The 57,671-nt window shown below is 70.3% G+C and carries 49 protein-coding genes and 2 pseudogenes (2 of these 51 running past the window's edge); 36 read left to right on the top strand and 15 right to left on the bottom strand.

The window, feature by feature from the left end:
* Positions 1-901 carry the 3' portion of an MFS transporter gene (locus tag ACIQF0_RS08775; protein WP_401026284.1) on the top strand. The gene continues 317 nt to the left of window position 1, outside the view, so only the last 901 of its 1,218 coding nucleotides appear in the window; its start codon lies off the left edge, out of view; it ends in the stop codon at positions 899-901.
* On the opposite strand, the gene ACIQF0_RS08770 is transcribed toward ACIQF0_RS08775, so the two are convergent.
* Positions 888-1,475 carry a helix-turn-helix domain-containing protein gene (locus ACIQF0_RS08770; protein WP_401026281.1) on the bottom strand — a complete coding sequence of 196 codons (588 nt, stop codon included), beginning with the start codon at positions 1,473-1,475 and terminating at the stop codon, positions 888-890. The genes ACIQF0_RS08775 and ACIQF0_RS08770 overlap by 14 nt on opposite strands.
* A gap of 67 nt (positions 1,476-1,542) precedes the next feature.
* Between ACIQF0_RS08770 and ACIQF0_RS08765 the strand changes: the two genes are divergently transcribed.
* Positions 1,543-2,496 carry an alpha/beta fold hydrolase gene (locus ACIQF0_RS08765; protein ID WP_401026279.1) on the top strand — a complete coding sequence of 318 codons (954 nt, stop codon included), beginning with the start codon at positions 1,543-1,545 and terminating at the stop codon, positions 2,494-2,496.
* On the opposite strand, the gene ACIQF0_RS08760 is transcribed toward ACIQF0_RS08765, so the two are convergent.
* The 6 genes from ACIQF0_RS08760 to ACIQF0_RS08735 all read right to left on the bottom strand — a co-directional run bounded on the left by ACIQF0_RS08760 (position 2,486) and on the right by ACIQF0_RS08735 (position 8,339).
* A complete protein-coding gene (locus ACIQF0_RS08760) occupies positions 2,486-3,958 on the bottom strand; it encodes an amidase (protein WP_401026277.1) in 1,473 nt (490 codons plus the stop codon). The two genes, ACIQF0_RS08765 and ACIQF0_RS08760, sit on opposite strands and share 11 nt — an antisense overlap.
* Before the next feature lie 4 nt (positions 3,959-3,962).
* Entirely contained in the window at positions 3,963-4,829 is an 867-nt protein-coding gene (locus ACIQF0_RS08755; protein ID WP_401026274.1) for an alpha/beta fold hydrolase, read from the bottom strand.
* Positions 4,826-6,223, bottom strand: coding sequence for an amidase (locus ACIQF0_RS08750; RefSeq protein WP_401026272.1), 1,398 nt, complete (start codon positions 6,221-6,223; stop codon positions 4,826-4,828). The genes ACIQF0_RS08755 and ACIQF0_RS08750 overlap by 4 nt, the downstream gene beginning before the upstream one ends.
* Positions 6,220-6,795, bottom strand: a complete 576-nt coding sequence (locus ACIQF0_RS08745) for a TetR/AcrR family transcriptional regulator (protein WP_401026269.1) — start codon at positions 6,793-6,795, stop codon at positions 6,220-6,222. Before ACIQF0_RS08745 ends, ACIQF0_RS08750 begins: the two co-directional genes overlap by 4 nt.
* A gap of 67 nt (positions 6,796-6,862) precedes the next feature.
* Positions 6,863-7,789: a patatin family protein gene (locus tag ACIQF0_RS08740; RefSeq protein WP_401026266.1), complete on the bottom strand. Its 927-nt coding sequence runs from the start codon at positions 7,787-7,789 to the stop codon at positions 6,863-6,865.
* A gap of 13 nt (positions 7,790-7,802) precedes the next feature.
* Positions 7,803-8,339, bottom strand: a complete 537-nt coding sequence (locus tag ACIQF0_RS08735) for a DUF4265 domain-containing protein (RefSeq protein WP_401026264.1) — start codon at positions 8,337-8,339, stop codon at positions 7,803-7,805.
* A 239-nt stretch (positions 8,340-8,578) separates the two neighbouring features.
* On the opposite strand from ACIQF0_RS08735, the gene ACIQF0_RS08730 reads away from it, so the two are divergent.
* The 4 genes from ACIQF0_RS08730 (at position 8,579) to ACIQF0_RS08715 (ending at position 13,455) form a co-directional block, all read left to right on the top strand.
* Positions 8,579-10,189: an ABC-F family ATP-binding cassette domain-containing protein gene (locus tag ACIQF0_RS08730; RefSeq protein WP_401026261.1), complete on the top strand. Its 1,611-nt coding sequence runs from the start codon at positions 8,579-8,581 to the stop codon at positions 10,187-10,189.
* Positions 10,182-11,753 (top strand): ABC-F family ATP-binding cassette domain-containing protein, encoded by a 1,572-nt coding sequence (locus tag ACIQF0_RS08725; RefSeq protein WP_401026258.1) that lies wholly within the window; start codon positions 10,182-10,184, stop codon positions 11,751-11,753. The genes ACIQF0_RS08730 and ACIQF0_RS08725 overlap by 8 nt, the downstream gene beginning before the upstream one ends.
* A gap of 32 nt (positions 11,754-11,785) precedes the next feature.
* A complete protein-coding gene (locus ACIQF0_RS08720) occupies positions 11,786-12,631 on the top strand; it encodes a hypothetical protein (protein ID WP_401026256.1) in 846 nt (281 codons plus the stop codon).
* A gap of 74 nt (positions 12,632-12,705) precedes the next feature.
* Positions 12,706-13,455, top strand: a complete 750-nt coding sequence (locus ACIQF0_RS08715) for a DUF899 family protein (RefSeq protein WP_401026254.1) — start codon at positions 12,706-12,708, stop codon at positions 13,453-13,455.
* Here the strand turns inward: ACIQF0_RS08715 and ACIQF0_RS08710 are convergent, their stop codons facing one another.
* Positions 13,456-14,190 (bottom strand): class I SAM-dependent methyltransferase, encoded by a 735-nt coding sequence (locus tag ACIQF0_RS08710; protein ID WP_401026251.1) that lies wholly within the window; start codon positions 14,188-14,190, stop codon positions 13,456-13,458.
* A gap of 61 nt (positions 14,191-14,251) precedes the next feature.
* On the opposite strand from ACIQF0_RS08710, the gene ACIQF0_RS08705 reads away from it, so the two are divergent.
* The gene (locus tag ACIQF0_RS08705) at positions 14,252-15,436 is read left to right on the top strand and encodes a GNAT family N-acetyltransferase (protein WP_401026248.1); all 1,185 of its coding nucleotides are present in this window, start codon (positions 14,252-14,254) and stop codon (positions 15,434-15,436) included.
* Positions 15,437-15,567: 131 nt separating this feature from the next.
* Positions 15,568-16,884 carry a cytochrome P450 gene (locus ACIQF0_RS08700; RefSeq protein WP_401026246.1) on the top strand — a complete coding sequence of 439 codons (1,317 nt, stop codon included), beginning with the start codon at positions 15,568-15,570 and terminating at the stop codon, positions 16,882-16,884.
* A 39-nt stretch (positions 16,885-16,923) separates the two neighbouring features.
* Here the strand turns inward: ACIQF0_RS08700 and ACIQF0_RS08695 are convergent, their stop codons facing one another.
* Positions 16,924-19,407, bottom strand: coding sequence for an FtsX-like permease family protein (locus ACIQF0_RS08695; protein ID WP_401026243.1), 2,484 nt, complete (start codon positions 19,405-19,407; stop codon positions 16,924-16,926).
* The gene (locus ACIQF0_RS08690; protein ID WP_401026241.1) at positions 19,404-20,135 is read right to left on the bottom strand and encodes an ABC transporter ATP-binding protein; all 732 of its coding nucleotides are present in this window, start codon (positions 20,133-20,135) and stop codon (positions 19,404-19,406) included. The genes ACIQF0_RS08695 and ACIQF0_RS08690 overlap by 4 nt, the downstream gene beginning before the upstream one ends.
* Before the next feature lie 236 nt (positions 20,136-20,371).
* On the opposite strand from ACIQF0_RS08690, the gene ACIQF0_RS08685 reads away from it, so the two are divergent.
* The 16 genes and pseudogenes from ACIQF0_RS08685 to ACIQF0_RS08610 all read left to right on the top strand — a co-directional run bounded on the left by ACIQF0_RS08685 (position 20,372) and on the right by ACIQF0_RS08610 (position 37,844).
* On the top strand, positions 20,372-21,748 hold the full coding sequence (locus ACIQF0_RS08685) for a serine hydrolase domain-containing protein (protein ID WP_360029756.1): 1,377 nt from the start codon (positions 20,372-20,374) through the stop codon (positions 21,746-21,748).
* Positions 21,745-22,611, top strand: coding sequence for a serine hydrolase (locus ACIQF0_RS08680; RefSeq protein ID WP_401026237.1), 867 nt, complete (start codon positions 21,745-21,747; stop codon positions 22,609-22,611). Before ACIQF0_RS08685 ends, ACIQF0_RS08680 begins: the two co-directional genes overlap by 4 nt.
* Positions 22,608-24,176 (top strand): ABC transporter substrate-binding protein, encoded by a 1,569-nt coding sequence (locus ACIQF0_RS08675; RefSeq protein WP_401026234.1) that lies wholly within the window; start codon positions 22,608-22,610, stop codon positions 24,174-24,176. The genes ACIQF0_RS08680 and ACIQF0_RS08675 overlap by 4 nt, the downstream gene beginning before the upstream one ends.
* On the top strand, positions 24,173-25,126 hold the full coding sequence (locus tag ACIQF0_RS08670; RefSeq protein WP_401026231.1) for an ABC transporter permease: 954 nt from the start codon (positions 24,173-24,175) through the stop codon (positions 25,124-25,126). The genes ACIQF0_RS08675 and ACIQF0_RS08670 overlap by 4 nt, the downstream gene beginning before the upstream one ends.
* A 106-nt stretch (positions 25,127-25,232) precedes the next feature.
* Positions 25,233-27,062, top strand: a complete 1,830-nt coding sequence (locus ACIQF0_RS08665; protein ID WP_401026228.1) for a dipeptide/oligopeptide/nickel ABC transporter permease/ATP-binding protein — start codon at positions 25,233-25,235, stop codon at positions 27,060-27,062.
* Positions 27,059-27,736 (top strand): annotated as a pseudogene (locus ACIQF0_RS08660) (ABC transporter ATP-binding protein); the annotation flags it as partial. The gene ACIQF0_RS08665 and the pseudogene ACIQF0_RS08660, both read left to right, overlap by 4 nt.
* Before the next feature lie 26 nt (positions 27,737-27,762).
* On the top strand, positions 27,763-28,794 hold the full coding sequence (locus tag ACIQF0_RS08655; RefSeq protein WP_401026226.1) for a dipeptidase: 1,032 nt from the start codon (positions 27,763-27,765) through the stop codon (positions 28,792-28,794).
* The gene (locus ACIQF0_RS08650) at positions 28,791-32,012 is read left to right on the top strand and encodes a serine hydrolase (RefSeq protein ID WP_401026223.1); all 3,222 of its coding nucleotides are present in this window, start codon (positions 28,791-28,793) and stop codon (positions 32,010-32,012) included. Before ACIQF0_RS08655 ends, ACIQF0_RS08650 begins: the two co-directional genes overlap by 4 nt.
* On the top strand, positions 32,012-33,076 hold the full coding sequence (locus ACIQF0_RS08645) for a M20 family metallopeptidase (protein ID WP_401026220.1): 1,065 nt from the start codon (positions 32,012-32,014) through the stop codon (positions 33,074-33,076). The genes ACIQF0_RS08650 and ACIQF0_RS08645 overlap by 1 nt, the downstream gene beginning before the upstream one ends.
* Positions 33,073-33,882 (top strand): GNAT family N-acetyltransferase, encoded by an 810-nt coding sequence (locus ACIQF0_RS08640; protein WP_401026217.1) that lies wholly within the window; start codon positions 33,073-33,075, stop codon positions 33,880-33,882. Before ACIQF0_RS08645 ends, ACIQF0_RS08640 begins: the two co-directional genes overlap by 4 nt.
* The gene (menC, locus tag ACIQF0_RS08635; RefSeq protein WP_360029747.1) at positions 33,879-34,979 is read left to right on the top strand and encodes an o-succinylbenzoate synthase; all 1,101 of its coding nucleotides are present in this window, start codon (positions 33,879-33,881) and stop codon (positions 34,977-34,979) included. The genes ACIQF0_RS08640 and menC overlap by 4 nt, the downstream gene beginning before the upstream one ends.
* 262 nt (positions 34,980-35,241) lie before the next feature.
* A complete protein-coding gene (locus ACIQF0_RS08630; RefSeq protein ID WP_401026214.1) occupies positions 35,242-36,075 on the top strand; it encodes a hypothetical protein in 834 nt (277 codons plus the stop codon).
* Between the two features lie 12 nt (positions 36,076-36,087).
* On the top strand, positions 36,088-36,411 hold the full coding sequence (locus ACIQF0_RS08625; RefSeq protein WP_401026211.1) for a WXG100 family type VII secretion target: 324 nt from the start codon (positions 36,088-36,090) through the stop codon (positions 36,409-36,411).
* A complete protein-coding gene (locus ACIQF0_RS08620; RefSeq protein WP_360029744.1) occupies positions 36,408-36,908 on the top strand; it encodes a hypothetical protein in 501 nt (166 codons plus the stop codon). The genes ACIQF0_RS08625 and ACIQF0_RS08620 overlap by 4 nt, the downstream gene beginning before the upstream one ends.
* Entirely contained in the window at positions 36,901-37,401 is a 501-nt protein-coding gene (locus tag ACIQF0_RS08615) for a hypothetical protein (RefSeq protein ID WP_360029743.1), read from the top strand. The genes ACIQF0_RS08620 and ACIQF0_RS08615 overlap by 8 nt, the downstream gene beginning before the upstream one ends.
* Positions 37,398-37,844, top strand: a complete 447-nt coding sequence (locus ACIQF0_RS08610) for a hypothetical protein (protein ID WP_330276647.1) — start codon at positions 37,398-37,400, stop codon at positions 37,842-37,844. Before ACIQF0_RS08615 ends, ACIQF0_RS08610 begins: the two co-directional genes overlap by 4 nt.
* 82 nt (positions 37,845-37,926) lie before the next feature.
* Here ACIQF0_RS08610 and ACIQF0_RS08605 read toward each other — a convergent pair whose 3' ends face one another.
* Entirely contained in the window at positions 37,927-38,940 is a 1,014-nt protein-coding gene (locus ACIQF0_RS08605) for a TolB family protein (RefSeq protein ID WP_401026205.1), read from the bottom strand.
* Between the two features lie 228 nt (positions 38,941-39,168).
* Positions 39,169-39,522, bottom strand: coding sequence for an STAS domain-containing protein (locus ACIQF0_RS08600; protein ID WP_401026203.1), 354 nt, complete (start codon positions 39,520-39,522; stop codon positions 39,169-39,171).
* A 216-nt stretch (positions 39,523-39,738) separates the two neighbouring features.
* Here ACIQF0_RS08600 and ACIQF0_RS08595 point away from each other — a divergent pair, with 216 nt between their 5' ends.
* Both ACIQF0_RS08595 and ACIQF0_RS08590 read left to right on the top strand, forming a co-directional pair.
* A complete protein-coding gene (locus tag ACIQF0_RS08595; RefSeq protein WP_401026200.1) occupies positions 39,739-41,640 on the top strand; it encodes an ATP-binding protein in 1,902 nt (633 codons plus the stop codon).
* 209 nt (positions 41,641-41,849) lie between these two features.
* Positions 41,850-43,505, top strand: coding sequence for a PucR family transcriptional regulator (locus tag ACIQF0_RS08590; protein ID WP_401026197.1), 1,656 nt, complete (start codon positions 41,850-41,852; stop codon positions 43,503-43,505).
* Here the strand turns inward: ACIQF0_RS08590 and ACIQF0_RS08585 are convergent.
* Positions 43,486-44,265: pseudogene (locus ACIQF0_RS08585) on the bottom strand (LysR family transcriptional regulator); the annotation flags it as partial. The gene ACIQF0_RS08590 and the pseudogene ACIQF0_RS08585 overlap by 20 nt on opposite strands.
* Positions 44,266-44,334: 69 nt before the next feature.
* On the opposite strand from ACIQF0_RS08585, the gene ACIQF0_RS08580 reads away from it, so the two are divergent.
* Positions 44,335-44,925, top strand: coding sequence for a short chain dehydrogenase (locus tag ACIQF0_RS08580; protein WP_401026195.1), 591 nt, complete (start codon positions 44,335-44,337; stop codon positions 44,923-44,925).
* Here ACIQF0_RS08580 and ACIQF0_RS08575 read toward each other — a convergent pair.
* Positions 44,913-45,494 (bottom strand): TetR/AcrR family transcriptional regulator, encoded by a 582-nt coding sequence (locus tag ACIQF0_RS08575; protein WP_401026193.1) that lies wholly within the window; start codon positions 45,492-45,494, stop codon positions 44,913-44,915. The two genes, ACIQF0_RS08580 and ACIQF0_RS08575, sit on opposite strands and share 13 nt — an antisense overlap.
* A gap of 103 nt (positions 45,495-45,597) precedes the next feature.
* Here ACIQF0_RS08575 and ACIQF0_RS08570 point away from each other — a divergent pair, with 103 nt between their 5' ends.
* The 8 genes from ACIQF0_RS08570 to ACIQF0_RS08535 all read left to right on the top strand — a co-directional run bounded on the left by ACIQF0_RS08570 (position 45,598) and on the right by ACIQF0_RS08535 (position 56,529).
* The gene (locus tag ACIQF0_RS08570; protein WP_401027761.1) at positions 45,598-47,121 is read left to right on the top strand and encodes an MDR family MFS transporter; all 1,524 of its coding nucleotides are present in this window, start codon (positions 45,598-45,600) and stop codon (positions 47,119-47,121) included.
* A 13-nt stretch (positions 47,122-47,134) separates the two neighbouring features.
* Positions 47,135-47,620 (top strand): universal stress protein, encoded by a 486-nt coding sequence (locus ACIQF0_RS08565; RefSeq protein ID WP_360029736.1) that lies wholly within the window; start codon positions 47,135-47,137, stop codon positions 47,618-47,620.
* 95 nt (positions 47,621-47,715) lie between these two features.
* On the top strand, positions 47,716-48,147 hold the full coding sequence (locus tag ACIQF0_RS08560) for a hypothetical protein (protein ID WP_401026190.1): 432 nt from the start codon (positions 47,716-47,718) through the stop codon (positions 48,145-48,147).
* Positions 48,148-48,177: 30 nt separating this feature from the next.
* Entirely contained in the window at positions 48,178-50,892 is a 2,715-nt protein-coding gene (locus tag ACIQF0_RS08555; RefSeq protein ID WP_401026188.1) for a BTAD domain-containing putative transcriptional regulator, read from the top strand.
* A gap of 208 nt (positions 50,893-51,100) precedes the next feature.
* Positions 51,101-53,230, top strand: a complete 2,130-nt coding sequence (locus ACIQF0_RS08550) for a hypothetical protein (RefSeq protein ID WP_401026185.1) — start codon at positions 51,101-51,103, stop codon at positions 53,228-53,230.
* A 24-nt stretch (positions 53,231-53,254) separates the two neighbouring features.
* Entirely contained in the window at positions 53,255-55,555 is a 2,301-nt protein-coding gene (locus ACIQF0_RS08545; RefSeq protein ID WP_401026182.1) for a glycosyl hydrolase family 95 catalytic domain-containing protein, read from the top strand.
* A gap of 39 nt (positions 55,556-55,594) precedes the next feature.
* A complete protein-coding gene (locus ACIQF0_RS08540; protein ID WP_401026179.1) occupies positions 55,595-56,032 on the top strand; it encodes a hypothetical protein in 438 nt (145 codons plus the stop codon).
* 41 nt (positions 56,033-56,073) lie between these two features.
* Positions 56,074-56,529, top strand: a complete 456-nt coding sequence (locus tag ACIQF0_RS08535) for a hypothetical protein (protein ID WP_401026176.1) — start codon at positions 56,074-56,076, stop codon at positions 56,527-56,529.
* Here the strand turns inward: ACIQF0_RS08535 and ACIQF0_RS08530 are convergent.
* Positions 56,526-57,533 carry a LacI family DNA-binding transcriptional regulator gene (locus tag ACIQF0_RS08530; protein WP_401026174.1) on the bottom strand — a complete coding sequence of 336 codons (1,008 nt, stop codon included), beginning with the start codon at positions 57,531-57,533 and terminating at the stop codon, positions 56,526-56,528. The two genes, ACIQF0_RS08535 and ACIQF0_RS08530, sit on opposite strands and share 4 nt — an antisense overlap.
* A gap of 117 nt (positions 57,534-57,650) precedes the next feature.
* Between ACIQF0_RS08530 and ACIQF0_RS08525 the strand changes: the two genes are divergently transcribed.
* Positions 57,651-57,671 carry the start of a discoidin domain-containing protein gene (locus ACIQF0_RS08525; RefSeq protein WP_401026171.1) on the top strand. Its footprint extends 1,836 nt past the window's final position, so 21 of the gene's 1,857 nt are visible here — the first part of the coding sequence; its start codon is at positions 57,651-57,653; its stop codon lies beyond the right edge, outside the window.

The following is a 57,671-nucleotide window of genomic DNA, read 5'->3' as shown; positions in this document are numbered from 1 at the left end:
ACCGAGCATCGGCTGGGTGATCGCCGCACGGGTCGTGCAGGGTGTCGCGACCGGAGCCGCTTCCAGTGCGCTCAGCGCGGCTGTCGTCGAACTCGCGCCCGAGCGGTTCAAGAAGCTGGGCGCGCAGATGACCAGCATGGCGCCGCTCGGCGGGCTCGCGATCGGCGCGCTCTTCGCGGGCGTGCTGGCCGAGTTCTCCTCGAACGCGGCCTTCGACGTGTGGTTCGTGCTCGCCGTGGTGATGGCGGCCGGAACGATCTTCGCGGTGTTCACGCCGGAGACCGCGACGCGCAAGCCCGGCGCGATCGCCTCGCTCAACCCCCGCATCTCCCTGCCCGTGCAGGTGCGCAGGCTCTACTGGACCTCGGTGCCGGGCATCGTCGGCGGGTTCATGACGATGACGGCGTTCATGGGACTCGTGCCCGCGCTGCTGGTCGCGGTGTTCGCCGTGAAGAGCCCGATCATCGGTTCGCTACTGGCTTTCGTCGCACTCGGAGCGTCCACTGTGGCCTCCGCGTTCAGCAGCGGGGTGAAGGCTCCCAGGCTGCGGCTCGGCGGCACGATCGCGATGGTGGCCGGTGCCGTCCTGTTCGTCGGCAGCATCGGAGCCGTCTCGCTGCCCCTGCTCTGGGCGGCCGCGATCGTGGGTGGAGCCGGGATCGGCGCCTCGTTCGCCGGGACGACCCGCGGGCTCGTGCCCGAGGTCGCGCCGCACGAGCGGGCCGGGCTGTTCACCGCGATCTTCTTCGTCGGCTATCTCGCGATGGGCAGCTCGGCGATCATCGCGGGACTGCTCATCGGTGTCGTCGGCGCGGCGCCCATGGCGGTCGGGTACGGGGTCGTCGTCGCGATCGTGGCGCTGGTCAGCGTGGTCGCGATGGTGCGACTCAACCGGACGTGATCTTGTCCGCGTGGACGTGCGTGCGCACCCCCTGGGGGTCGAACAGGATCAGCAGTTCGACCGCGCCGCCGTCCGCGCTTCCCAGCCAGTGCGGCTTCGAGGTGTCGAACTCGGCGGCCTCACCGGGCGGCAACGTCAGGTCGAGGTCGTCGAGCACCAGCCGCAACCGTCCGTTCAGGACGTAGAGCCACTCGAACCCGTCGTGCGTCTGCAAAGTCGGGTCGAGTGGTTTCGGCACAGCGGGGATGAGCATCTTGAACGACTGCACCCCGCCCGGCCGCCGCGACAACGGCACGAACGTCATGCCGTACTTGTTGATCGGCTTGAGGTGGATGCGCGGGTCACCGGTGCGCGGGGCGCCGACGAGGTCGTCCAGCGGCACGTCGTAGACGCGCGACAGCGGTAGCAGCAGTTCCAGGGTCGCCCGGCGCTGCCCGCTCTCCAGCCGCGACAGGGTGCTCTCCGAGATGCCGGTGGTCGTCGCGAGGTCGGCGAGGGTGATGCCGCGGTGCCGGCGCAGCGTCCGCAGCCGTGCGCCCACCCCGTCGAGAACGTCTTCGGTTTCGCGGTTCACGGCCACCATCTTGCCATCACGGCAAGTTTTCGTGCCAGTTCCAGCAACCTCAGCCCAGGCTGGGCGCATGAAACGGCTCCTGCTCGCACTTCTGCTCCTGATCACGGCCTGTTCGACGCCGCCGGAAACGCAACCCCACGCCCAGGTCACCCGGCACGACCCCGCGTTCCAGAAGGCGTTCCGGCACGAGTTCGCCGACGTCGACGGCCTCAAGATCCACTACGTCACGGGCGGCAGCGGCACCCCGGTCGTGCTGATCCACGGCTGGCCCCAGACCTGGTACGGCTGGTGGCCGATCATGCCCGCGCTCGCCGAACGCCACACCGTCTACGCGCTCGACCTGCCCGGTCTCGGAGACAGCACCGGCAGGCCGAAGGGCTACGACAAGGCGACGCTCGCGCGGTACGTCCACGCGCTGACCAGCGAGCTCGGTCTCAAGAACGCCTCCGTCGTCGGCCACGACCTCGGCGCCGCCGTCGCGTTCCAGTACGCCAGCCAGTTCCCCGAGGACACCGCCCGCCTCGGCTACCTCGACCTGCCGCTGCCGGGCCCGGCAATCGACGCGCGCACCTACCGGAACCTGAGCTGGCACATCGCGTTCCACTCGCAGCGCCAGGTCCCCGAGGCGGTCGTGCAGAACGACGTCCGCGACTACCTGAAGCTCTTCTACCCCCAGGTCGCCTACCAGGGCAGCGCCTTCGGTGGCACGTCGACGAAATCCCCGTTCGCGGACAACGAGATCGACGAGTACGCGCGGACTTACGGCAAGACGTTGTCGAACGGCTTCGAGCTGTACCGCGCGCTGGACCAGGACGTCCGCGACACCGAAGCCGCCCGGCCGGCCCAGGCCCCGACCCTGGTGATGGCCGCGGAAGGCCAGGCCACGGCGATCGCGGGCACGGCGGCCCCGCGGATGACGAACATCGTGCGGGCGCTGGACGTTCCGCACGCCGGCCACTGGCTGGTCGAGGAGAACCCCGAGTTCGTCACCGCGGAACTGCTGCGGTTCCTCAGTTCATGACCGGCACGCGATCAGCCCACGGCAGCGCCTCTTCCAGCTGTGCCGCGAGCTTGATCAGCACCGGCTCCCCCGCGAGCGGCGCCACGAACTGGACGCCGAGCGGCAGCCCGTCCGCCGTCCAGTGCAGCGGCAACGACAGCGCGGGCCTGCCGGTGATGTTCGCGAGCTGCGTGTAGGGCACCCAGCCGAGGTTGTCTTTGATCATGTCCTCGACGATCGGAGTGTGCTTCAGGAACCGGGCCGTGCCGGTCTTGAGCAGCACGTCGGTGGCCCGCTGCAACGAAACCGGCAGGTCGAACTGGCCGATCTTGGGCGGCGGAGTGGCCAAAGTCGGCGTCAGCAGGAGGTCGTAGGACTCGAAGTACGTGCTCAGGCGGCGGGTGTGCTCGTGCCGCCGCTGCACCGCGTCCACGTAGTCGACGCTGCTCGTGGCCCGTCCCAGCGCGGCCATGAGCAGCGTGTCGCGTTCGAACGCGCTGTCCGGCGCGCCGGTCAGGCGTTTCGCGTCGGCGACCTTCCAGGCGAGGTTCACGAACCACGTCAGCAGGAAGTCCTTCGCGAGCGCGGCGTCGTCGAACGGCGCCTGCGGCAGTTCCTCGACGTGGTGACCGAGTTCGGTGAGCACCTGGACGGCCGACGCGACGGCCGCGACCGCCTCGGGGTGCGGGTCCGGGTTGATCGCCGACGGCACCCGGACGCCGATCCGCAGCTTCCCCGGCGCCTGACCGATGCAGGAGGCGAACGACTCCGCGGGCAGCGCGGGCGAGTACGGCCCGGCGGGCTCACCACCGCAGATGACGTCGAGCATCGCGGCCGTGTCGCGGACCGTGCGCGAAACGACACCCTGCACCGCCGCGCCGTGCATCATCTCGGCGGTCTCCGGGCCGAACGGCGTGAGCCCGCGTCCCGGCTTCAGCCCGACGAGCCCGCAGCACGCCGCCGGGATCCGGGTCGAGCCGCCACCGTCGTTCGCGCCCGCGCACGGCACGATCCCGGCGGCGACCGCGGCGGCCGAGCCACCCGACGACCCGCCGGGAGTCCGTTCCAGATCCCACGGGTTGCGCGCGGGGCCCCAGACGGTCGACTCGCTGATCGCCTTCGCGCCGAACTCCGGCAGGTTGGTCTTGCCGAAGATCACCAGGCCGGCGTCGATCCAGCGCTGGACGACGGTCGAGTGCGCGGCGACCCTGTGCGCCGTCAGCGAGCGCGACCCGTTCGAGGTCGGCAGGCCCGCGTAGTCCTGGCCGAGGTCCTTGATCAGGAACGGCACCCCGGCGAACGGGCCGGTGAGGTCGTCGGAGGGTTCGGCGGGGACGTCCCGCACGATCGCGTTGAGCCGCGGGTTCACCGCGGCGGCGCGTTCCCGCGCCACCGCGAGGAGTTCGGTCGCGGAGACCTGCTTGTCCGCGACGAGCCGGGCCAGCCCGGTCGCGTCGTACTTCCGGTACTCGTCGAAGTCCACGCGCTCAAGGTAGCTGTTCGGCCACGCCGAAGATGGTCTCGCGCACGATCGCGGGGGTCTCCTGCGGGATGAGGTGCCCCGCCTCCTCGACGACGATCATCTTGCCGCGCGGGGCGGCGTCCATGAGATCGGCCGCGTGCCGGTTGAACACCGGGCGCCACTTCGCCATCCCCCGCTCGACCAGTCCCGCCTGCAGGCAGACCGTCGGGACGTCCGGCGTGCCCGTCGCCTGCACCCGGCGCATCAGTGGCAGGGCGGCCGCGATCTGCTGAGCCTCCCTGCCGCCCGCCTTCATCGCCCGCGCGGTCGCGTAGTCGCGCGTCATGACGTCCACGTCCGCCGCGGAGATCTCCGGCGAGACGCCGTTGCGGAACGCCTGCCGCTTGATCAGGCCCTTGCCGCCCAAGCGCGCCACGACCGCCATCAGGCTGAAGAACCTCGCCGCGACCTTGGCGTTCCGGGTGGACATGACCTCGGCGAGGGTCGCGTCCACGAACACCATCCCGGCCACACGTCGCGGGTACCGGTCGGCGAACACGCGGATGATCGGGCCGCCCCAGCTGTGTCCGACGAGCACCACCGGCTCGGTCTGGCCGAGCACGTCGAGCAACGCGGTCAGGTCGTCCACGATCCGGTCGAGCGTGCGGTCGTGCGGGTCGGCGTCGCTGCCGCCGTAGCCCGCGCGGTCGTAGGAAAGCGTGCGGTAGCGGGCACTCACCTCGCGCTGGGTGTGGATCCACGACGAACCGGGCGCGCTCATGCCCGCCTCGAAGACGATCAACGGCCCTGGGCCCTCCCCCGCCGAGACGGCGCGGATCGCCCGGCCGTCCGGCAGGGTCACGATCTTCTCCAGCATCGCGGGGCCTTTCACTCGTACCAGCTCGGCGGGTGGAGTTCGTCCCACAGCGCCGCGCTTTCCAGCTGTGCGGCGAGGGCGAGCAGTTCGGAGTCGCAGCGGTTGCGGCCCACGAGGTGGACGCCGTGCGGCAGTCCGCCGGCGTCCACATGCGACGGGAGCGAGATCGCCGGCACTCCGGCGAGGTTGGCCCACGGCGTGTGGCAGGACCACTTCAGCATCAGGTCGGCCTCGTCGCCGGCGTAGTAGCCGATCGGGACCGGCGGGCCGTTCGTCGTGGGCGTCAGCACGACGTCGTAGTCGTCGACCGCGGCCAGGAACGTGCTGGCATGACGGGCGAGCAGCGCCTGTGCCATGACGACGTCGTTGGCGGACAACGTGTCGTTGACGGCGAGCAGGTGACGGGAGTACGGCCGCAGCAGATGGGTTCGGTTCAGCGGCACCATCATCTGGGCGACGGTGCCCACCTGGTAGGCGAACCAGACCAGGATCGCGCGCCCCACGGGTTCGTCCCAGCGGGCGGGCAGCGGGATCTCGCGGACGTCGTGGCCGAGTTCCTCGAGCACGCTCGCCGTGCGCCGCACCGCGAGTTCCGCCTGCGGATCGGCGTCCTCGCCCGTGCCGGTGTCCGTCCACATCGCGATTCTGAGGCGGCGCCGGAGCTTCAGGGCCGAGGCGAAGCTGCCCTCGTTGCGCCACCCGTAGAGGTCGCCGGGTGCCGGCGAGGCCATCACGTCCAGCAGCAGTGCCGCGTCCTCGACGGTGCGCGCCATCGGCCCCTCGGTACTGGCGAGGAGGAACGAGGCGGCCGGCGCCGGGCTCACCAGGCCGCGGCTGGGCTTGAACCCGACCAGGTGGCAGGTCGCCGCGGGCGTGCGGATCGAACCGGCGCCGTCGCTGGCGTGCGCGACGGGCAGCAGTCCCGCCGCGACCGCCGTGGCCGCGCCGCCGCTGGACCCGCTCGAGTACCGCGTTGGCGCATGAGGGGTCACGGCCGGGCTCGGCGTGACGTCGTTCTCGGTGTAGCAGCTCGCGCCGAACTCCGAGGTGTTCGTCTTGCCCAGCACGACCGCGCCCGCCTGCCGCAGCAGTCCGACCGTCCAGGAGTCCTGCTGCGGCACGAACTCGGCCAGCGCCGCCGACCCGAACGTCGTGCGGAGGCCGGCCGTCGCCGCGAGATCCTTGATGCCCAAGGGCAGTCCGAGCAGCGCTGCCTGCTCTCCCCTGGCCAGCCGTTCGTCCGCGCGTGCGGCGTCGTCGAGCGCACTCTCGTTGACCGTCACGAACGCGCCGAGTCCGGCGTGCCGCTTGATGCGCTCCAGGTAGTGCGCGGTCAGTTCGCGCGAGCTGATCTCCTTGGCGTGCAGTGCTTTCAGCTGCTGCGCGGCGGTGAGTTCGTGCAGGCTCATGGCTTCACCGAGGTTCCCGTGAGCAGGCGGTGCACCGACCACGTCACCACGTCGAGCTCCTCGGACGTCATCGGCTCTCCGCCGAACATCCGCCGGTGCATCAGCGGGCCTTCGAGCAGGTTGCCGACGAACGGCAGTTCCGGCACCTCGGCGATCTCACCGCGCCGCACCGCCCGTGCGATGGCATCGACCAGCGGCTGCGACCGGCGCCCGACCAGCGCGCGGAACGTCCGCTCGGCCTCGGCGTCCCCGCGCAGGTCGGCCAGGAAGCCGACCAGGCCGTCGTTCCACGGCTCGTTCCAGGCCCCGGCCAGGTCGTCCGCGAACGCCCTAAGGTCACCGTGCAGCGTGCCGGTGTCGGGGTCCGGCACCGGGGGCAGGTAGGCGTCGAGCACGTCCGCCACCAACCGCACCTTGCTGCGCCAGCGCCGGTAGACGTCGGTCCTGTGCGCCCCGGACTGCGCCGCGACCTGCGTCAGCGTCAGCGCGTCGTAGCCGTTCGAGGTCAGCAGCGACCACGCCGTCGCCAGCAACCGCTGTTCGAGATCGGGATCCCGCGGACGCCCTGCCACCGGCAGCCCTCCAATTCGCAACAAGTTGTAGCGATACCGTAGGCCGCCCGGTGCACGTCCACAAGGGTCAGCCCACGACGCACCCGGCGAACTCGGCCATCGCCGCCGCCACACCGACGTCGAGGGCGTCCTGCATGACGCGCGGACGCCGTTCGGTCCGCCCGATGGCCGCGCTACCGAGCGGCGGCCGGATCTGCAGGCAGGCGGGATGGGACGCGAGCAGTTCCTCGTCCTCGGCCCGGATCTCCTCACGGCGCAACCAGGAGGGCACGACACCCGGCGCGTGCCGGGTGAACCAGCGTGACAACACGAAGCGTTCACCACGGGAGGGCGGCGTCCCCAGGAACTCGTCCTCCCGGCGCGTGCGCAGAGCGACGACGTGCGTGGCCCCCTGCGCGAGCGCGCTGCGGATCGGCACCGTCTCGCTCAGCCCCGCGTCGACGTACGGGCGGCCGTCGATCATCACCGGGTCGCCGGCGAGGAACGGCATCGCGGCGGACGCCCGCAGCGCGGTCTGCAGGCTCAGCGTGTCCCGGACGTGCTCGTGCAGGTCTGCGGCCGCGCCGGTGAGGCCGTCCGTGGCCATCGGGTGGAACTCGACGGGGTTGTCGAGGATCTCCTGGAAGCCCATCCGGTGGACCTGCGTGTAGATGGTGTGGACGAGGTGATGGGTGTCCACGACCGGCCTGCGGCTGAACGCCCGCCGCAGGTTGATGGTCGTGCGCATGACGGCCGGGTCCCACCAGGCGTGCTTGCTCTGGTCCGCCCGGCCGCAGAGCAACCAGGCCGCGTTCAGCGACCCCGCCGAGCTGCCGTAGACGGCGTCGAACGCCGGCAGGATCCCCAGCCGTTCGATCGCGACGGTCATCCCGCTGGAGTAGACACCGCGCGAGCTCCCGCCTTCGATCAGCAGCACCAGGCGCGCGTCGTCGTTCCGTTGTCCTGGAAGGCTTTGCTGCCGCGTGCGTTCGCGCAGCAACTCGAGAACCGTCACGACTGCTCCACCTTCAGACGAGGGGCCAGGGCCAGGGGCTGACCGGCGGCTCGAACGGCAGGGTCTCCGACCACTCCCAGAACGCGAGGCCCCGGTCGACGTGGCCGCCGATGAACTCGATCACCGCCGCGATCTCGGAGTCCGACGTGCCCGCGGGTACGTCGATGGCCACGTTGCCCCATCCGTTCCATTCGTACAGGAGCCCCAGCGCGGACGCCCTGCGGTCGACCTCGGCCCGGAACGTCTCGGCCGCCGCGTCGTCCTCCATCGACGGCACGAGCATCGCGCGCAGGGTGCGGTTGCCCTTCCTGCTGACGACTCGCTCCACGAACATCTCGCTGTTGAGCGCGACCTCGTCGCCGAGTGAGAAGCCGTACGCGCAAAACGGGATGCACCGAACCTCGAACGCGTTGGGGCCGCTCTGTGCCAGTACCAGATGCTCGAAGAACCCCGGCATGCCGAACGGCGCCAGATCCACCAGCGCCGTGCCGTTCTTCTCGGAGTGACGTACTGGACTCTTGTGCCCGATGCTGATCGGCTCGGCTGTCACCGAAACCACACTCCCTTCCCCAGAAGCCGAACAGATGTTGCCAGAACGCCAGGCGCTGCTACCGTGGAAGTGAGATCAACCGCCCTCGATGAGGAGCTCGACGTGCTGGTGGGTGAAGACGACATCTCAGGGTGAGCCCTGGATGTGACAGGCCATCGACGCCCGATGGCCGTTCAGTCGTCCCCTTTTCCACACGCGCGGCCATTCCGCGCGCGGCACATTCCTGAGGTCTCACACCCATGTCCGACGCATTCATCGTCGTGTCGTCCCTGTCCTTCACCTGGCCGGACGACACCCCCGTGTTCGACGGCCTGTCCGTCTCGGTGCCCGGTGGGCGCACCGGTCTCGTCGCCCCCAACGGTGCCGGGAAGTCGACGCTGCTCAAGCTCGTGGCGGGCACTTTGACGCCATCGGAGGGAAGCGTGTCCGTCGAGGGCGTGCTCGGCTACCTCCCGCAGGACCTGCCGCTCACCGCCGGGCTGACCGTGGCCGAGGTGCTCGGCGTCGCGGACGTGCTGCGCGCCATCGCCGCCGTCGAGTCCGGTGACGTCGGCGAGGAGCACTTCACCACCATCGGCACCGACTGGGACCTGGAGGAACGCACGCGCGCGCAGCTCGACCGGCTCGGGCTCGGGGACCTGGCGCTCGACCGGGTGCTCGGCACGTTGAGCGGTGGGCAGGTCATCTCGCTCGGGCTCGCGGCGCAGTTGCTCAGGCAGCCGGACGTGCTGCTGCTCGACGAACCCACCAACAACCTCGACCTGGACGCCCGGCACCGCCTCTACGACGTGCTCGACGACTGGCGAGGGTGTCTGCTCGTGGTGAGCCACGACCGGGCGTTGCTCGACCGGATGGACCGGATCGCCGAGCTCGACGGCGGCGAGGTCCGGTTCTACGGCGGCAACTTCAGCGCCTACGAGGAGGCGGTCACCGCTGAGCGCGAGGTGGCCGAGAAGAACATCCGCAGCGCCGAGCAGGAGGTCAAGCGCGAGAAGCGGGAGATGCAGCAGGCCCGCGAACGTGCCGCGCGCCGTGCGTCCAACGCCCAGCGCAACCTCGGCAACGCGGGACTGCCGAGGATCTTCGCGGGCAACATGAAGCGCAACGCGGAGGTGTCGGCGGCCAAGGCAGATGGCACGCACGCGGCCCGTCTCGGTGCCGCTCGCTCCAAGCTGGACCAGGCCGAACGGGCGTTGAAGGAAGAGCAGAAGATCAGCCTGGAGCTGCCGCAGACCGCGGTGCCGGCCGGACGCACGCTCTTCCTCGGCTCGGACCTGCGGGTGCGGGACCTGTTCTCCGGCCTGGACTTCGCGATCCGGGGGCCGGAGCGGATCGCTTTGGCCGCACCGAACGGCGCCGGCAAGTCGACGTTGCTGCGGGTGGTCCACGGTTCGCTCGCGCCGGACAGCGGTGAGGTGAAACGGGCCGACGGCCGCGTCGCGTACCTGTCGCAGCGGCTGGACCTGCTCGACGACTCCCGCACGGTGGCGGAGAACCTGGCCGCGTTCGCCCCCGCCATGCCGCCGGCGGAACGGATGAACCTGTTGGCGCGCTTCCTGTTCCGCGGCACCCGCGCGCATCTGCCGGTCGGCGTGCTGTCCGGCGGCGAACGGCTGCGGGCGACTCTGGCGTGCGTCCTGTTCGCCGAGCCGGCGCCGCAGCTGCTGTTGCTCGACGAACCGACGAACAACCTCGACCTGGTCAGCGCCGGGCAGCTGGAGAGCGCGCTGAACGCGTACCGCGGCGCGTTCGTCGTCGTCAGCCACGACGAGCGGTTCCTGAACGAGGTGAGGATCGACCGCCGGCTGCGCCTCGACGGCGGCAAGCTGGTGGAGGCCGCACATGGCTGAGGCACTGGTCGCCACCGAGTTGGTGCGCGGGTTCGGTGGCAGGCGTGTGCTCGACGGGGTGTCGCTGACGGCTGCTCCCGGCCGGCGCATCGGGCTGATCGGCGAGAACGGCGCGGGCAAGTCGACGTTGCTGCGGCTGCTCGCGGGCGTCGACCAGCCCGACGGCGGTGTCGTGCAACGGCCGCCGGACCTGGGTCTCCTGCACCAGGAGATGCCGTTCCCGGACTCGGCCGCGGTCGCCGAGGTGCTGGACGACGCGCTGGCCGAGGCACGGGAGGACCTGGCCGAACTGGAACGACTGGGTGCGCTGCTCGGCAGCGAGGACGTCGAGGCGGAGTACGCGGAACGGCTGGAACTGGCACAGCGGCACGAAGCCTGGGACGCGGACCGGCGGGCCGACATCGTCCTCACCGGACTCGGGCTCGGTGACGTGGGCCGGGAGAGGACGCTCGGATCGTTGTCCGGTGGGCAGCGCCGCCGACTGGACTTGGCTGCGCTGGTGATCCGGCGGCCGACCGCGCTGCTGCTGGACGAGCCCACGAACCACCTCGACGACGACGCGGCGGCGTTCCTGGAGGAGCAACTGCGAGCGCTGCCCGGCATCGTGGTGCTGGCGAGCCACGACAGGGCGTTCCTCGACGCGGTGTGCACGGACCTGGTCGACCTCGACCCCGCGGTGGACGGCCCCGTCCGGTTCGGCGGCACCTACACCGAGTACCTGCACCAGAAACGCGCCGACCGCGACCGCTGGGAACGCCGTTACGCCGAGGAACAGGAGGAACTGGCCGCGGTGCGCGACTCGCTCGGCCTGATCGCCGGCCGCGTCGCACCGAACCGGACCATGCGCGACAGCGACAAGATGGGCTACGGCGTGCGGGCGAACCGCGTGCAGAGCCAGATCTCCCGCCGCGTCCGCAACGCCACCCGGCGCCTCGAGGACCTGGAACGCGACGCCGTGCCCGCTCCCCCGCGCCCGCTGCGGTTCGAGCCCGACGCCGTGGCGTCACCGGCGGAGGATCTGGTGTCGCTGCGGGAGATCCGGGTTCCCGGACGGCTCACGCTCGACTTCCTGGACGTGCGCGATGGCGACCGGCTGCTGGTGACCGGCCGCAACGGCGCGGGCAAGTCGACGCTCCTGCTCGTGCTGGCCGGGAAACTCGACGTCCAGGGCGTGCGGCGACATCCGGACGTTCGTGTCGGGCTGCTCGACCAGGACACGGCGTTCGCGAACCCGCGCCTCACCGCGCGCGGCACCTACGGCCGCGCGCTCGGCGCCGAACGGGTAGAGCAGGTGCCGCTGGAATCGTTGGGGCTGCTGCACGAGTGGGATCTCGGCAAGGCCGTCGGCACGTTGTCGGTGGGCCAGCAACGCCGCCTCGCGCTCGCGCTGCTCGTCGCGAATCCGCCGCACCTGCTGCTGCTCGACGAGCCGACCAACCACCTGTCGCCGACGTTGTGCGACGAGCTGGAGGACGCGCTGGGGCCGGGTCCGGGCGCGATCGTGCTCGCGAGCCACGACCGCTGGCTGCGCAACCGGTGGCAGGGAGCCGAAATCGGACTGTGAAACTCGGTGGACCACTCCCGGATGATGGTTCGGTGGTGGTGTTCGAGTGCGTGGCGTGCGGGTCGGAGCTGACCGTTCCGCTGACGCAGGTCGACGGGCCTGACCACGAGGTGGTTCATCAGTGGGGCAACGGCATCCGGTACATGCCGAGTCTGGTGCCCGCCGGCACCTACGCCGGACGGGACCGGATCGTCATCGCACCCGGTGACGTGCGCGGTCTGTCGTGGATCGAGGACCGGCTCGCCGGCTACTGCTGCGGGATCGACGGCCACGAGGGCCCCAACCTCGCCTGCGCGTGCGGGCGGCCTGTCGCCACGCGGATCGATGACTGCTCGCTGTGGCAGGTGGTGCGATTCGAACCTGACGCCGTGCGACCCGCGGGCGATCCGGAGCCGGTGCGCGAGTGGGAGTCGTTCGACTGGGACACCACACCGTTGACCGACGCCGACGAGTGGTGGCAGGCACGCGCGGAGATCTCGGCGGCGGTGGCCGTCGTCCGGGTGCTGAAGGCCGCCGAAGGCGCGCCCGTGACCGTTCCGGACGGACCGCTCGCGGACACGTTCCGGCGTGAACTCGACGCACAGCGGCCGTCAGGAGGGCCTGCCCTGTCCCTGGGACTGACCGGACCGGGCACCACCGCGGAGGCGGACGTCCTGCTCGTCCCCCGGCATCCGCAGACGGGCGACGCCTGGCCCGCGGAAGGAACGGTCGTCCCCATCTCCGCTGAGCTGTGGGTCTGGCTCGCCCGCACCAGCGAGCAGCCGGTGCGACCCAGAACCGGTGGTCAGTGGGCGCCGTTCCTCAGCGACGATCCGCTGCCCCGGCGGCCGAGGACAGTCGAGCCGTGTCTCTGGGCCGTCCGCAGATGGCTTCCCTGAGCCGTGTCGAGAGGGCGGGATCAGCTTCGACGTGGTTGTGGAAGGACACCCGCACACCCCACGGAGGACTGATCATGACCGGACGACCGCCCGTCACCGACCTCGCCACCTGGCAGAAGGCCCGCGACGAGCTCCTGCTCCGCGAGAAGGCCCACACCCGCGAGGGCGACGCGATCGCGGCCGAACGCCGGAGGCTGCCGATGGTGGAGTTCGACGGCACCGTCGAGGTGGTCGGCGCCGACGGACCCGTGCCGTTCGTGGAGCTGTTCCAAGGCCGCGACGAGCTCGTGGTCTACAAGCACATGTGGTGGGACGGCGCGCCGCACCAGGGGCAGTGCGAGGGCTGCACGCACATTCCGTGGCACTTCGACGACGCCGCCTACCTCAACGCGCGCGGGGTCTCGTTCGCGATGCTGACCACGGGCGCGTGGGACGAGGTGGCCGCGTTCGTGGAGTTCATGGGCTACCGGCAGCCGTGGTACTCGGTGCGCGGTGTGGACGAGCCCGTCGGCGGTGAGATGGGCTACCTGACCAGCTATCTGCGCGATGGTGACCGCACGTTCCTCACGTACTCCACGACGGGGCGCGGCACCGAGCGGGTCAACGGGTCGCTGGGGCTGCTCGACATGACCGTGCACGGGCGCGGCGAGGCCTGGGAGCGGCACCCGGAGGGCTGGCCGGAGGCACGGCAGGCGGGGTGGTTCTGGCGCACGGACTCGGACGGGAACTCCAGCTGGGGCGAGGACAGCCGGCCCGTTCCGCAGTGGACCCGCCCGGGCGCGACGCCGGTGACGACCCTGGGGCGGCAGGGCCACTGCCACTGATCAGCGCGGCTTGACCGCGGTGGCGAGGAGGCGGCGCCTTCTGTCGAAGTTCGGGAGAACGTGCCGCGCCTCCTCCTGCATCGACACCATCGCGGGATCGGGTGCCTCGACGGTGAGCGCCTCCTCCCACATCCGCCGCTCCGTCACCCTCCACTCCGGCCTGTCCGCGATCTCCACGCCGGTGAACCCGGCCTCGGGAAGCTGCACGGCCAGGTCCAGCTCGCGGGTCCGCCGCGTGACCCGCTCGTCGCCGGGATCGACCGCCTGCCAGCAGGTGACGACCAGCCGTCCTCCCAGCCGCAGCACGCGCAGGCACTCCCGCAGCGCGTCCGGCTTGGACTCCGCGAACTGCAGGGCGTCGACGATCAGCACCGCGTCGACCGAGGACGACCACAACCCGGTGGCGGTCAGCGTTCCCACCCGGAAGTCGCCGCCACCGCTGCGCTCTCTGGCCTGCTCGATCGCCACGGCCGAGAAGTCCACGCCGACCAGGCGGCACCCGGTGCGGCGCGCGATCTCCAGCCCGTACCCGCCCCGGCCGCACGCCAGGTCCAGCAGCACCTGGCCAGTCCCCAGACCGAGGGCGTCCGCGACCTCGTCGAGGCCTGCCCCGCTCAGCACGCTCGTCGACTCCAGGCCCGGTGGGAGGGCGAGCGTCCGCCGCACCAGTTCGTCGGCCAGTGGCGACGCGGCACGGTCGGCGTACCAGCGGTCGAAGTCCTCAGCGCTCGTCACCACACCGACACTGCCAGAAAAGTCGTTTGTGCTCACCGGCTTTCCACCGGTCCACTGTGGCGTGCAGATCCGTTCCACGACGGCCCAGGACCTCGACGTCTTCCTCGGCACCGTCCACACCGCGTTCGGGCGCTTCCCCGAGACCCCGGGCCCGGACGGCGGGGGCCTCTGGTGGTCGGCGCTCGAGATCGACCGGACCCTGCTGGCCGAGTCGGAGGGCAAGGCCGTCGGAACGGCCACCGCGTACTCGTTCGAGCTGACGCTGCCCGGCGACGTCGTCGTGCCCGTCGCCGGGATCACCGCGGTCGGCGTGCTGCCCACGCACCGCCGCCAGGGCGTTCTCACCGAGATGATGCGGCACCAGCTCCACGGGCTGCGCGAACGCGGCGAGTTCCTGTCCGTGCTGCTGGCGAGCGAGGGCGAGATCTACGGCAGGTTCGGGTACGGCCCGGCGACCTACACGCGCCGCATGACGATCCAGCGCGGCCAGAGCGCGTTCAGGACCCAGGTGCGCAAGGGCTCGATCGAGGTCCTCCCTCGATCCGAAGCCACCGGCGTCATGGAACAGGTCTACGACCACTACCGCCGCACCCAGCCCGGCGCGCTGGGAAGGCCACACCGCTGGTGGGCGCTGGGCGCGGGCATGCCTCCGATGACACGGGCACCGCGCTACGTCGCCGTCCACCGAGATGGCGACCGGCCGGACGGGTACGCCACCTACGCGCTCGACAACGGCACGCTGACGGTCGACGAGATCATCACCGCCGACGACGCCGTGTTCGCGGCTTTGGCCCGGTTCGCGCTCGACCACGACCTGGTCACCGAGGTGGTGTTCAAGCACGTTCCCACCGACCATCCGCTGCGCTGGATGCTCGCGGACTTCAACGCGGGACAGGTGAGCGGCGAGATGGACTGGCTCTGGGTGCGGCTGCTGGACGTGCCGCGGGCGCTGACCGCGCGTGGCTGGCTCACCGACGGCGAGATCGTGCTCGACGTCGACGACCCGTTCCTCCAGGAACGCCACCGCTATCTGCTGACCGTCGAGGACGGGAAGGCCGAATGCGTGGAGACCACCCGCGATCCGGACCTGGAACTGGACGTGCGCGACCTGGGTTCGCTCTATCTGGGCGGAACAACGCCGAGCACGCTCGTTCGCGCGGGGCACGTCCAAGCGCACGGATCCACCGCAAAGGCTGACGCTCTGTTCCGTTCCGAACGCACTCCGCACTGTCTGCACTGGTTCTGATCGACATCTGGACAAAAGTATGACGGCGCGTTAGGCCCAGGTATGACGCGTGCCCGTGGCAGCGTCGTTATTGTCCGTTCCGATGGACATCATCAACCCGTAATCCCCTTTCCGCCGAAGGGCAGCGCGTCATGTGGGAAGTTCTGCAGTCAGCGACCGACGTCCGGTCGCGCGTGACCGAGTGGATGGGGAAGCGGTTCCTCGCACACCTCAGCAAGACCGGGTTCGACCTCGAGTCGTCCTGGTTCGTGCCCTCGCGCGTGCTCGCCCCGCTGCGGCGCAACGGGGTGGACCCGGTGCCGGAGCTGGCGCGGATGCAGGCCCACGGACCGATCACGCGGCTGCCGCTGCCGGTCACGGTGTGGCTGGTGACGGGCTACGAGGCGTCCAAGCAGGTGCTCGTGGACTCCGAGGCGTTCAGCAACGACTTCGGCCACCTGCGGGAACTGGGGCTCTTCTCGGACGAGGCGCCGGGCGGGCTCGGGTTCAGCGACCCGCCGGAGCACACGCGGCTGCGCAAGGTGCTCACGCCGGAGTTCACCATGCGGCGGCTCTCCCGGCTCGTGCCGCGGATCGAGCAGATCGTCGCGGACCAGCTCGACCTGATGTCCATGAAGGACGGTGCCGTCGACCTCGTCGAGCACTTCGCGATGACGGTGCCCGCGCTCACGATCTGCGAGCTGCTGGGCGTGCCCGCGAGTGAGCGCGAGGAGTTCCAGCGGCGCAGCGTCTCGCGGTTCGACCTCGGCGGCGCGGCCACGACGTCGCTGTCGGCCGTCTCCGAGTCGATCGTCTACTTCCGGGAGCTGGTGCGCGCCCAGCGCCTGGCCCCGACCGACGGGCTGCTCGGCGAGCTCGTCCGCAAGCACGGCGACGACCTGGGCGACGACGAGCTGGCGGGTCTCGCGGACGGGCTGCTCACCGGCGGGTTCGAGACGACCGCGAGCATGATCTCGCTCGGCGCGCTCGCGATGATGCGCGACCCGGCGCTGCGCGAGAAGGCGCTCGGCGACGACAAGACGGTGAACGGGCTGGTCGACGAGCTGCTGCGGCACCTGAGCGTCGTGTCGGTGGCGTTCCTGCGGATCGCCCGCCACGACATCGAGATCGCCGGGACGAAGATCAAGGCCGGCGACATCGTGGCGTGCTCGCTGTCGCAGGCCAACCGCGACCCGAGCGTGTACGCCACGCCGGACGTGATCATGGCGGACCGTCCGGCGAGCCAGCACCTCGCGTTCGGCTATGGCGCGCACCGCTGCATCGGCGCCGAGCTCGCGAAGATGGAACTGCGGATCGCCTACCCGGCGCTCGTCCGCCGGTTCCCGGAGATGCGCCTCGCGGCCGACCCCGGCGCGCTGTCGTTCCGCAAGCTCTCGATCGTCTACGGGCTGCACTCGCTGCCGACCCACCTCGGCACGCAGCCCAGCCCGATCCAACAGGTTCTGTGAAGAAAAGGGGAAGGCCACCTCGGTGGCCTTCCCCCTTTTTCACTCGCGGGTTCCGATGGTGTCGATGGGTTTGGCGCGCAACGACATCCGCGTCGACACACCGATCGACACCACGCCGAGCAGCACCGCCCCGGCGAGCGCCCCCAGGTACACCGTGATCGAGCCGGCGGGCAGAGGGCTCCCGGTCAGGCTGATCGCGAGGACGCCCAGCGGCACCGCCGCGACCAGCGATCCCAGCACCGCGGCCAGTCCGACGGTCAGCAACGCCTCGGCGCGCATCATCCGCACGATCTGCCTGCGTCCGGTGCCGACCAGGCGCAGCAGGGCGAACTCGCGGCGCCGTGCGGCCGTGGACATCACCAGCGTGTTCGACACGGAGATCGCGACGTAACCGAGGATCACGCCGACCGCGACGAGGTTGAGCAGGAACTGGGTCCGTTCCTGGCTGCGGTCCTGCGCCGCCACCCGTCCGGTCACCTGCAGGCCCGGATAGCGGCTGGTCAGCGCGTTGAGCGTCGAGGGGTCGGCTGCCTTCACGAGCACCGCACTGTCCAGACCGGACCTGGTGTGGGCGCGGGCGTCGGCGGCGGAGAGCACGTAGTCGCCGAACGCGAGGTCGTGCTCGTAGGTCGCGACGACCTTCAGCTTCGCCTGCTGGCCGTCGGCGAACCAGAACTCGACGTCGTCGCCGACCTTCTTGTTCTCCCAGGAGGCGTGCGCGGCGCCCAGTGCCACCGTGCCGGGCCGGAGGTCGTCGACGCTGCCGGACACGACGCCGAGGTCGACCAGGCCGCTCGCCGTGGAGTCGAGCCCGTTGGCGGGCCGGCTCTGCACGTCGACGCTGTCGCCGGTCTTGCTGGCCGTGATCACCTGCGTGCGCACCAGCGACGTGGCCGTGCCGCCCTCGATCTGCCTCACTACCTCGGCGGGCACGCCGGTGACGCCGGTGATCACGTGGTCGGCGGTGATCGAGCGCTCGGTCTGCTGCTGCACGGCGGCGGTGAACGTCGTCTGGCTGTAGAAGTTCACCACCGCGAACCCGACGGCCAGCATCAGCGGCGTCACGGCCGCCGCGAGCCTGCGCGAGTTCTTCAGGACGTTCGCCGACGCCAGGTACCCGCTCACCCCGGACCTGGCCAGCACCGGCGCGATCACCCGCACCGCCGCCCCGACCACCCGCGGCCCGGTCAGCGTCAGGCCGATGATCAGCACGAGCGCGGCCATCACGGACATCGCCGCGCCGATCTGCCCGCCGATGAACAGCGGCACCGCGGTCGCGCCGAGCCCGATCGCGACCAGGACCCAGCCGATGGCCAGCCGCACCTTGCCGACGTCCCGCTTCTGCACGGCGGCCTCGCCCAGCGCCTCGACCGGGTTGATCGACGACGGCCTGCGCGACGCGCTCCACGCGGCGAGCCGCGCCGCGCCGACGCCGATCAGCAGTGCCGCGACCAGCGGAATCGGGCTGATCGAGAGCGCGAAGTCGTCCGGCACCACGCCGATCTTCGCGAACGCGGCCCGCAGGCCCAGGCTCACGCCGATCCCGGCCAGGCTGCCGATCACGCCCGCGATCACCGAGACGACGGTGGTCTCGACGCCGATCAGCCTGCGGATCTGCCGCGGCGTCGCGCCGACGGCCCGCAGCAGCGCGAACTCGCGGCGGCGTTGCTCGACGGTCAGCGCGAGGGTGCTGGCCACCACGAAGATCGCCACCAGCACCGCGTAGCCGCCGAACGAGCCGGCCAGGATCGCGAGGATCGACTTGGTCTGGCTGACGTCGTCGAACTCGGCGGCACTGCGGTCGGCGCCGGACGACACCGTGACGTGGTCGCCGGCGAGAGCGTTCTCGACCCGCTGGGCGTCGGCGCCCAGCACACCGATGGCGCTCACCCGGTCAGGACTCCCGGCCAGCTCGGTCGCCCTGGCCTCGTCGAAGAAGACGGACGCCTGGCGTGCTCCTCCGCCGGCCTCGGCGACACCGGCGACCCGATAGGTCACCGGGACCGAGCGGGTCATCACCCGCACCTCGCCGCCCACGCCGACCCCTGCCTCGGCCGCCAGACCCGAGTCCAGGACGACCTCGCCCGGCTTCGGCGGGTTCCCCTCCTTCAAGTTGAACGGCGCCAGCACCGCGGAGCCCCAGTTGTGGCCGAAGGTCGGCTTGCTCGCGAGCGGCTGCCCGTCCCCGCCCACCACCACGGCGGGGAAGGTCTGCTCGGGAACGGCCTTCGCACCCGGCACCGCGGCGATCTTGGCGACCAGTGCGGCGGGGATGGACGGCTGTTCGGCGGCGTGCTCGAACGCCAGGACGTCGCCACCGGGAGGCCGCACGGTCCGGTCACCGGTGACGACCACGTCGGCGGCCGCGTACCGCTGGGTCGGCACGCCGCCGCGGAAGCCGGACTCCATCAGGATCCCGCAGGCCGCGACGAGCGCGGTACCGCACAGGATCGCGACGAACGCCCCGATGAACCCGCTGGTGCGGGCCTTGACGGTCTGCCAGGCGAGACTCAGCACGGTCACCACTCCCCGAGGTGCGTCATGCGCTCCGCGACCTTCTCGGGCGTCGGCCCGGTGAGCTCGCCGGCCAGCCGTCCGTCGGCCAGGAACAGCACGCTGTGTGCGGCGGAAGCGGCCACCGGGTCGTGCGTGACCATCAGCACCGTCTGCCCCATCTCGTCCACAATGGACCGGAGCAGGGTCAGCACCTGCTGCGCGGTCCGGGAGTCCAGCGCGCCGGTCGGTTCGTCGGCGAGCACGACCTCGGGCCGGGCGACCAGTGCGCGGGCGATCGCGACGCGTTGCTGCTGGCCACCGGACAGCTCGGACGGCAGCCGGTCCAGCCGCCCGTCCAGGCCGACCCTGCCGACGACCTCGGTCAGCCAGCCTCGGTCCGCCGCGCGGCCCGCCAGGCGCAGCGGCAGCGTGATGTTCTGCTCGACCGTCAGCGACGGCAGCAGGTTGTAGGCCTGGAAGACGAACCCGATCCGGTCCCGCCGCACCTTCGTCAGCGCGGCCTCCTTCAGGCCGCCGAGGTCGGTGTCGCCGAGCAGCACGCGGCCGGACGTCGGCCGGTCCATGCCCGACGCGCAGTGCAGGAAGGTGCTCTTGCCCGAGCCGGACGGTCCCATCACGGCGGTGAACGTGCCCCGCCGGATGCCGACGGTCACCTCGTCCAGCGCGGTGACGGCGCCGCCTCCAGAGCCGTACACCTTCCGCACCGCCTGCAACGACAGCGCGTCTGCCCTCATCACGTTTCTCCTTGGCTCGCAACGTTCTTCTGGCCAAGAACGTAATTTCGCGAGCCGCGCGGAACGATCACGCAGGCTGCCCGGCCTCAGGTGGAGCAGGCTCTACCTCCAGGCGGGTTCGTCCGCGCGAACGAACCGGGAAGGTCAGATTCGTCGGCCGCGACGAGGTGACCGCGTGGCCCCGAAACCTAGCGTTGCCGGTGACCGGAGTCACGTCGACGTGGGATGGGGCGCGGATGTCCAAGCTCAACGAGATCAACGAGTGGCTGCAGGAGAACCTGCCGCGACTGGCCGCCGAGCACGACGTGCCGGGGGCCGCGGTGGCCGTCACCGTCGGCGACGACGTGGCCGAGGCCGCGGCGGGCGTGCTCAACAAGAACACCGGCGTCGAGACGACGACCGACTCGCTGTTCCAGATCGGGTCGATCACCAAGGTCTGGACGGCGACGCTCGCGCTGCAGCTCGTCGACGAGGACCTGCTGGACCTCGACGCGCCCGTGCGCGACTACCTGCCCGAGTTCCGCATCGCCGACGAGGAGGCCGCCGCGCGGATCACGGTGCGGCAGCTGCTGAACCACACCTCGGGCTTCGAAGGTGATCTCTTCACCGACACCGGCCGCGGTGACGACTGCGTGGAGAAGTACGTCGCCACGTTGCACGACACGCCCCAGCTCTTCGCGCCCGGCGAGATGTTCAGCTACAACAACGCCGGCTACTGCGTGCTCGGCCGGATCGTGGAGGTCATGCGCGGCAAGCCGTACGACGACTGCCTGCGCGAGCACCTGTTCGCCCCGCTCGGCCTGACCCACGCCGCCGCGGACGCCTACGAGGCGATCATGCACCGCGCCGCAGTCGGGCACCTTACGCCCGACGAGGAGGCCGGGCCGCAGGTGGCGCCGGTCTGGTCCCTGGTGCGGTCGAACGCCCCGGCCGGTTCCGTGCTCGCCATGAGCGCCGCCGACCTGCTGAAGTTCGCGCGGATGCACATGAACTCCGGCGCCTCCGTGTTGTCGCCCGCCGGAGTCGAGGCCATGCAACAGGTTCAGGTGCAGGTGCCCGACCTCGCGTTGATGGGCGACGCCTGGGGCCTGGGCTGGGAGCTGTTCCACTACCCGGAAGCGACGGTCATCGGCCACGACGGCGGCACGATCGGGCAGAACGCCTTCCTGCGCCTGGTTCCCGAGCACGGCGTCGCGGTCGCGTTGCTGACCAACGGCGGCAAGACCATCGACCTCTACCAGGCGATCTTCCGGCACGTGCTGCGCGAGCTCACCGGTGTCGAACTGCCGGCGATGCCCGAGCCCGCCGCGGACCCCTCGCGCGTCGACGGCGACCGGTTCACCGGCGTCTACGTGTCGGCGGTCGGCGAGCGCGTGGTCACCCAGGACGAGGACGGCCGGATCTGGATGGAGGTCATCCCGAAGGGGATCATGGCCGAGCTGAGCCCGGAGTCCGCGGGCAAGACCGAGCTGGTGCCGTGGCGCGACGACACACTCGTTGCGGCGGAACCGGTTCATGGCATCCACATGCCGCACGCGTTCGTCGGCGACGACGGCAACGGGCGCGCGTTGTTCCTGCACACCGGCCGTGCGGACCGCCGGGTGGCGCCGTGACCTTCGCCGAAGTGTTCGCGAGCGCGGGCGTGGAGGGGTTCGTCCACGCCCGCGAGATCGGGGTGGACGGCCCCGAAGCCGGTCACGGCGCGGACGACCAGGTCGTGCTGGCGTCGGTGTTCAAGATCCCGGTCACCGTCGCCTACGCGGCCGAGGTGGCGGCGGGACGGCTCGACGAGACCGAACGGACGCGCGTCACGTCCCGCTACCGCATCGGCGGCATCGGCACCGCGGGGTGTGCCGACGACGTCGAGATGAGCTGGCGCGACCTGGCGTTGTTCATGATGACGATGAGCGACAACGCCGCGACGGACGTCGTGTTCCACCGCGTCGGCCAGGCGGCGGTCGACGCGGTGCTCGACAAGGCCGGTCTGGAGCGCACCCGGATTCTGGGGTGCTGCGAGGACCTCTTCGCCTCCGTGGCGGCGGACCTGGGCACGGACGACGTCGAGGAGGTGCTCGCGGGTCCGACCTGGGAGCGCGTCTCGAAGCTGTCCATCGTGGATCCCGAACGCACCACTTCCTCGACGCCGAGGGAGATCACCACGTTGCTCGACGCCATCTGGACCGACCGCGTCGCGGAACCCGAGGCGTGTCACCGGGTTCGCACGATCATGGCGCAGCAGATCTGGCCGCACCGGCTCTCGTCGGGCTTCCCCGCCGACGTCCAGGTCGCCGCCAAGACCGGCACGCTGCCCAGCGTCCGCAACGAGGCGGGCGTCGTCACCTACCCCGACGGCCACAGCTACGCCGTCGCGGTGTTCACCCGCTCTCAGTCGCTCGACCTGCGCGACCCCGCCGCCGACGCGGTGATCGGCCGCGCCGGACGACTCGCCGTCGACCAGCTCCGGAGGACGTCATGAAGCGCGCGATAGCCCTGCTCGGAGTCGTCGTCCTCGCCGGGTGCGGGACGTCGGCCACGCCCGGAGGCCAGGACCTGGCCGAGGGCAAGACCTTCACGATGTCGGTCGCCGCGGATCCGGGTTCGCTCGATCCCGCGCTCACGGTCCTGTCGGTGGCACGCCAGGTCGGCCGGTTCCTCTACGGCAGGCTGATCGAGCGCACGTCGAACGGTGACATCGTCTCCGGCCTCGCCGAGAAGTGGGACGCCACCACCACGACGGCCACTTTCACGCTGCGCCAAGGCATCACGTGCGCCGACGGGGCACCGCTGACCGCCGCCGACGTCGCCGCGAACATCACGTTCGTCGGCGACCCGAAGAACAAGTCGGCGCTCGCCGGGCTCCAGGTCGTTCCCGGCACCACGGCCACGGCGGACGAGGCGACCCGCACCGTCACCGTCACCAGCGGCGCACCGGACGCGTTCCTGCTGACCAACGTCGGCACGCTGCCGATCGTGTGCGCCAAGGGCATGAGCGACCGCTCGCTGCTCGCGAAGGGCGAGCAGGGCACCGGCATGTTCACGGTCTCCGAGATCGTGCCGAACGACCACTACACACTGGTGCGGCGCAAGGACTTCGCGTGGGGACCCGGCGACTGGCAGAAGGACCAGCAGGGCCTGCCGGACAAGGTCGTCGTCCGGGTGATCGCGAACGAGACGACCGCCGTGAACCTGCTGCTGTCCGGCCAGCTCAGCGCCGCGACCGTCGCGGGCCCCGACCAGGAACGCCTGCTCGGGCAGAAGCTCGAGCACGTCGACACCGCCACCCCGCTGGGGACGCTGTCGTTCAACCAGGTCGAGGGGCATCCCGGCAAGGACCTGGCCGTGCGCAAGGCGCTGCTGCAGGCGCTCGACCTCGCCCAGGTCGGCAAGGTGCTGACCACCGGCAAGGGCAGGCCGTCGAAGGGTTTCGTGACTGTCGAGCCCCGGCCGTGCACCGGCGACAACGTGACGCCGAACCTGCCCGCGTTCGACAAGGCGGCCGCCTCCAGTGCTCTCGACGCCGCGGGATGGCGGGCCAGCGCGGACGGCACGCGGTCGAAGGACGGCAACCCGTTGACGATCAAGCTGCTCCAGCCGACCGTCCTCGGCCCGACGCTGACCGCGACCGCCGAGCTGATCCAGCAGGCGTGGCAGGGCGTCGGCGTGAAGGTGGAGATCCAGCCCGTCGACGCCGCGGGAATCAACCAGACGCTGTTCGGCACCGGCGCGTGGGACGCGGCGATGGTGCCGCTGACGTTGTCGCTGCCGAGCCAGCTGGTGTCGTTCGCGTCCGGCCCGGTGCCGCCGGAGGGCGTGAACTTCGCCCACGTCACCAACGCCGAGTTCGCCGCGGAGTCGCAGAAGGCCGCGTCCCTCGCCGGCACCGCGGGCTGCGAGCACTGGGACAAGGCCGAGGCCGCCCTGGTCCGCGACGCCGGCATGGTGCCGTACTTCGACGCCGTCGTGCCCACGTTCGTGAAGGGCGCGAAGTTCACGATCAGCGACAGCATCGACCCGACCTCGATCCGGATGCTGGCCTCATGACCGTTGCCGGCTGGGCACCGTTCGCGCGGCGGCGGGCCCTGCGCTTCCTGACCTCGCTGTGGGTCCTGGTGACGGCGGCGTTCCTGATGATCCACCTGATCCCCGGCGACCCGGTCCGCGAGTCCCTGGGCCTGGCCGCGCCACCGGACCTCGTCGCCTCCCGCCGTGCCGCGCTCGGCCTCGACGACCCGTTGCCCGTGCAGTACTGGCACTACCTGTCCGGGTTGTTCCAGGGCGAGTTCGGCACCTCGCTGATCAGCGGGACGCCGGTCGCGAACCTCATCGGCGACCGCCTGCCCGCGACCGTGCAGCTGGCGGTGCTCGCGTTCCTGGTCGTGGTCGTCGTGGCGGTGCCGGTCGGTGTCGTCATGGCGATCCTGACCAGGGGCGGCCGCCGGCGTGGCGGCGAGCTGGCGTTCACCTCGTCCAGCGTGGTGCTCGCGGCGATCCCGGAGTTCCTGCTCGCGGTGGCGCTCGTGAGTCTCTTCGCCGTGCAGCTGGGCCTGTTCCCCGTGGCGGGCAACGACGCCGCCGGTTCGTGGGTGCTGCCGGTGCTCGCGCTGGCCATCGGCCCGGCCGCGGTGCTCGCCCGGATCGTGCGGGTCGAGCTGCTCTCCGTGCTGGGCAACGACTTCGTGCGCACCGCCCGCGCCAAGCGGCTGCCGTCGCGCCTGGTGTACGTGCGGCACGCGCTGCCCAACGCCGTCACCGCGACCCTGACCCTGGGCGGCATGATGCTCGCCGCCCTGGTCGCGGGGACCGTGCTGGTGGAGAACGTGTTCGCGTGGCCGGGGCTCGGCTCCACCATCGTCGGTTCGATCCAGCAGAAGGACTACCCGGCGGTGCAGGGAATCGTGCTGGTGTACGGGGCAGGGGTGCTGCTGGTGAACCTGGTCGTCGACGTGGCGCTGGCGCTGCTCGATCCGCGTTCGACGATCAGGGAGGCGTGATGCGCTCGCTCGCCCAGCCGCTCAGGGAGAAGCGGCCCGCACGGCCGGTCGGCCCGCGTGCCGTCAACGCTCCCCGTCCGACGCCACCGACTGCCGGGGAGGCGTGATGCGCCGCCTGGCTGTTCTCCGCTCCCCCGTGGGCGCGGCCTCCGCCGTCCTGCTCGCGGTCCTCCTCGCCCTGGCGATCTTCGCCCCGCTCCTGTGGGGCGACCGCGCCGGAGCCATCGACACCGACGCCATCCAGCAGGGCCCGTCCGCCGAGCACCTCCTCGGCACCGACCAGCTCGGCCGCGACATCTTCTACCGCGTGCTGGTGGCGACCAGGCTCACCATCGGACTGGCCCTGCTCGCGACGCTGATCGGCGTGGTCACCGGCCTGATCCTCGGCTCGGCGCCCTCGGTGCTGCCGCGGTGGGCGGCCAGGATCGTCACGTCGGCGGTCAACATCGCCGTCGCGTTCCCCGGGCTGTTGCTGGCACTGTTCTTCGCCGTCATCTTCGGCACCGGGACGGTCGGCGCGGTGCTCGCCATCGCGTTCGCGATCGCGCCGTCGTTCGCCCGGCTCACCCAGACCCTGACGGCCTCGGTGAGCGGACGCGACTTCATCAAGGCCGCGCGGGTGTGCGGGGTGGGCCGGTTCCGCCTGCTGACCCGGCACGTCCTGCCCAACATCGCCGAGCCGCTCGTCATCAACGCCACCCTCGTGGCGGGCTCGGCGCTGACCGCGTTCGCCGGGCTGTCGTTCCTCGGGATCGGCGTGCAGGCACCCTCCTACGACTGGGGGCGGCTGCTCGGCGAGGGCCTCAGCCGCATCTACGTCTCCCCCGCGCCCGCGCTGGGGCCCGCGATCGCCGTGGTGCTCGCGGGTCTGGCGTTCAACCTGTTCGGCGAGGCAGCGGCGGCACGCCACCGGGACCAGCAACCGCGGGGCACCGCGGTCCGCGCGCCGCAGTCCACCGGCGGCACCAACGAAAGCGGGCTGCTGACCGTCCGGAACCTGCACGTCACCTTCCCCGGCGGCATCTCGCCGGTGCGAGGCGTGTCGTTCACCGTCCACAACGGAGAGATGATCGGCGTGGTCGGCGAATCCGGCTCCGGCAAGAGCCTCACGGCGCTGGCCGTGTCGCGGCTCGTCGAACATCCCGGCACGGTCACCGCCGACACGTTGCGGTTCAACGGAAAGCCGCTCGACCAGACCCCGGACCGCGAACTGGGTACGCGGCTGGCGATGGTGTTCCAGGACCCGATGACGTCGTTCAACCCCACGCGGCGCATCGGCGGGCAGGTCGCCGAGGTGTCCGAGGTGCACCAGGGCCTGAGCCGCAAAGCCGCGCTGCGCAAGGCGATCGGCCGCCTCGAAGCGGTGCGGATCCCGGAGCCGGAACGCCGCGCGAAGCAGTACCCGCACGAGTTCTCCGGCGGCATGCGGCAGCGGGCCATGATCGCGATGGGACTGATGGGCGAACCCCAGCTGGTGATCGCCGACGAACCCACCACCGCGCTCGACGTCACGGTGCAGCGCGAGGTCCTCAAGCTGCTCGCCAGGATCCGCGAGGAGCGTGGTGCCGCGGTGTTGCTGATCAGTCACGACATCACCGTCGTGGCGCAGACCTGCGATCGCGTGCTCGTGATGTACGCGGGCCGGATCGTCGAGGAGCTGCCGACGGACGAACTGTTCACGGCGGCGCGGCACCCGTACACGACGGCTCTGCTCAAGGCGGTACCCGACCTCGACACGGACCGGGACGCGCCGCTCGCGGTCATCCCCGGCAGGCCGCCGGAGCCCGGCGAGATCGGCCAGGGGTGCCCGTTCGCACCGCGTTGCCCGCTCGCCGACGACCAGTGCCGCACCGAGGAACCCGAGCTCGAACCCTTCGGCGACGGGCATCGGGTCGCGTGCTGGAAGTCCGAGACCGAACTGGCAGGTGCGCGATGACCGATCTCACGTTCAGCAACGTCACCGTCCGCTTCGGCCACCACACGGCGGTCGACGACGTCAGCCTCACCGTGCCGTCGGGCCAGGTCCTGGGCCTCGTCGGCGAGTCGGGCTCCGGCAAGTCCACCCTCGCCTCCACCGCGGTCCGCCTGATCAAGCCCACCGAGGGCGCGGTGCACGCGGACGGCAAGGTCCAGATGGTCTTCCAGGACCCGTACTCGTCGCTCGACCCGAGGATGAGCATCGGCAACACGATCGCCGAGGCCATGCCGCGCGGCACCGACCGCAAGGCCGAGGTCGCGAGGCTGCTCGAACTGGTGAACCTCGACCCCGGCCGGGCCACCGCGCTGCCGGCGAGGCTCTCCGGCGGGCAGCGGCAGCGCGTCGCGCTCGCCAGGGCGCTGGCGGGCAAGCCGAAGGTGATCATCGCCGACGAGATCACGTCCGCGCTGGACGTGTCCGTGCAGGGCGCCGTCCTGAACCTGGTCCGCGACCTGCAACGACAGTTCGGCCTGACCATGCTGTTCATCTCGCACAACCTCGCCGTCGTGCGGTACGTGAGCGACCGCGTCGCGGTGATGAAGACGGGCAGGATCGTGGAGGAGGGGCCGGCCGCGCAGGTGCTCGCCGACCCCCAGCACGAGTACACGCGCGAGCTGCTCGCGGCCGCGCCCCGGCGTGACACGAGGCTGGAGGCTTCATGATCGACGATCTGCACGGGCGCAGCGTCGTCGCGGACACCCACAACGACCTCCTGGACGCGCTCGTCCACCGCCCGGTCGAGCGGTGGGTGCCGCACTTCCGCGAGCGGTGGCTGCCGCAACTGCAGGCGGGCGGGGTGAACCTGCAGGTCCTGCCGGTGTTCATCGACGACGTGTTCCGGCCGGAAGGCGCGCTGCGGCAGACGTTGCGGATGATCGAGGTCGCCCACCGGATCGCCGAGGCGAACCCGGAGACCAGGCTCTGCGTCACCGGCACCGAGATCGACGAGGCCCTGGCCGACGACCGCATCGCGCTCGTGCTCGCGCTGGAGAGCGCGCCGGGCGTCGGCGAGGACGTCGAACTGCTGGAGACGCTGCACCGGCTGGGCGTGCGGATCGCGTCCCTCGCGCACTTCGGCCGCACCGCGCTGGCCGACGGCAGCGGCGAGGACGCCACCGGCAGCAGGCTGACCAGGGCGGGCGTCGCCGCACACGCCGAGATGGAACGTCTCGGCATGATCTTCGACGTCAGCCACCTGAGCGCGGCGGGCGTCGACCACGTGCTGGAGCTCTCCACCCGTCCGGTGATGGCGACGCACTCGTCGGCACGGGCGTTGCGCGACCACCACCGCAACCTGACCGACGCCCAGCTCAAGGGCATCGCGGACAACGGCGGCGTGGTGTGCGTGAACTTCTTCGCGCCGTTCCTGCACGAGTCCGACTTCACGATCGGCCGCCTGGTCGACCACATCGAGCACATCGCGGGCGTCATGGGCGTCCGGCACGTCGGCCTCGGCCCGGACTTCGTCAAGGAGGTCCTGGAGGACACCACGCCGCCGTGCTGCGAGGCCCAGTTCATCGAGGGCGTCCCGACCGACCGCTTCCTGCCCGGCCTGGAAGGGCCCGCGGGACTGCCGCTGGTGACCGAGGCTCTGCAGAAGAGGGGATGGCCCGAGGACGACATCGTCCGCGTCCTGGGCCAGAACGTGCTCGACCTGTTCCGTTCCGAACTGAGGGGATCCGCATCATGACCACCGTCGAGGACCTGTACGGCTACGCGCTGCCGGAGCAGCCGGCGATCTCGCCCGACGGAACCGAGATCGTCTACGTCCTGCGCACCACCGACCGCGAGAACGACCGCGACGACCGCGCGCTCTGGAAGGTGTCGAACGGCAAGGCGAAGCAGCTCACCAGGGGCAAGTCCGACACAGCGCCGGCATGGTCGCCCGACGGCAGGATCGCGTTCCTGCGCGCCCAGGACGGCCCGGCCCAGATCTGGCTGCTCGACGGCGAACCCGAGAAGCTGACGACCCTCCCCCTCGGCGCCGGCGCGCCGGTGTGGAGCGAGGACGGCACGAAGCTCGCGTTCTCCGCGCCCGTCGACATCGCGGACGTCTCCGCGCCGATCGTCACGAGCCGTCTCTTCCACAAGGCCGACGGATCCGGCTACCTGCGCAGCCTCCGCGCCCACCTGCACGTGCTCGACCTCGAGACCCGCGAGGTGCGGCAGCTGACCAGCGGCGACTGGCACGCCGGCGCGCCCTCGTGGTCCCCGGACGGCACGAAGCTCGCCTTCACGGCCTCGCGCGACGAGGACGCCGACCTGACGTTCCGCTCGGCGGTGCACGTGGTCGAGGTCGACGGCGCCACCGAACCCCGGCTCGTCGGCTCGGCCGACGGGCAGGCCGGAACGGTCACGTGGACCGAGGCCGGTCTGCTCGTCATCGGACGCACCACCACGGACACCGGCCACCTCGACCTCCTGCACCTGTCACTGGACGGCGAGGTGCGCAACCTGTCGGCGTCGCTGGACCGCAACCTGATGCCCGGCATGGCGGGCTATCCCGGCGGTCTGCCGGTGCGGCACGGGAACACGGTGCTGTTCTGCGCCCGCGACCGCGGCTGCACCCAGCTCTACGCCGTCGACCTGGAAGGCGGGGACGGGCCGCGTCTGGTCCTGGGCGGGGATTCCCGAGTCGTGGCAGGGCTTTCCGTCGCCGGTGACACCGCCGCCATCGTCCTGGGCACGCCGACCTCGTTCGGCGAGATCGCCACCGTCGACCTGACGACGGGCGAGGCCACCGTCCACACCGGACACAACGAGATCACGCCGTTCGTCCGCGAGGAGCGCGAGTTCACGATCTCGGACGGCACGGTCGTGCACGGCTGGCTGGTCCGCGACCCGGAAACCACCGGTCCGGCGCCGCTGCTGCTCGACATCCACGGCGGCCCGCACAACGCGTGGAACGGCGCGGCGGACCCGGTCCACCTCTACCACCAGGTGCTGGCGCAGCAGGGCTGGGCGGTGCTGCTGCTCAACCCGCGCGGCAGCGACGGCTACGGCGAGGCCTTCTACCAGGCCGCGCTCGGCGCGTGGGGCAAGGCGGACGCCAAGGACTTCCTGGAGCCGCTCGACGAGCTGGTCGCCGAGGGACTCGCGGATCCGGCGAAGCTCGCCGTCACCGGCTACAGCTACGGCGGCTACATGACCTGTTACCTGACCAGCCGCGACAGCAGGTTCGCCGCGGCCGTGGCGGGCGGCGTGGTCAGCGACCTGACCAGCATGGGCGGCACGTCCGACGCGGGCCACTACGTCACCGAGCTCGAACTCGGCGGCCAGGGCGGGCACCTCGCGGAACTGTCCCCGTTGACGAAGGTCGGTGACGTCCGCACGCCCACCCTGATCTACCACGGCGCCGCCGACGACAGGTGCCCCGTCGGCCAGGCCGAGCAGTGGTTCACCGCGCTGCGCCAGAACAGCGTGCCCACCGAGCTGGTGCTCTACCCGGACGAGTCGCACCTGTTCATCCTCAACGGCAAGCCGTCGCACCGCGCGGACTTCAACCGCCGCGTGACCGACTGGGTGCGCGAGCACGCGGAGAACCGCAAACCCCTCGACGCGAAGCACTGGCAGCGCAGGCTTTCCGCACTCGCGAAGAAGCACGACCTGCCGGGCGCGGCCCTCGGCATCCTCTACAAGGGCGACACGATCCAGGCGCACCACGGCGTGCTGAACCTGTCGACCGGCGTCGAGGTCACCGAGGACACGATCTTCCAGATCGGTTCGATGGGCAAGGTGTGGACGACGACGGTCGTCATGCAACTCGTCGACGAGGGACTGCTCGACCTCGACGCGCCGATCGTGGACGTGCTGCCGGAGCTGAAGCTGTCCGACCCGGTGGTCGAGCAGAAGGTGACCATGCGGCACCTCCTCACGCACACCAGCGGCATCGACGGCGACAACTTCACCGACACCGGCCGCGGCGACGACTGCCTGGAGCGCTACACCGAACTGCTCGCCGACGCCGCCCAGAACCACCCGCTCGGCGCGACCTTCTCCTACAGCAACGCCGGATTCGTCCTGGCGGGCCGGGTGATCGAGAAGCTCACCGGCAAGACGTGGGACGTGGCGATGCGCGAGCGGCTCTACGTCCCGCTCGGCCTGACCCGCGCGGGCACGCTGCCGGAGGAAGCGCTGCTGCACCGCGCCGCGGTCGGCCACGTCACGAAGGACGAGAAGCTCGAGCCGGCGCCGGTGTGGATGCTGCCGCGCTCGCTCGGCCCGGCCGGAACGATCTTCGCGTGCGCGGAGGACGTGCTGAAGTTCGCTCGCATGCACCTCAACGGCGGCGTGGCGGAAGACGGCACGCGGGTGCTGTCGGAGGAGTCCGCGGCCGTGATGACCGAGAAGCAGACCGACGTGCCGGACAAGGAGGCGCTGGGCGACTCGTGGGGCGTCGGCTGGATCCGGTTCGGCTGGGACGGGCAACGCCTGGTCGGCCACGACGGCAACACCATCGGCCAGTCCGCGTTCCTGCGCATCCTGCCGGAGCACGACCTCGCGGTCACGTTGCTGACCAACGGCGACACGGCTCGCGAGGTGTATCTGGAGCTGTACAAGGAGATCTTCGCCGAACTGGCGGGCGTCGACATGCCGATGCCGCGCAAGCCGGACGCCGAACCGCCCACTGTGGACACCGCGCCGTACCTCGGCAGGTACGAGCGGGCCTCGATGAGGCTCGACATCGTCGAGGGCGAGCACGGGCCGCAGCTCGACGTGACGCCGACCGGTCCGCTGGCCGGCATGTTCCCCAAGCCGCCCGCGATCGATCTCATCCCGGCCGGCGACGGACGTTTCCTCTACCTGTGGCCGGACTCGAAGAGCTGGTCCTCGCTGGTCTTCTACACGCTGCCCACCGGGGAGCAGTACGTCCACATGGGTGTCCGCGCCACGCCGAAGGTCTCCTGATGAACCTGATCGACGACATCGAGCGGCTCGTGTCCTGCGAGTCGCCGTCCACCGACCTGGCCGCGGTCGCCCGCAGCGCCGAGGTCACCGCCCAGCTGGGTGCCGCGCTGCTCGGCTCGCCGCCGGAACGGATCGTGCTCGACGGCCGCACGCACCTGCGGTGGCGGCTGGGATCGGGACCGCGCAAGGTGTTGCTGCTCGGCCACCACGACACCGTGTGGCCGATCGGGACGCTGGAGCGGATTCCGTTCAGCGTGCAGGGCGGCGTGCTGCGCGGGCCGGGTTGCTTCGACATGAAGACCGGCGTCGCGATGATCTTCAACGCCGTCGCGGCGCTCGGTTCTCCCGACGGCGTCACGGTTCTCATCACCGGCGACGAGGAGATCGGCTCGCCGACGTCGCGCGGGCTGATCGAGACCGAGGCCGTCGAGCACACCGCTGTCCTGGTCTGCGAGGGCTCTGCGGACGGCGGTGCTTTGAAGACCGAGCGCAAGGGCACCTCGATGTACGAGGTGATGCTGCACGGACGCGCCTCGCACGCCGGGCTCGAACCCGAACGCGGGGTGAACGCCACGATCGAGGCCGCGCACCAGATCCTCAAGGTCTCACTGCTGGCGGACCCGGCCGCCGGGACCACCGTCGTGCCGACCGTGCTCTCCTCCGGCACGACGACGAACACCGTTCCCGCGCAAGGGAAGTTCATGGTGGACGTCCGGGTGCGGAACCTCGCCGAGCAGCAACGGGTCGACGAGGACATGAAGGCGCTGCAGCCTGTGCTGGACGGCGCGAAGGTCGAGGTGGCCGGCGGGCCGAACCGCCCGCCGCTGGAGCTGTCCGCGTCGTCCGCGTTGTTCGAGGTCGCCTCCGGGCTCCTGCCAGGGATCACCCAGGCTGCGGTCGGTGGCGCGTCGGACGGCAACTTCACCGCGGGCGTGGGAATTCCGACGCTCGACGGCCTCGGTGCCGTCGGCGGTGGCGCGCACGCCGAGAGCGAGCACGTGCTGGTGTCGGAGCTCGTTCCGCGCACCCAGCTGCTCGCGGCGCTGGTGAAGGAGCTGACATGACCCTGGTGAAGCAGAACGTGGTGGTCCGTCAGCTCACGGACTACGCGGAACTCCTGGCCACACAACGGTTGTACGAGTCGATCTGGCGGCCGACCGCCGCCGGCGGCACTCCCCCGGTCACCGCCGAGCTGCTGCGGGCGATGACGAAGGCGGGCAGCTACGTCGCGGGCGCGTTCGACGGCGACGTACTGGTGGGCGCCTGCATCGGGTTCTGCTCGCCGCCCGCCGCCGGCGCGCTGCACAGCCACATCGCCGGGGTGGCGGCGGGCATGCGGGGCCGCAACGTCGGCTACGCGCTCAAGCTCGACCAGCGGACCTGGGCGCTCGAACGCGGACTCACCGAGGTCAGCTGGACGTTCGACCCGCTGGTGCGCCGCAACGCGTACTTCAACCTGGGCAAGCTCGGCGCCGACGCGACCGAGTACCTGCCCGACTTCTACGGCCACATGCACGACGACATCAACGGCGGCGGCGAGACCGACCGGCTGCTGATCAGCTGGCGCATCTCCTCCCCCGCCGCCGTGGCCGCGTGCGAGGGCAGACCGCGGACCGTCAGCGCGACGGGCGTGGTCGGGCTCGGGATCTCCGAGGACGGGCGGCCGGTGCCGGGAGTGTGTTCCGGCAGCACGGTTCTGGTCGCCGTGCCGCCGGACATCGAGTCGCTCCGGACCACGAACCCGGCCGTGGCCGACGAGTGGCGGCACGCCGTGCGGGAGGTGCTCGGCGGGCTGCTCGCGAGCGGTGCGCGGATAACCGGGTTCGACAGGTCCGGCTGGTACGTCGTCGAGAAGGGCAGTGAGTCGTGAAGCTGACCGGGGTGGAGATCCGCTGGGTCGAGATGCCGCTGAAGTCGCCGTTCCGCACCTCGTTCGGCACGCAGACCGTGCGGCAGTTGCTGCTGCTGCGTGCCGTCACGGACGAGGGCGAAGGCTGGGGCGAGTGCGGTGCCCTGGTCGATCCGGTGTACTCGCCGGAGTACGTGGAGGGCTGCGCGGACGTGCTGCGGCGGTTCTTCATCCCGGCGCTGACCGGACCGGTCGACGGCATCTCCGTCGCGCCCCGGCTGGCCCGCTTCCACGGCCACCGGATGGCCAAGGCGGCGTTGGAGATGGCCGTCCTGGACGCCGAACTGCGCGCGCGTGGGGTGTCGTTCGGCCGTGAGCTGGGCGCTGTCCGCGACCGCGTGCCGTGCGGGGTGTCGGTCGGGATCATGAACTCGATCCCCGAACTGCTCGACGCCGTCGGCGGCTACCTGGACGAGGGCTACGAGCGGATCAAGCTGAAGATCGAGCCGGGCTGGGACGTCGAACCCGTGCGGGCCGTGCGGGAGCGGTTCGGTGACGACGTGTTGTTGCAGGTCGACGCGAACACCGCGTACACGCTGGGCGACGCCCGGCACCTCGCGAAGCTCGACCCGTTCGACCTGCTGCTGATCGAGCAGCCGCTGGCCGAGGAGGAGCTGCTCGCCCACGCCGAGCTCGCCAAGGTGGTGCGGACCCCGATCTGCCTGGACGAGTCGATCACCTCGGCGTCGTCGGCGGCCGACGCGATCAGGCTCGGCGCCTGCCAGATCGTCAACATCAAGCCCGGCAGGGTCGGCGGTTACCTGGAAGCGCGACGCATTCACGACGTCTGCGCGGCGAACAACATCGGGGTGTGGGTCGGCGGGATGCTCGAGACCGGCATCGGCAGGGCCGCGAACGTGGCGCTGGCGGCGTTGCCGGGCTGCACCCTGCCGGGCGACACCTCGGCGTCCGGCCGCTACTACCAGCTGGACGTCACGGAGCCGTTCGTGCTGCAGGACGGCCACCTGCCCGTTCCGACCGGGCCGGGGCTGGGTGTGACGCCGTTGCCCGACGTGCTGGACGCGGTGACGGTGAAGACGGAGTGGATTCCTCTTTAGCATCAACGCCGCACCGACCTGCCGAGATACCACTCCTGCAGGTCGGTGCGGCTTCGTTCGAAGCGCGCGGTGGGGATCGCCGCGGCAGTTCCCGTCATCTTGTGCACTCCTGCATCTCAAATCCCACGTCCCCTATTCGGATCAATCAATTACGGATATATCTACTCTCCGTATCAAATGGCCCGTTCGACGGACAGCATTCAGCCCTTCGAGTCATCGCCTCGTGATCATGTTGCTACTCTCCGAAACAGGGAGGTATTCCATGACAGAGGGTGACAGGGCGGACGGAAGCCAGAATTACGAGGCCCGGCTCGCTGAGCAGCACCATCGGCTGGCGTTGGCGAGAGCGGGGTACATGCCGCCGGCACCAGAGCCGTACGAGCTCGAGGACTCGGTCGCCACAGCGCCGGGCGTGAGTGTCGTGGTGCGGAACCGCCGGATCATCTGGCTCGACATCCACCCGGATCTGCTCACGCAGCCGCCCGGTGCCGTGTCGAAGCCGATGAGAGAGGCCATCAACACCGCCTTGGAACAGTCGTTGATTGACACTCCCGGCGCCGGTGATCCAGGCCCCGACCTCGCCGCGCTGGGTCAGCAACTCGCGGACTTCACCCGGCAGGGTGGCGAGGCGTTGCACCGGATTCAGGGCCTGCTCGAGGCGTCGATGGCGAAGACCGGTATCAGCGGTGACAGCACGCCCCAGTACGTCGGCCACCTGTTCCAGGACGCGATGGACGTGGTGACCTCCACCCAGGCGGCGCTGTCGGCGGATCCGGCGCCGATGGTCGTCGGCGAGGGCCGTGACGACGACAACGAGGTCAACGCCGCCGTTACCAGCGGCCAGGTCGATGCCTTGTCGCTGACGGTCGTCGCGTTGCAGTACCCACCCGCGCAACTGACGCAGGCGGTGATCCAGGCGGTCAACACGGCGATCGACGAGTGGGAACGTCTGTCCGCCGCGGCGGACAGACCCGCGCTGGACGTCGCCGCGTTGCAGGCAGTCAGTGAACAGGCAGAAAAGGTCCGCGAGCAGAGCATGCAGCACCTGCGCGCCTACACGACCAACCTCACCTCGATCATGCGCACCGTCGACTAGGGAGTGACAACGATGTCCGGGATGGAAGTGTCCGCCGAGATGATCGGCGGATCCGCGAAGGAGATCCTGGGGACCGGCGACTCCCTGACGAGTGACGTCGCCGCGTTCCGCAGCCAGGTCGAAGGTCTGACCGGCGCGTTCGGCGGCGACGAGCTCGGCTCGGCGCTGGGCACGATCTACCAGATCGTCTCCGAGGCCGCGTTCGAGTCGTTCGAGGACAACGCCGACGGTCTCGCGGAGATCGGCCAGAACCTCCAGGGCATGGCCGACGACTACTCGGCCGTCGAGAGCGCCAACCAGGGCACGTTCCAGCAGCTGTTGGGAGAACAGGCATGACCACCGGCATGATGCTGCCCCCGGAGCTGTCCGGACTGCTCAACACCCTGGGCTTCAACTGGCCGGAGAGCGACGAGGGCAAGCTCTTCGACCTCGGCGGTCTCTGGTCGGACTTCGCCGACCGGCTCGGCCCCGCCGCGGCCGCCGCCGAGGAGCACGCCCAGCAGGTGCTGAGCGCGAACAGGGGCGCGGCCATCGACGGCTTCAAGGCGTTCTGGACCGACGAGGAGGCGCCGAAGAAGAACCTCGAGGACGGCGCAACCGCCTCGTCGCTGATCGGTGCCGGCCTCTACGTCTGCGCGGGCGTCGTGGTCGCGCTCAAGATCGCCGTCGTCGTGCAGCTGGTCATGCTCGCCGTCCAGATCGCCCAGGCCATCGCCACCGCGGTCCCGACGTTCGGCGCCTCGCTGCTGGAGATCCCCATCTTCAAGGAGATCACCTCGATCCTCCTCGACCAGGCGATCGATCTCGCCATCAGCCAGGTGCTCAATGCCTAAGGTCAAGAAGCCCAAGGCGAACAGGACCATCACCAACGCCGGGGTCTTCAACCCCATCGGCACGAAGCTGCGCACGGCGAAGCGCCCGGCCGGCAACAACGTTCAGGCGCTCGACGTCGACTCCTACGCCAACCTCAAGAAGCGCGAGAAGGTCGGCGACAACCTGGAGCACGACCACATCCCGTCGTCGGCGGCGCTCAAGCGCGCCGAGGAGAAGCGGCTCGGCCGCAAACTGACGAAGCAAGAGGCCGACGCCCTGCACAACAAGGCGAACGCGATCGAGGTCCCGAAAGACGTCCACGCCAAGAGCGACACCTTCCGCGGCAAGAACACGAAGAAGCAGATCGAGGACGACGCGGCGGACCTCAGCAAGGCCGCGAACAGGGACTACGCTACGACCCGCAAGAACCTCCTCGCTCACGGCTACTCGGCCAAGGACGTCGACGCGGCCTTGGACAAGATCAAAGCCGAGAACCGAAAGAAGGGCATATGACCACGGTCTCCGGTGAGATCACCGTGCTGCTGGACGTCCTGGGTCACCGCCAGGGTGACAGCCGCATCCTCGACGCGATCGTCCTGGTCGGCCCCCAGATGGAGGTCAGCGAGTACGACTTCGACGGCGAGAAGTCCACGTACTTCGTCTTCAAGGAGGCCGGTACGGAACTGCTCTTCGAAGACGACGTCCTGGCCTCGGTGATGGTGCGGACCCAGCCGGATTCCGAGGACGAGACCTACGGCGAGTACCCGCGTCCCGGCGAGCTGGTGCAGGGGCTCTCCGCCACCGCCACTCGCGACGAGGTCACGGCGTTCCTGGGCAGCCCGGAACGCAGCGGTCCGAGCTTCGACCGGTACGAGGTCAACAACCGCTATCTGCACTTCGAGTTCGGTGCGAACGGCCGGGTCGCCCGGATCTCCGCGCTGCTCGAACCGGTCTAGACAGCAGTTCCGGTGCACGAACACGGGCCCGTCACCGCACTGGTGGCGGGCCCCGCGTCTGACGTTCCGAACCGCCGACGAGTCATGGGACCTTCCGCGCGCTGATCGGATACTCGACGTAGGCGATGCGGCGGGAGTCCGGGGACCAGCTGTTGACGTTGATCGTGCCCTGCCCTCCCCGCAGAGCGACGAGGGTTCGTGGAGCCGACCGCGGCAACGTCAGCAGCCGAAGCTCGACAGGCAGGTCGGCCGGGTGTCCGACGGTTCCGGCCGGATAGCTCAGGTACGCGACGTGCGCGCCGTCGGGCGACGGATGCGGGAACCAGTTGACCCGCTCGTCGCCGGTCAGCTGTTCCACCGTCCCGGACACCTCGTCCCGCCGGAACAACTGGGCGTGGCCTTCGATCGTCGACCGGAACTCGGAGTTGAAGTACAACGCCTTCCCGTCAGGCGAGAACTCCGGTCCGTCGGCGGGCGAGTAGCCGTCACCGACCTGCACCTCGGCTCCCGTGCCGAGATCGAGAGTCCACACGGCACGACGCCCCCACTCGTCGCCGTCCGCCATCTCCACCCCGACGTAGGTGAGGCGGCGGCCATCCGGTGAGATGCCGTGCAGGAAGTGGCGGAAACACCGCTCCGGTTCCTTGTCGACCGTCACGCGCACGGCCTCACCACCGTTCCACGGCACCCGGTGGAGGTGACCGTCCACAGCGGACGCGATGTGCCACAGGCCGTCCGGTGTGACGACGTGATCGTTGTTGACCGGAGGGAGCCCGGTCACTGGCACCACTGTCGGCGTTCGGTCCCCCTGCAGATCGACCCGCAGCAGCACCCCGTCCCCGTTGACCACCAGATGCCGGCCGTCCGGATGGAACTGCGGGGCTTCGATCAGCCGTTCGGTGCTGCTCAGAACGAGCTCGGACTCCCCCGTGGCGACGTCGAGCACCCGGAGGTCGGCTCGCTGCCCAGGAAGGAGTTCCCGCCCCGAGGGGAGGTCCGCCGGCAATTTGGTGCCACCGATGGTGATCGTCGGCTGCTGGTCGGCCTTTCCGGGCGCGCTGTTCTCCGCGCGGCCCTCTTGTTCCGGTGAGGTCACGCCTTCACCCTTCCACTCGCTGTCGCCGTGCAGCTGCTCCAAGACACAGCTGGATGGCCTGTCCAGCCACGTGGGTGTCATCGCTCCTTCACCGACCCAGCCAACGCCGTACTCGTCATCCAAGCTGGACGGGTTGTGAAGGACCTCCGACGAGCACAACGAGTGGTTTACCTGGCCGACCTGAACGTCATGGCCGCCGACTGCCATGCGACATCCATGGCAACATCATCAGAGCTGCTGACCCGGCTTGCGTTCCTCGTGGATCGACTTCACGGCCTCGTCCACCGACTGAGCCACCGGCAGCACCTGAGTCAGGGCGCTGGCCATCAAGGGACGCGCGGCTGCCACAGCCGTGGCCACGATGGCGAACCCCACCTTCTCGCGCTGCGCCCGCCCGTACAGCTCCAGCAGCATCGACAACGCGGACGAGCCCATGAAGTCCACGGTCAACTCCACCACCAAGCCGTCCGGCTGCTTGGCCACGTGATCGAACAGGGCCGTTCCCACCTTGTCCACGCTGACCACGTCGAGTTCGCCGCTGACGGCAACGACGAGTACGCCCTCATGGTCGCTGGTCTGCATGTCGGCCACCGACGCTGTCTCACCCGAAGTCACTGAAATACCTCACTGGAAGTTCCCCCGACCGTTGTCCTCTGACCGCTGTTACGAACCGCGGCGTCAGACGGCATGATCACTGCGATTCCCCGGAGTCCCCATCGGCAAACCTGTACTGACAAGTTCAGCGCTCGCCGCAAAGAACTCGCTGACCTGCGGTACAACGAACGTGTGCACAACGAGGTGAGCGGAGACGTCCACGGCACCGTGGTGCAGGCGCGTGACGTCTACCTGCAATCACGGGGCCCGACCGCGCTCGACGGACTGCCACCGGTCGCCGCCGAGTTCACCGGCCGCGCCGCGGACCTGAGCGCTGTCGCCGAAGCGCTGGGCGGCCCGCAACCCGTTGTGGTGTCCACGGGCCTCGCGGGCGTCGGCAAGACCACGCTAGCGGTGAAGGCGGCCCACGACGCCGCCAGCAGGTTCCTGGGCGGCGTGCTGTTCATCGATCTCCACGGTTACTCCACACCCGTCCAACCGCAGACCGCTCTCGCCACCTTCCTGACGGCGCTCGGCGTGTTGCGCGTACCGGAGACGCAGCCAGAACGAGAGGCGCTCTACCGCTCCCGGCTCGCGAAGCACCAGCCGATGTTGCTGGTGTTGGACAACGTGTCGTCGTCCGACCAGGTCCGCGCGCTTCTGCCGCCGGGCGACCAGCACCGCGTGCTCGTGACCAGCCGGCACACACTCGGAGATCTGCAAGGTGCCCGGCGTGTCGAGATCGACGTGCTACCGGCCGACGACTCGGTGACGATGCTGGCGAACCTCCTGCAGGCCACCGATCCCGCCGACACGCGGATCGCCGATGCCCCGCAGGCCGCGCACGAGATCGCCGAACTGTGCGGACGGCTGCCGCTCGCGCTCGGCATCGTGGCCGCCCTGTTGTCCGACGATCCCCGGCTTCCGCTCACCGAACTCGTCGTACTGCTGCAGGAAGCGCGGCTGGCCGAACTCAGCTACGACGACCTGGCCGTCCGTGCGGCGTTCGACCTCTCGCACACCAGGCTCGCCCACGAGGAACAGCGGCTGTTCCGGTTGCTGTCGCTCAGCCCCGGCCCCCAGATCAGCACCGAGGCCGCGGCGGCGCTGGCCGGCAGATCACCGCAGTCCACGCGGAAACTGCTGACCGGCCTGCGGCGCGCGCACATGATCGAGAGCGCGGAGCCGCACGGCTGGTTCCGCTTCCACGACCTGCTGCGGCTGTACGCGGCAGAGCACTGCGAGGCCGAAGTGGAAGAGGTGCGCGAGGCCGCGCTCGCCCGCCTGATCGACTACTTCGCCGATACGGCGGAACAGGCCGGACAACAGCGGCCCGGATTCGAGACCCGCAGGCGTGCCCACGTCTGGTTGCGGACCGAGCGCGACAGCATCCTCGCCGTCATCGCTCTCGCCCACCGAACCGGCCGTCATGAACAGGTCCTGCGCCTGGCGTTCGCCTTGGGCACGTTCCTCTACTTCTTCTACAGCCGCCGCACCTCGGCGGAAGGGATCTCCGCCTACGAACTGGCTCTGGAAGCCGCCGTGAGCCTGGGCGATCGAGAGGCAGAGACCAAGGCCTTGATCGGACTGGGGCGCTTGCACCGCGAGATGGGCCACGACGAGGCCGCCCGCGCACGGTACGAGGCGGCCGCCACGCTCAGCAGTGACCTCGGTGACGACGAGAGTCAGGGCAGGGCGTTGCACAACCTGGGATTGCTTGCCCGGCGCCGCAAGGACTTCGACTCGGCGTGGCAGCTCTACGGCGGGGCGCTGGCGCGCTACCGCGCGGGCGGACTTCGCTCCGGTGAGGCCCAGGTCCACTACAGCCTGGGAGTGCTCGCCGACACGGTAGGGCTCTCCGAACGCGCGGCCGAGTACTTCCTGGACTGCATCGAGATCTCCGGGGACGCCGGCCGCAACGACCTGGTCGGGCACGCGCACAAGCACCTCGCGTTGCTCGCGTGGGACACCGATCAGCAGGAGGAGGTGCAACGCCGGCTGCACGCCGCCCATGCCGCCTACCTCGAAGGGGGACACGAGCGGAAGGCGGAGCAGCTGTGGCGGCATTTCCGGAAAGCCAGACGCAGCAGGCAGTCGCGCGACTGACGAGTGCGGCTCCCGCGTCTCCGACGCCTTCGACGTGGAAGCCACCTGTGCCAAGCCTCCACTTCTCTGCTCCCGATCTGTGCGAACGCCTGGGCACCCGGAGCAACTGAAGTGCACCTGAACAGCCTGAACACGCTGGCGCGTCAGTAGACTCCAATCAGTTGAACACGGAATGGATTCCTCTGTAGACGGTTGGCAGGGTGGTGGACATGAGTCCGCGAACAGGCCTCGCCCGCGTGCTGGACGACCTCGGCACCACGCTGATCGACCTCGTGCGTGGTGATCCGAGCCGTGCCACCGACGTGGGCGGGGTGGTGATCCACGACCCCGACGACGACCAGGCGCTGCCGCCGTCCGCGCTGGTGCTGGGTGTCGGCGTGCGGGACCCGGCGGAGATCCTCGGCGTGCTGGACGGGGCCGCGGCGCTCGTCGTGCGGGGGCCGGTCGTGGTCACGGACGAGATCGCCCGGGCCGTCGACCGGTCCGGCGTCGTCCTGCTCGGCCTGGCGCCGGGCGCGTCGTGGACGCAGCTCGCCGCGATGCTGCGGTCGCTGCTGGCCGAAGGTGAGGTCGATCCGTCCGAGACGCTCGGCGGCGTGCCGGCCGGGGACCTGTTCGCCCTGGCCAACGCGGTGGCGTCGCTGATCAGCGCCCCGGTGACGATCGAGGACCGCAGTTCGCGGGTGCTCGCGTTCTCGGGGCGGCAGGACGAGGCCGACCCGTCGCGCGTCGAGACGATCCTGGGCAGGAAGGTCCCGGCGCGCTACACGCGGATGCTGGAGGAGCGCGGGGTGTTCCAGCGGCTCTACCGCAGCGACCAGGCCGTCTACATCGAGGGCCTGCTCGCCGACGACGGGTCGCTGTGCCTGCCCCGCCTCGCCGTGGCGGTGCGCGCGGGCGACGAGTTCCTCGGCTCGATCTGGGCCGCCGTGCGCGGGCCGCTGTCCCCGGACAGGTCCGCCGCGTTCGGCGACGCGGCCAAGCTCGTGGCGCTGCACATGATGCGCCAGCGCGCGGGTGCCGACGTCGAACGACGGTTGCGCGCGGACCTGGTCTCGACCGCCGTCGAGGGTGGTCAGGGGGCCGCGGAGGCGGTGCGGCGGCTCGGGCTGGCCGACCAGGCCTGCGTGGTGCTGGCGTTGGCATTGGCCCACTCGCACGGTGACGACCCGGCCGCGCACGCCCGGCTGCTGGCCGAACGCCAGCAGGTCGCCGACGCGCTCGCGATGCACCTGACGGCCGTGCACCCGCGCGCCGCCGCCGCGTTGATCGGCGACGTCGCCTACGCGATCCTGCCCGCCGAGTCCGAGGACCGGGCGCTGCGGATCGCCACGGACTTCCGCAACCGCATCGGGCACCACGTGCTGGTGGGCGTCGGCGAGGTGTCCGACGGCCTCACGCTGTCGCGGTCCCGGGCCGGTGCCGATCTCGTGCTGCGGGTGTTGCGGGCCGGGCGGGCCGCACTCGGGGTGGCGCGAGTGTCCGATGTGCACAGTGAGGGGTTGTTGCTGGAGCTGTCGGACCTGATCGCCGAACGCGGGGACACGCTGACCGGTCCCGTCGCGCGGTTGATCGCCTACGACCGCAAGCACAGCGGCAATCTCGTGGAGACGCTCGGCGCGTGGCTCGACGCCTTCGGGGACGTCGTGGCCGCTTCGGCCGCCGTTTTCGTGCACCCCAACACGTTCCGCTATCGGCTGCGGCGGTTGTCGGAGGTCGGGGAGATCGACCTCAGCGACCCGGACGCGCGGTTCGCGGCGATGCTGCAGCTGCGGCTGTGGCGGCCAGACGGCGCCGCGCCAGTGCGACGAACGCCTCGGTCGACGGATGCGCCGCCGGTGCCGGCCACGCCAGGCGGACGGTGATCGGCTCGGCGTCGGCCAGCGGCAGGTAGGTGACGCCGGGGTGCGGGTTGTGGTGGCTGCTGCCGGCCGCCGTGACCCCGACCGTCGCGCCGGTCGCGATCGACGTCAGCCACTCGACGACGCCGGGCACGTCGACGGTGCGCGGGCGCGCCCCGGACGGCCAGAGCTCGGCCCCGGTCGTCGCCGCCGTCTCGCACACCGCCACGCACTCGCCCGCCAGGTCGGCGAGCAGCAGGGCGTCGCGGGCCGCCAGCGGGTGATCGTCCGCGACGGCCGCCACGCGGGGTTCGTCGAGCAACGCCACGTGGTCGATGTCCGCGCCGGCCGGTTCGGTGCGCAGGACGGCCACGTCCGCCTCGCCGCGCCGCAGCGCCGCCTCCGGGTCGTCGGAGCGGCGGATGTGCACGAGCACGTCCGGGTGTTCGGCGCGCCACTCCCGCAGGAACGGGATGGTGTACTCGCCGAGCGCGGCCCAGGCGAAGGTGAGCCGGAGCGGCTGCGGTCGCACGGCCTCGGCCAGCGCCGTGTCCAGCGAGGTGAGGATGCGGTGGCTGTGCTCCCACAGCCGTTGGCCCGGTTCGGTCAGTGCGACGTGACGGGTCGTGCGTTCCACCAGGCGCACGCCCAGACGCCGTTCCAACTGCTCCAGCGTGCGCGAGAGAGCGGGCTGCGTGACGTGCAACGCCTGCGCGGCCGCGGTGATCGAACGGTGGTCGCCGATCGCGGCGAGCGCTCGCAGGTGGCGCAGCTCGACATTCATAACCACCGATCATAAGTGCTGCACGAACGGCATTTCACTCGCGCTCGAAGCGGCCATAGCGTCGAGGGCATGAGGATTTTGCTCGTTGGAGCCACCGGCAAGCTGGGTACCGCGGTGCACGAGGTGCTGACCGAACGCAAGCACGACGTCGTGACCGTCTCCCGCACCGGAGGCGACCTGCAGTACGACGTGACCGACCCGGCCCAGGTGGCCGATCTCTACCAGACCGTCGGACAGGTGGACGCCGTCGCGTCGGCCGCCGGGCACGTGCCGTTCAAGCCGTTCGGCGAGCTGACGATCGAGGACTACCAGGCCGGGCTGACCGGCAAGGTCCTCTCCCAGGTCGCGCTGGTCCGCGAAGGCCTGGCGCACGTCACCGAGTCGTTCACGCTGATCACCGGCGTGCTGGCGCGCGAACCGATCGTCACCGGGGCGGCTGCCTCGCTGGTCAACGGCGCCGTCGAGGCGTTCGTGCGGGCCGCGGCCATCGAGATCGCACCGCAGCGCGTCAACGCCGTCAGCCCGACGGTCTTCACCGAGGCGCTCGACGCGTACGGCGACTACTTCCCCGGCATGAAGCCCGTGCCGGTGGCCGACGTGGCACAGGCGTACGTCCGCTCGATCGAGGGCCGGCAGACCGGGCAGGTCTACGTGCTCTGAACCTGCACGCGACTGAGCAGCCGGTCCACGAGATCGGGCAGTCGCTGCTTGCCCGCACCCTCCAGCCACAGCGCGATGCCGGTGCGGATCGTGGCGAGGAACGTCGCCGCCATCAGCCGGGCGATCTCCTCGTCCGGTTCGCGCAGCACCAGAACGGCGGTCAGGTCGCGTTCGAGCGCGACCTGGTCGCCTGCCTGGCGTGCGATCAGTGACGGATGCCGGCGCAGCAGCCGCAGCTGGGCCATCCACTCGACGTCCGGGAGCGGACGGTCGCGGTAGAGCTCCGCGGTCGACGCGCGCAGGGCCTGCCAGGCCCCCTCGTCCCCCGGCCGGGCCCCGACCAGCGAGACCAGCGCCCTGAACCGCTCGCGGTCGGAGTCGAGAACGGCCTCTTCCTTGCTGGCGAAGTAGTTGGAGAACGTCCTGCGCGAGACCCCCGCCGCGTCCGCGATGTCCTCGACCGTCACCCCGTCGAGGCCGTGCTCCATCGCCAGCCGCAACGCCGCCCCGGCCAGCGACCGTCTGGTCTCCGCCTTCTTGAGCTCGCGCCGAGTGGTGAGGGTCTCCATGGCGTTCAGCGTAGCGGGTGTAAGTTGCTCATTGCGCAAATTTGCACGACGCGCAAGAATTAGGGTGACGAAGGGGCGGGATGTGAAGATCGAGACTCAGGCGATGGGGCACCGGCAGGTGCTGGAGTCGCTGTCCGGACTGCTGCTCGCGCTGTTCGTGGCCATGGTCAGCTCCACGGTGGTGTCCACCGCGCTGCCGCGGATCATCGGCTCGCTGAACGGCACGCAGACGCAGTACACCTGGGTGGTCACGGCCACCCTGCTCACGGCGACGGCCACTACCCCGCTCTGGGGCAGGCTCGCCGACCTGTTCAACAAGAAGACCCTGGTCCAGGCCGCGATCGTGATCTTCGTGGTCGGCTCGCTGCTCGCCGGCTTCGCCCAGGACACCGGGCAGCTCATCGCCGCCCGCGCGTTCCAGGGCCTCGGCGTCGGCGGCCTGCAGGCGCTGGTGCAGGTCGTGATCGCCGCGATCATCCCGCCGCGCGAACGCGGCCGCTACAACGGTTACCTCGGCGCGGTCATGGCCGTCGCCACGGTCGGCGGCCCGCTGCTCGGCGGCCTGATCGTCGACGTGTCGTGGCTCGGCTGGCGCTGGTGCTTCTGGGTCGCCGTGCCGATCGCCGCGCTGGCGTTCGTCGTGCTGCAGGCGACGCTGAAGCTGGAGACCGTGCGGCGCGAGAACGTGAAGATCGACTACCTCGGCGCGACGCTGATCGCGGCGGGCGTGAGCGTGCTGCTGATCTGGGTCTCGTTCGTCGGCAACTCGTTCGACTGGATCTCGTGGCAGACCGGGGCCATGGTCGGCGCCGGGCTCGTGCTCCTCGGGGCCGCCATCGCGGTGGAGCTGCGTGTGAAGGAACCCGTTGTGCCACTGCACATCGTGGTCCAGCGGACACCCGCCCTGGCGATCATCGCGAGCCTCTCGGTGGGCATGGCGATGTTCGGCGGCGCGGTGTTCCTCGGCCAGTACTTCCAGATCGGCCGCGGCTACTCGCCCACCGAGGCGGGCCTGCTGACCATTCCGCTGATGGCGGGCGTGCTGGTGTCGTCCACGATCTCCGGCCGCATGATCAGCCGCACCGGCAAGATCAAGCCGTACATCGTGTCGGGCACGATCATCCTGGTGCTGGGCTTCCTCGGCCTGGGCTTCGTCGACCACGCCACCGCGCTGTGGATCGTCGGCGTCGCGATGGCCGTCGTGGGCATCGGTGTCGGCATGACGATGCAGAACCTCGTGCTGGCGGTGCAGAACAGCGTCCCGCTGAGCGAACTGGGCGCCGCGAGCGCGTCCGTCACGTTCTTCCGCTCGCTGGGCGGCACCATCGGCGTCTCGGTGCTCGGCGCCGTCCTCGCCAACCGCGTCACGGCCGACCTCTCCGCCGCGCTGCACGTGCCGGCGGGCCAGTCGACGGGCAGCACCAGCGCGTTGAACCTCTCCGCCCTGCCGCCCGAGGTCCAGACGATCGTGCACACCGTCTACGGCGACGCGACGGCGCACATCTTCCTGATCTCCGCCGCGGTAGGCGTGATCGGCATCATCGCGGCACTGCTGCTCAAGCCGATCACGTTGCGCACGACGATCGATCTCGAGAAGAAGGAAGCAGACTCAGCGGTCGCGCGATAACCGAGGGGGAACCATGAGCGCCGGCCTGAACAACGCCTTCGAGTCCACAGTGGACTCCTTCGGACCCGCTCCCCTGCCGTCGTCCAGGACCATCCTGGTGGGAATCGACGGCTCCGACACCGCGATGCGCGCGACGGCGTCCGCGTTCGGCCTGGCCCGCCGCCAGGGAGCACGACTGGTCGTCACGTTCGTGGCGTGCCACTCGTCCCTGGCGGCACTGAGCCCCGCCGTCGCCTCCGTCTTCGAGCACGAGGCGACGGCGCGTCTGCACGCCGAGCTGAGCGACCAGGTCCGGTCGTTCGCCGAGGAACTCGACGTGCCGGTGACGTTCGTCAAGGCGTTCGGCGACCCGTGCACGGTGCTGCGCGACTCGGCGGACCAGTGCCAGGCCGACATGGTGATCGTCGGGGCGTCGCAGCAGGCGGGTCACCGGTTCGCGGGGTCGGTGGCGACGCGGCTGATCAAGCTGGGGCACTGGCCGGTGCTCGTGGTGCCCTGACCTGGGCATTGCAGATCTCCTGCAAGGATCCCGCATGGTCGTGACGCGACTCTTCGAGCTGTAGTTCTGAACCACAGCTCAAGGAGTCGCACGACATGCTCAAGACCAGACTGGCCGCCGGGGTCACCGCTCTCGCCGCCGTCGCGGGCGTGGTGTTCGGCGCGGCACCCGCCGCGTCGGCCGCCGACTACCCCTACGCCGACATCGAGATGAGCCATCTCAAGTTCGGCGCGACCTACGTGACCGGCAAGGTCACCTTCTACAACCAGTCGGCGAGCGTCATCGGCACCGGGCACTTCGTCGGCTGCCGCACGCTCTACGCCTGGACCATCGACAAGCAGCCGGGTGACACGGAGAAGGTGCTCGACGTCGGGAGCACCAGCCCCCAGTGCGACAAGGACCACCCCATCAACATCCCGCTGGACGCGAAGATCACCGGTGGCGCCGACCGCGTGCTGCTGGAGCTGCGCGACGGAGCGGGCAAGCCGTTTCCCTCCAGGGTGTTCATGAGGTACGACCTGCGCTGAGGCAGGGGGTCACGCTGATCAGTACTCTCCGTGAGGGGGAGGCTGATCAGCGTGTTGTGCGTGCTGGGCGAGGTGTCCGCGGGAGAGACCGACCTGGGCCCGCCCAAGCAGCGGTGCCTGCTGGCCGCGCTGGCGGTGGACGCCGGACAGGTGGTCCCGGTGGACCGCCTGCTCGACCGGGTCTGGGGAGACGACGTGCCCAGGCGTGGCCGGGAGACGTTGCACAGCCACGTCTCCCGGCTGCGGCAGGTGCTGGCGGGCGGCGAGGTCTCCATCGCGCACCGGGCGGGCGGGTACGTGCTGACCGGGCCGGTCGACCTGCACCGGTCCCGGGAGCTCGGCGCCGCCGGACGGACGGAGTCCCCCGCCGAGGCGGTCCGGCTGCTCACCGAGGCACTGGCGCTGTGGCGCGGCGAGCCGTTGGCGGGCCTGTCCGGCGGCTGGGCCGAGGAGGTACGAGACCGGCTGGACCGGGAACGGCTGGCGCTGACGCACGACCTCGTGGACGCCCGGCTGGGACTGGGGCACGGCGCCCAGCTGGTGGCGGAGCTGGCGGCGCGGGCCGCCGAGCTTCCCCTGGACGAACGGGTGGCCGGCCAGTACCTGCGGGCACTGCACCAGGCGGGGCGCACGGCGGACGCGCTGGAGCACTACCGGCGGGTGCGGGCGTCACTGGTGGCCGAACTCGGCGCGGATCCCGGTGCCGCGCTTCAGGAACTGCACGCCCAGCTGCTCGCCGGAGCGCCCGGGACCGCCAGGGCCGTACCGCGTCAGCTGCCGGCCGCGCCGACGCCGTTCGTGGGACGACGCGAGGAACTGGACCGGCTCGACGCGGCGGTGGCCGGGTCGAACGGCACGGTGGTGATCTCGGCGATCGCGGGTGCGGGCGGCATCGGCAAGACGTGGCTCGCCCTGCACTGGGCGCACGAACGGGCGGCGTCCTTTCCGGACGGACAGCTGTTCGTCGACCTGCTCGGCTTCACCCCGGACAACGCTCCGCTCGACCCGGCCGCGGTGCTGCGCGGGTTCCTCGACGCGCTGGGCGTCGTGGCGGAACAGATCCCGGCCGAGCCGCACGCGCGGGAGGCGTTGTTCCGCAGCCTCGTCGCGGACCGCAGGATGCTGGTGCTGCTGGACAACGCGGCCACCGCCGAGCAGGCCGTGCCGCTGCTGCCCGGCGGCCACACGTGCACGGTGCTGGTCACGAGCCGGCGCGTGATGACGACGTTGATCGCCCGGCACGGCGCACGCCACCTGGACCTGACGGTGCTCGGGGACGCCGACGCCAGAACCCTGCTGGAGCTCCGCCTCGGCGCGTCCCGCCTGGCCGCCGAACCGGACGCGGTGAGCAGCCTGCTGGACTGGTGCCGTGGTTTCCCGCTCGCGCTGGGGTTGCTGGCCGGCCGGGCGCTCACGAACCCCGGCCTGTCGCTGACCCTGCTGGCCGCGGAGCTGCGCGAGTCCGGTTTGGACGCGCTGGACGACAACGATCCCCTGGCCAGCCTGCCCGCCGTGCTCGCCACCTCGCACCGGGCGCTGACCACCGAGCAGCAACGGGTGTTCGGCCTGCTCGCCCTCGCACCCGGCCCGGACATCAGCCTGCCGGCGGCGGCCGGCCTCACGGGACTGAGCGCGGCCGCCACCACACGCGTGCTGCGTGAACTCCAGACGGCTTCGTTGCTCTTCCAGGACGCACGCGGCCGATACGCCATGCACGACCTGATTCGCGGTTATGCGGTCACGACGGCGTTCCCGGACGAGACGGCGTCGCAGCGGTTGACGGACTACTACCTGCACACCCTGTGCGCCGCGACCCTCGCGTTCAACCCCTACCAGTCGATGGTCGACCCGGGGCCGCTGTCCGAAGGCGTGCTGCCCGGCTCGTTCGCCGACTCCGCCGCCGCGCTCCGCTGGCTGGACGCGGAGTACGCCTGCCTGAGCGCGCTCCTGCGCCAGGCGGTGCAGGAGGAACGTCACGAGCTCGTCTGGCAGCTGGTCTGGACCGTGCACCTCTACGTCCACCGGCGAGGTCATCACCAGGAGGACCTGGACATCTGGCGGATGGGGATCGAGGCCACCCGGCACCTGCCGACGGTCGAGGACCGGGTCCGCGCCCACCGCTTCCTCGGCCGTGCCCACGTCCGCGTGGGCATGCTCGACGAGGCGGCACGGGACCTGGAACACGCCATCGCCCTCACCTTGGAGCATGGCCTGATCCGGCAGCAGGCGTACGCGCTCATCGACCTGGCCTGGGTGTGGGAACGCCGCGGCGACGACCACCAGGCGTTGCACCACGCGCGGCAGGCCGTGGCCGTCGCGCGCGAAGGTGACGACGAGCAGCTGGTCGCCAGCGCGCTGAACCTGGTGGGATGGCACGCGGCCAGGGTCGGCGAGTACGACGTCGCCCGCTCCCACTGCGAGGAAGCGCTCCAGGTGCACGTCGCCCACGACTACCGGACCGGGATCGCGACCACGCTCGACAGCCTCGGGTACGTCGACCACCTCACCGGGCGGCACCGCGAGGCGATCACCAGGCACCGTCAGTCGATCACCATGCTGAGGGAGCTCGGCTTCGCCGCCGAGGTGCTCGCCGAGGTCCTCGAACACCTCGGACGGCCGCACGCGGCGCTCGGCGAGCAGGAGCAGGCACGCGTGGCGTGGTCCGAGGCCAGGCAGCTGTACCTCCAGGCGGACCGGATCGCGGACGCCGAGCGGATGCGCGAGCTGATCGAACACCTCGGATGACATCGCAGCGGGCCGTCTCGTCCACATCGCCCCTACCTGCGCGTTGAGCACTCGATCTTTGTGTCAACAACTTGTCTCGTTGTCATAGGTCGGAGCACTGTACGGTACGTCCGGGCGCAGGGATTTCTAAACTTAATTTAGTATTTATTCTTGACGCGATCGGATGGCCGAAGCATGCTTTGGCCACTCGACGACGAGAGGTACGGGTATGCCGAGAACCCTGCTGTCCGTGGCCACCATCGCTTTGGCGCTGCTGGCGCCCACGGCGGTTGCCGCCGCCGCACCGTCCGCCCCGGTCGAACACGCGGGTGTCGACCAAGGCGCGCCCACCTACTACGACTCGGGCATCGCACGCACTCCGTACATGGGGTGGAACTCCTACTTCGCCGTGGGCGCGGCGTCGGAGGAGAAGGTGCTCGGGGTGGCTGACCACCTCGTCAGCAGCGGCCTCGCGAAGGCCGGTTACAACATCGTCTGGATCGACGGCGGGTGGAACGCGAGCCCGCCGCGGGACGGCAAGGGTGCGCTCGTGCCCGACCCGGCGCGGTTCCCGTCCGGGTTCACCAAGCTGGTGGACATGTTGCACGCCAAGGGTTTGAAGGCGGGCATCTACACCGACGCGGGTGCCTGGGACGGCAAGAACTGCGCCGCCGGCAGTGGTGGCGGGTACTACGAGGCGGACGCGAAGCAGTTCGCCGGGTGGAAGTTCGACGCCATCAAGATCGACTTCCTGTGTGGCATCGCGCAGAACATGGACCCGGCCGTCGCCTTCACGCAGTTCTCCGCGGCGGTGCAGAAGGCCGGGCGGAAGATGATCCTCAACCTCTGCAACCCGGTCACCGACGAGTGGGGCGTGCCGCACCGCTGGGACCAGACCGCGTACGTGGCCTACACGTACGGGCCGCGCGTCGGCGACTCGTGGCGCACCAGCACGGACGTCGCGTTCGGCACGCCGTACGAGGGCATCTGGCGCGACGTGCTGCGCAACATGGACCGCAACCTCTACCGGCCCGGCGCGCAGGGTCCCGGTCACTACAACGACCCGGACTACCTGATCCCGATGCGCAAGACGGAGCAGGGCACGTACGAGCTCAACGAGGAGGAGTCGGCCTCGCAGCTCGTCATGTGGTCGGTGATGGCCTCGCCGCTGATCATCGGCTCGGACCCGCGCACGCTGCCGCCGTCGATGATCGAGACGCTGAAGAACCCCGAGATCATCGCGGTCGACCAGGACCCGCTGGCGATCCAGGGCGTGCGCGTCGCCGGTTCGAACAACGTCGACGTCTACAGCAAGGTGTTGTCCGGCAAGGGTGAGCGGGCCGTCGCGGTGCTCAACCGCAACGACCAGCCCGCCGAGTTCACGGTCACCCTCGCCGACACCGGCCTCAAGGGCAGCGTCTCCGTCCGCGACCTGCGTGCCCGCGCCGACCGCGGCACGGCGACCGGCACCTACACCGTCACGGTTCCCGCACACGGCACGGCGTTCCTCAAGCTGCGCGGCGAGACGGCCGTTCCCGGCACCGACGTCGGTGGCGAGACCTCGGCCAGCCCGGCGCTGATCCGCTGGGACGACAGGACGATGGCGACGTTCGCGCGGGACAGGTCCGGACGCCTCACGCAGCGCTCGATGGTCAACGGCGAGTGGCGCAACTGGGTCGTGCTCGGCGGCCCGAAGAACGGCCAGATCCTCGGCCAGCCCTCGGCGTTCGCGAGCCCGGACGGCCGGATCGACCTCTTCGTCCGCGGCACGGACAACGTGGCCTACCAACGGACTTTCGCGAACAACAAGTGGGGCGACTGGACCTCGCTCGGCGGCACGCTGACCGACTCCGTGTCGGTGGCGTTCACCGGACCGGACAGCTGGAGCCTGTTCGGCCGCGGCGCCGACGGCCGGGTGTGGACGCGCGACAAGGCGAACAGCACCTGGACCTCGGTCGGTTCGCCCGGCAACCAGCAGATCTACGGCAGGCCCTCCGCCGCGACGGTCGCGTCCGGCACGTTCGTCACGGTCCGGCTGCAGGACGACTCCGCCTGGTACCGCAGGCGCACCGCGAACGGCTGGTCCGCGTGGACCTCGCTGGGCGGCGTGATCAGCGGTAGCCCGACGGCGGTCGCCAACGGTGACCGCGTGAACGTCTTCGTCCGCGGCAGCGACTACACGCTGTGGCAGCAGGACCTCGTCGACGGCGCGGGCACCTGGTGGACCAAGCGCGACCAGTTCGTGAGCAACGCGCTGACCGGTGCCGTCGGCGGGGCTCCCGGTGCGAACGGCTCGACCTGGGTCGCCGTGCGCGGACCGGACGACGCCGTGCACGTGTCCAGCCTCGACGCCCGCTGATCAGCCCTCCCAACGGAGTCAACGATGACCTCACGTCGCAACTTCCTGAAGGCCGCCGGTGCGATGGGACTGGGCGCCATGGTCCTGCCCACGTTCACCTCGCACGCCGAGCCCTACCGGCCGACCGGCAACCCGCTCACTCCCAACCCGACCACCCTCTGGTACCCCGCTCCCGCCGACGAGGCGAAGATCATCGAGCAGGGTCTGCCGATCGGCAACGGCCGGCTCGGCGCGCTCGTCGGCGGTGGCGTCGAGAAGGACTTCCTGTACCTGACCGACGTCACGTTGTGGACCGGCGAGCTCAACGACACCCTCGAAGGCGACGGCCAGCTGCCGTACGACTCGCACTTCGGCACGTTCTCGATGCTGGCCAAGCTCTACGTCAACGTTCCAGGCCACGCGGGTGCCACGAACTACCGCCGCGAACTCGACCTGAGCAACGGCCTGATCACCACGAAGTACACCTCCGGCGGCAAGCAGTACCGCCGGGAGATCTACTCCAGCCACCCGGACGACGTGGTGATCGTCCGGCTCGTCGGCCCGAACCAGACCGGCACCATCACCCTGGTCGGCGCACATGGCGAACCCGCTGTGGGCGACGCTCCGCACACCGCGGCCGTCTTCACCGGCTCGTTCCCGAACAAGCTGGCGTACAGCGGTGTCGTGACGGCGTTCAGTCCTGATGGAACGGTCGAGGTGGACGGTGCGAACCTGTCGTTCACCGGCTGTTCCGACCTGGTGATCGTGTTCTCCGGCGGCACGAACTACGTCCCGGACGCGTCGGCCGGCTTCATGGACCCGCTGGTCGAGCCCGCCGAGCTCGCGCTGCGGAAGGCGGCGGTGCGCGCCAAGGCCGACGCCCTGCTGCGCACGCACGTCGCGGACTACCGCAAGAAGTACGACCGCCAGAAGGTCGACCTCGGCCGTTCCACCGACGCCCAGCGCGCGATGGACACGTGGACCCGTTTGCAGGCAAGGGCTTCGAACCCCGCGCCCGACCCGGAACTGGAGGCGAGCTACCTCCAGTTCGGCCGCTACCTCGCCATCACGGGCTCGCGCGACAACCTGCCGATCAACCTGCAGGGCCTGTGGCTGTCGAACAACAACCCCGACTGGTACAGCGATTACCACACCGACATCAACATCCAGATGAACTACTGGCTCGCGGACCGGGCCGCGTTGTCGGACACGTTCGACGCGCTCGCGAACTACTGCGTGGCGCAGCTGCCGGCGTGGACGAACACCACGCAGTCGGTGTACCAGGACGAGCGCAACCGGTTCCGCAACAGCAACAACCGCGTGGCCGGGTGGGCGGTCGCCTTCTCCACCAACATCTACGGCGGCAGCGGCTGGTGGTGGCACCCCGGCGGCAACGCGTGGCTGTGCATGTCGTTGTTCGAGCACTACGAGTACACGCTCGACCGCGACTACCTGGCCAAGATCTACCCGTTGCTCAAGGGCGCCTGCGAGTTCTGGGAAGCACGTCTGGTCGAGACGCCGCAGGGTCTGGTGGACGACCACGACTGGTCGCCGGAGCACGGCCCGCAGGACACCCGCGGCAACACCTACAACCAGGAACTGGTGCACCACCTGTTCGGCAAGTACCGCGTCGCGACCGACGTGCTGCGCCGCGACCAGGCTTACGGCCGCAAGATGTCCGGCCTGCGGGACCGGCTGTACCTGCCGGTGGTCAGCCCGAAGACCGGCATGCTGCAGGAGTGGATGTCGCCGGACGACCTCGGCGAGACCACGCACCGGCACCTGTCGCCGCTCGTCGGTTTCTTCCCCGGCGACCGCATCAACCGCGACGACTCCCCCGCCGCGCTGATCGAGGGCGTGAAGCAGCACCTGATCACCCGCGGCATGGAGAGCTTCGGCTGGGGCCTCGCGTGGCGGGCGGCGTGCTGGGCACGACTGAAGGACGCGGCCAGGGCGTACGAGCTGGTGCAGAAGGTGATCCGGCCGTCGATCAACTATGCGAACGGCACGGCGCCGAACTTCTTCGACATGTACAGCTTCGGCGACCGGTCGATCTTCCAGATCGACGCGAACCTGGGCGCTCCGGCGGCCATGCTGGAGATGCTGCTGTACGCCCGGCAGGGCGTGATCGAACTGCTGCCCGCGCTGCCGCCGGCGTGGAAGACCGGCTCGGTCACCGGAATCGGTGCCCGCGGCGGCTTCTCGGTCGACCTGGCGTGGAAGGACGGCAAGGTCACCAGCGCGACGGTCCGCAGCGTCGGCGGCACCGAGACCGAGGTCCGCTTCGGCACCTGGAAGAAGAAGATCAACCTGCGCAAGGGCCAGTCCGTCACGCTTCGGCCGTAGCGCCCAGGTTCGCGGTCACCAGCGTCCTAGGATCGGCTGGTGACCGCGAACCCCGTCGAAGTCAGCTTGACGAGCCCGCGTTCGGCCCTCGTGCAGCGCGTGCTCGCCGGCCTCACGATCACCGCGCTGGCCGGCGGCATGACCGCGGTCGCCGTCTCGGACGAGTCGTGGTGGTCGATCCTGCTGTGGGAACTGGGCATGCTCGTCGTCGTGGTCCTCATGCTGGCGCTCTGGTCGACGGCGGGTGAGTCCGCGAAGGAGACCGCCTCGTTGCGCGCCAAGGGCACCACGGTGGTCGCCGAGGTGCTCGACAGCACCGCGCACGACGACGGCGAGTCCGTCAGCCACGAGCTGACGCTGTGGATCCCGTCGGGTGGCGGATTCCAGGTGTACCACCGGTGTGACCGCTACGAGGGCCAGCAGCACTTCGAGGTCCTGGTCGATCCCGTCGTGCGCACCTGGGCCGTCGTGCACTGAAACCCGCACACGGAGCGTAGCGGCCGTTCTACGATCAGCGAATGACGACGGGCTTTCGCGAGATCGACCTGACGAAGAGGAACTCCGCCCAGTTCCAGCGCTACGGCGCCTTCACGGCGATCTACTGGGCGATGGCGGGCGGCATCGTGGTCGCCCTGTTCTCGGGCCTGTCGTGGTGGGCGATCGTGCTGTGGGAGCTGCTCGCGCTGCTGGTCGTCGGTCTCAGCGTGCTGTGGCTCCGCTCCGTGGACCGTTCCGCGGGGGACGCGCTCCGGCTGTACTGGACGGGGTCCCCCATGACGGGCCTGGTCATGGACGGCACGGTGCACGGCGCCACGGGCGAGCTCACGATCTCCCCGCCCGCTCCCTTGAACATCTTCCTGACGCTGCAACACCAGTGCGACCGCGACAGCTGCGTCAGGATGGCCCGAGACCGGCTCGGGGTGCTTCGTCTGGTGATGGACACCGACAACGGCACGTGGGCCGTCCTGCACTAGAGCGGTGCTGTCGAGTCCCTGACCACCAACGTCGTCGCCAGCTCGATGTGCAACGCCTCCGGCCGATGCCCGTCCAGCATCCGCATCAGCTGCGTGACGGCGATGCTTCCCATCTCCTGCAACGGTTGCCGCACGGTCGTCAGCCGCGGATCGGTCGCCTCCGCCAGGTCGATGTCGTCGAACCCGGCCACCGACAGGTCCTCCGGCACGCGCAGGCCCCGTTCCCGTGCGGCCTGCAACGTGCCGACTGCGACCTTGTCGTTGAAGCAGACGATCGCGGTCGGGCGGGGCTCCAGGGCCAGCAACTCCACCGCGGCCTGCTTGCCGTGCGCGGTCGTGGGTTCCACGTGCCGCAGGCGATCCGGCGTGAGCAGCACGCCCGCCTGGGCGAGGGACGCGCGGTGGCCGGCCAGGCGCGCGTCGCCCGCGAGCCACTCCTCCGGCCCGGCGATCACGGCGATGTCGCGGTGCCCGAGCCCGATGAGGTGGTCCGCGACGGCCCGCGCGCCCGAGAAGTGGGCGGCCGACACGGAGGCGATGTCGGGCAGCGGCAGGACCCGCGGGTCGACCACGACGAACGGGTAGCCCGCCCGGGACAGTGCGACCAGTTCCTCGCCCTCCTCCGGCGGCAGGATGAGGATCGCGGCGTCGACGTCGCTCGTGGCGGGCAACTCGCGCAGTGCGTCGGAGCCCTGCCCTGACTCCCCCGCGTCCAGCAGCACGCGCAGGCCGTGCAGTTTCAGCGTCTCCGCGATCGAGGAGACGATCAGGCCGAAGTAGTCGGTGAGCACGTACGGACAGCGGACGTAGACCGTGCGGGTGCGACGCGGGGTGACGACCTGCCTGCGCCGTTCGACGGCCTGGAGGACCAGGTCACGGGTCCGCTGAGCCACGTTGACGTGATCGTTGAGCACGCGGGAGACGGTCGCGATCGAGACGCCGGTCTCCGCCGCGATGTCCCGCAGGCTCGCGCGTTGTTTCACGTTCTCGATCTTGCGTTCCACGAGGTCACTGTACCGGAACTCGTCCAGACCATTGACGATCGCAACCCCCCGGTGTTTCATCCTGGAAAGCCGGTGTTTCACAGTGATGAAGTCTTGTTACACGTCGTTAGGACGGCAATGAGAACAACCGCGATCGTG

This window comes from Lentzea sp. NPDC092896 (genome assembly GCF_044754905.1).
Lineage (GTDB): Bacteria > Actinomycetota > Actinomycetes > Mycobacteriales > Pseudonocardiaceae > Lentzea.
Note: the sequence above shows the minus strand (reverse complement) of the source record. Positions and strands in the feature narration are given on the sequence as shown.

Excerpts from the sequence above, each read along its gene's own strand:
- ACIQF0_RS08590 (WP_401026197.1), top strand. The coding sequence starts at position 41,850 with ATGAGTCCGCGAACAGGCCTCGCCCGCGTGCTGGACGACCTCGGCACC.
- ACIQF0_RS08690 (WP_401026241.1), bottom strand. The coding sequence starts at position 20,135 with ATGAGGGCAGACGCGCTGTCGTTGCAGGCGGTGCGGAAGGTGTACGGC.
- ACIQF0_RS08570 (WP_401027761.1), top strand. The coding sequence starts at position 45,598 with ATGGGGCACCGGCAGGTGCTGGAGTCGCTGTCCGGACTGCTGCTCGCG.
- ACIQF0_RS08600 (WP_401026203.1), bottom strand. The coding sequence starts at position 39,522 with ATGCAGACCAGCGACCATGAGGGCGTACTCGTCGTTGCCGTCAGCGGC.
- ACIQF0_RS08545 (WP_401026182.1), top strand. The coding sequence starts at position 53,255 with ATGACCTCACGTCGCAACTTCCTGAAGGCCGCCGGTGCGATGGGACTG.
- ACIQF0_RS08535 (WP_401026176.1), top strand. The coding sequence starts at position 56,074 with ATGACGACGGGCTTTCGCGAGATCGACCTGACGAAGAGGAACTCCGCC.
- ACIQF0_RS08625 (WP_401026211.1), top strand. The coding sequence starts at position 36,088 with ATGTCCGGGATGGAAGTGTCCGCCGAGATGATCGGCGGATCCGCGAAG.
- ACIQF0_RS08715 (WP_401026254.1), top strand. The coding sequence starts at position 12,706 with ATGACCGGACGACCGCCCGTCACCGACCTCGCCACCTGGCAGAAGGCC.
- ACIQF0_RS08765 (WP_401026279.1), top strand. The coding sequence starts at position 1,543 with ATGAAACGGCTCCTGCTCGCACTTCTGCTCCTGATCACGGCCTGTTCG.
- ACIQF0_RS08700 (WP_401026246.1), top strand. The coding sequence starts at position 15,568 with ATGTGGGAAGTTCTGCAGTCAGCGACCGACGTCCGGTCGCGCGTGACC.
- ACIQF0_RS08630 (WP_401026214.1), top strand. The coding sequence starts at position 35,242 with ATGACAGAGGGTGACAGGGCGGACGGAAGCCAGAATTACGAGGCCCGG.
- ACIQF0_RS08670 (WP_401026231.1), top strand. The coding sequence starts at position 24,173 with ATGACCGTTGCCGGCTGGGCACCGTTCGCGCGGCGGCGGGCCCTGCGC.
- ACIQF0_RS08665 (WP_401026228.1), top strand. The coding sequence starts at position 25,233 with ATGCGCCGCCTGGCTGTTCTCCGCTCCCCCGTGGGCGCGGCCTCCGCC.
- ACIQF0_RS08610 (WP_330276647.1), top strand. The coding sequence starts at position 37,398 with ATGACCACGGTCTCCGGTGAGATCACCGTGCTGCTGGACGTCCTGGGT.
- ACIQF0_RS08620 (WP_360029744.1), top strand. The coding sequence starts at position 36,408 with ATGACCACCGGCATGATGCTGCCCCCGGAGCTGTCCGGACTGCTCAAC.
- ACIQF0_RS08685 (WP_360029756.1), top strand. The coding sequence starts at position 20,372 with ATGTCCAAGCTCAACGAGATCAACGAGTGGCTGCAGGAGAACCTGCCG.
- ACIQF0_RS08750 (WP_401026272.1), bottom strand. The coding sequence starts at position 6,223 with ATGAGCCTGCACGAACTCACCGCCGCGCAGCAGCTGAAAGCACTGCAC.
- ACIQF0_RS08615 (WP_360029743.1), top strand. The coding sequence starts at position 36,901 with ATGCCTAAGGTCAAGAAGCCCAAGGCGAACAGGACCATCACCAACGCC.
- ACIQF0_RS08725 (WP_401026258.1), top strand. The coding sequence starts at position 10,182 with ATGGCTGAGGCACTGGTCGCCACCGAGTTGGTGCGCGGGTTCGGTGGC.
- ACIQF0_RS08560 (WP_401026190.1), top strand. The coding sequence starts at position 47,716 with ATGCTCAAGACCAGACTGGCCGCCGGGGTCACCGCTCTCGCCGCCGTC.
- ACIQF0_RS08575 (WP_401026193.1), bottom strand. The coding sequence starts at position 45,494 with ATGGAGACCCTCACCACTCGGCGCGAGCTCAAGAAGGCGGAGACCAGA.
- ACIQF0_RS08655 (WP_401026226.1), top strand. The coding sequence starts at position 27,763 with ATGATCGACGATCTGCACGGGCGCAGCGTCGTCGCGGACACCCACAAC.
- ACIQF0_RS08675 (WP_401026234.1), top strand. The coding sequence starts at position 22,608 with ATGAAGCGCGCGATAGCCCTGCTCGGAGTCGTCGTCCTCGCCGGGTGC.
- ACIQF0_RS08640 (WP_401026217.1), top strand. The coding sequence starts at position 33,073 with ATGACCCTGGTGAAGCAGAACGTGGTGGTCCGTCAGCTCACGGACTAC.
- ACIQF0_RS08730 (WP_401026261.1), top strand. The coding sequence starts at position 8,579 with ATGTCCGACGCATTCATCGTCGTGTCGTCCCTGTCCTTCACCTGGCCG.
- ACIQF0_RS08580 (WP_401026195.1), top strand. The coding sequence starts at position 44,335 with ATGAGGATTTTGCTCGTTGGAGCCACCGGCAAGCTGGGTACCGCGGTG.
- ACIQF0_RS08550 (WP_401026185.1), top strand. The coding sequence starts at position 51,101 with ATGCCGAGAACCCTGCTGTCCGTGGCCACCATCGCTTTGGCGCTGCTG.
- ACIQF0_RS08645 (WP_401026220.1), top strand. The coding sequence starts at position 32,012 with ATGAACCTGATCGACGACATCGAGCGGCTCGTGTCCTGCGAGTCGCCG.
- ACIQF0_RS08565 (WP_360029736.1), top strand. The coding sequence starts at position 47,135 with ATGAGCGCCGGCCTGAACAACGCCTTCGAGTCCACAGTGGACTCCTTC.
- ACIQF0_RS08650 (WP_401026223.1), top strand. The coding sequence starts at position 28,791 with ATGACCACCGTCGAGGACCTGTACGGCTACGCGCTGCCGGAGCAGCCG.